The 56,407-nt window shown below is 73.4% G+C and carries 46 protein-coding genes and 1 pseudogene; 14 read left to right on the top strand and 33 right to left on the bottom strand.

All coding sequences use genetic code 11. The features are described from left to right. The 5 genes and pseudogenes from ACFYOJ_RS33335 to tkt all read right to left on the bottom strand — a co-directional run. A pseudogene (locus ACFYOJ_RS33335) lies at positions 1-249 on the bottom strand (glucose-6-phosphate isomerase); the annotation flags it as partial. After that, positions 242-1,177: a glucose-6-phosphate dehydrogenase assembly protein OpcA gene (gene opcA / locus ACFYOJ_RS33340; protein ID WP_356559194.1), complete on the bottom strand. Its 936-nt coding sequence runs from the start codon at positions 1,175-1,177 to the stop codon at positions 242-244. The pseudogene ACFYOJ_RS33335 and the gene opcA, both read right to left, overlap by 8 nt. Then, positions 1,174-2,943 (bottom strand): glucose-6-phosphate dehydrogenase, encoded by a 1,770-nt coding sequence (zwf, locus tag ACFYOJ_RS33345; protein WP_356559196.1) that lies wholly within the window; start codon positions 2,941-2,943, stop codon positions 1,174-1,176. Before zwf ends, opcA begins: the two co-directional genes overlap by 4 nt. Continuing rightward, complete coding sequence (gene tal / locus ACFYOJ_RS33350; protein WP_356559198.1) at positions 2,940-4,085, bottom strand: transaldolase; 1,146 nt, start codon at positions 4,083-4,085, stop codon at positions 2,940-2,942. Before tal ends, zwf begins: the two co-directional genes overlap by 4 nt. A gap of 31 nt (positions 4,086-4,116) precedes the next feature. Beyond that, positions 4,117-6,201 carry a transketolase gene (tkt, locus tag ACFYOJ_RS33355; protein WP_356559200.1) on the bottom strand — a complete coding sequence of 695 codons (2,085 nt, stop codon included), beginning with the start codon at positions 6,199-6,201 and terminating at the stop codon, positions 4,117-4,119. A gap of 157 nt (positions 6,202-6,358) precedes the next feature. Between tkt and ACFYOJ_RS33360 the strand changes: the two genes are divergently transcribed. Next, complete coding sequence (locus ACFYOJ_RS33360) at positions 6,359-7,267, top strand: AraC family transcriptional regulator (RefSeq protein ID WP_356559202.1); 909 nt, start codon at positions 6,359-6,361, stop codon at positions 7,265-7,267. A 164-nt stretch (positions 7,268-7,431) separates the two neighbouring features. Here the strand turns inward: ACFYOJ_RS33360 and ACFYOJ_RS33365 are convergent, their stop codons facing one another. The 5 genes from ACFYOJ_RS33365 to ACFYOJ_RS33385 form a co-directional block, all read right to left on the bottom strand. After that, on the bottom strand, positions 7,432-9,540 hold the full coding sequence (locus tag ACFYOJ_RS33365; RefSeq protein ID WP_356557903.1) for an MMPL family transporter: 2,109 nt from the start codon (positions 9,538-9,540) through the stop codon (positions 7,432-7,434). Positions 9,541-9,819: 279 nt separating this feature from the next. Then, on the bottom strand, positions 9,820-10,077 hold the full coding sequence (locus ACFYOJ_RS33370; RefSeq protein ID WP_356557902.1) for a helix-turn-helix transcriptional regulator: 258 nt from the start codon (positions 10,075-10,077) through the stop codon (positions 9,820-9,822). Continuing rightward, entirely contained in the window at positions 10,077-10,595 is a 519-nt protein-coding gene (locus tag ACFYOJ_RS33375) for a DUF2975 domain-containing protein (RefSeq protein WP_356557901.1), read from the bottom strand. The genes ACFYOJ_RS33370 and ACFYOJ_RS33375 overlap by 1 nt, the downstream gene beginning before the upstream one ends. 147 nt (positions 10,596-10,742) lie before the next feature. Then, positions 10,743-11,411 carry a response regulator transcription factor gene (locus ACFYOJ_RS33380; protein ID WP_356557900.1) on the bottom strand — a complete coding sequence of 223 codons (669 nt, stop codon included), beginning with the start codon at positions 11,409-11,411 and terminating at the stop codon, positions 10,743-10,745. Further along, on the bottom strand, positions 11,408-12,607 hold the full coding sequence (locus ACFYOJ_RS33385; RefSeq protein WP_356557899.1) for a histidine kinase: 1,200 nt from the start codon (positions 12,605-12,607) through the stop codon (positions 11,408-11,410). The genes ACFYOJ_RS33380 and ACFYOJ_RS33385 overlap by 4 nt, the downstream gene beginning before the upstream one ends. Positions 12,608-12,870: 263 nt before the next feature. Between ACFYOJ_RS33385 and ACFYOJ_RS33390 the strand changes: the two genes are divergently transcribed. The 3 genes from ACFYOJ_RS33390 to ACFYOJ_RS33400 all read left to right on the top strand — a co-directional run bounded on the left by ACFYOJ_RS33390 (position 12,871) and on the right by ACFYOJ_RS33400 (position 15,916). Further along, positions 12,871-14,208 carry a 6-phospho-beta-glucosidase gene (locus ACFYOJ_RS33390; RefSeq protein WP_356557898.1) on the top strand — a complete coding sequence of 446 codons (1,338 nt, stop codon included), beginning with the start codon at positions 12,871-12,873 and terminating at the stop codon, positions 14,206-14,208. Positions 14,209-14,369: 161 nt separating this feature from the next. Beyond that, entirely contained in the window at positions 14,370-15,239 is an 870-nt protein-coding gene (locus ACFYOJ_RS33395; RefSeq protein ID WP_356557897.1) for a metallophosphoesterase, read from the top strand. After that, positions 15,236-15,916: a 4'-phosphopantetheinyl transferase superfamily protein gene (locus tag ACFYOJ_RS33400; RefSeq protein ID WP_356557896.1), complete on the top strand. Its 681-nt coding sequence runs from the start codon at positions 15,236-15,238 to the stop codon at positions 15,914-15,916. The genes ACFYOJ_RS33395 and ACFYOJ_RS33400 overlap by 4 nt, the downstream gene beginning before the upstream one ends. A gap of 33 nt (positions 15,917-15,949) precedes the next feature. Here ACFYOJ_RS33400 and ACFYOJ_RS33405 read toward each other — a convergent pair whose 3' ends face one another. Continuing rightward, a complete protein-coding gene (locus ACFYOJ_RS33405) occupies positions 15,950-16,606 on the bottom strand; it encodes a helix-turn-helix transcriptional regulator (protein WP_356557895.1) in 657 nt (218 codons plus the stop codon). A 232-nt stretch (positions 16,607-16,838) separates the two neighbouring features. Here ACFYOJ_RS33405 and ACFYOJ_RS33410 point away from each other — a divergent pair, with 232 nt between their 5' ends. Beyond that, positions 16,839-17,498 carry a hypothetical protein gene (locus tag ACFYOJ_RS33410; RefSeq protein WP_356557894.1) on the top strand — a complete coding sequence of 220 codons (660 nt, stop codon included), beginning with the start codon at positions 16,839-16,841 and terminating at the stop codon, positions 17,496-17,498. Positions 17,499-17,606: 108 nt separating this feature from the next. On the opposite strand, the gene ACFYOJ_RS33415 is transcribed toward ACFYOJ_RS33410, so the two are convergent. Genes ACFYOJ_RS33415 through ACFYOJ_RS33430 form a run of 4 tightly spaced genes read right to left on the bottom strand, consistent with a single transcriptional unit; the run spans position 17,607 to position 20,966 of the window. Further along, positions 17,607-18,419 carry an ABC transporter ATP-binding protein gene (locus ACFYOJ_RS33415; RefSeq protein ID WP_356557893.1) on the bottom strand — a complete coding sequence of 271 codons (813 nt, stop codon included), beginning with the start codon at positions 18,417-18,419 and terminating at the stop codon, positions 17,607-17,609. A 29-nt stretch (positions 18,420-18,448) separates the two neighbouring features. Further along, on the bottom strand, positions 18,449-19,228 hold the full coding sequence (locus ACFYOJ_RS33420) for an ABC transporter permease subunit (RefSeq protein WP_356557892.1): 780 nt from the start codon (positions 19,226-19,228) through the stop codon (positions 18,449-18,451). Further along, the gene (locus tag ACFYOJ_RS33425) at positions 19,225-19,998 is read right to left on the bottom strand and encodes an ABC transporter permease subunit (protein WP_356557891.1); all 774 of its coding nucleotides are present in this window, start codon (positions 19,996-19,998) and stop codon (positions 19,225-19,227) included. The genes ACFYOJ_RS33420 and ACFYOJ_RS33425 overlap by 4 nt, the downstream gene beginning before the upstream one ends. Then, positions 19,995-20,966: an ABC transporter substrate-binding protein gene (locus ACFYOJ_RS33430; RefSeq protein ID WP_356557890.1), complete on the bottom strand. Its 972-nt coding sequence runs from the start codon at positions 20,964-20,966 to the stop codon at positions 19,995-19,997. The genes ACFYOJ_RS33425 and ACFYOJ_RS33430 overlap by 4 nt, the downstream gene beginning before the upstream one ends. 233 nt (positions 20,967-21,199) lie before the next feature. Between ACFYOJ_RS33430 and ACFYOJ_RS33435 the strand changes: the two genes are divergently transcribed. After that, positions 21,200-22,018 (top strand): IclR family transcriptional regulator C-terminal domain-containing protein, encoded by an 819-nt coding sequence (locus ACFYOJ_RS33435; protein ID WP_356557889.1) that lies wholly within the window; start codon positions 21,200-21,202, stop codon positions 22,016-22,018. Here ACFYOJ_RS33435 and ACFYOJ_RS33440 read toward each other — a convergent pair. From ACFYOJ_RS33440 to ACFYOJ_RS33450, 3 genes are read right to left on the bottom strand one after another with little or no spacing between them, the layout of a single operon-like run. After that, positions 21,969-22,907, bottom strand: coding sequence for a PDR/VanB family oxidoreductase (locus ACFYOJ_RS33440; protein ID WP_356557888.1), 939 nt, complete (start codon positions 22,905-22,907; stop codon positions 21,969-21,971). The genes ACFYOJ_RS33435 and ACFYOJ_RS33440 overlap by 50 nt on opposite strands. Beyond that, positions 22,904-23,074, bottom strand: coding sequence for a hypothetical protein (locus ACFYOJ_RS33445; RefSeq protein ID WP_356557887.1), 171 nt, complete (start codon positions 23,072-23,074; stop codon positions 22,904-22,906). Before ACFYOJ_RS33445 ends, ACFYOJ_RS33440 begins: the two co-directional genes overlap by 4 nt. Beyond that, entirely contained in the window at positions 23,071-24,144 is a 1,074-nt protein-coding gene (locus ACFYOJ_RS33450) for an aromatic ring-hydroxylating dioxygenase subunit alpha (RefSeq protein ID WP_356557886.1), read from the bottom strand. The genes ACFYOJ_RS33445 and ACFYOJ_RS33450 overlap by 4 nt, the downstream gene beginning before the upstream one ends. 208 nt (positions 24,145-24,352) lie before the next feature. Between ACFYOJ_RS33450 and ACFYOJ_RS33455 the strand changes: the two genes are divergently transcribed. Together ACFYOJ_RS33455 and ACFYOJ_RS33460 are read left to right on the top strand one after the other, a co-directional pair. Then, positions 24,353-25,228 carry a DUF4132 domain-containing protein gene (locus tag ACFYOJ_RS33455; protein WP_356557885.1) on the top strand — a complete coding sequence of 292 codons (876 nt, stop codon included), beginning with the start codon at positions 24,353-24,355 and terminating at the stop codon, positions 25,226-25,228. Between the two features lie 35 nt (positions 25,229-25,263). Next, complete coding sequence (locus ACFYOJ_RS33460) at positions 25,264-30,372, top strand: DNA-binding protein (protein WP_356557884.1); 5,109 nt, start codon at positions 25,264-25,266, stop codon at positions 30,370-30,372. A gap of 56 nt (positions 30,373-30,428) precedes the next feature. On the opposite strand, the gene ACFYOJ_RS33465 is transcribed toward ACFYOJ_RS33460, so the two are convergent. Together ACFYOJ_RS33465 and ACFYOJ_RS33470 are read right to left on the bottom strand one after the other, a co-directional pair. Beyond that, on the bottom strand, positions 30,429-31,370 hold the full coding sequence (locus ACFYOJ_RS33465; protein WP_356557883.1) for a hypothetical protein: 942 nt from the start codon (positions 31,368-31,370) through the stop codon (positions 30,429-30,431). Continuing rightward, positions 31,367-32,284: a phosphatase PAP2 family protein gene (locus ACFYOJ_RS33470; RefSeq protein WP_356557882.1), complete on the bottom strand. Its 918-nt coding sequence runs from the start codon at positions 32,282-32,284 to the stop codon at positions 31,367-31,369. The genes ACFYOJ_RS33465 and ACFYOJ_RS33470 overlap by 4 nt, the downstream gene beginning before the upstream one ends. A gap of 258 nt (positions 32,285-32,542) precedes the next feature. On the opposite strand from ACFYOJ_RS33470, the gene ACFYOJ_RS33475 reads away from it, so the two are divergent. Beyond that, positions 32,543-33,154: a TetR/AcrR family transcriptional regulator gene (locus ACFYOJ_RS33475; protein WP_356557881.1), complete on the top strand. Its 612-nt coding sequence runs from the start codon at positions 32,543-32,545 to the stop codon at positions 33,152-33,154. A 175-nt stretch (positions 33,155-33,329) separates the two neighbouring features. Here the strand turns inward: ACFYOJ_RS33475 and ACFYOJ_RS33480 are convergent, their stop codons facing one another. After that, positions 33,330-34,454, bottom strand: a complete 1,125-nt coding sequence (locus tag ACFYOJ_RS33480) for a DUF2510 domain-containing protein (RefSeq protein WP_356557880.1) — start codon at positions 34,452-34,454, stop codon at positions 33,330-33,332. 238 nt (positions 34,455-34,692) lie between these two features. On the opposite strand from ACFYOJ_RS33480, the gene ACFYOJ_RS33485 reads away from it, so the two are divergent. Continuing rightward, positions 34,693-37,374: an AAA family ATPase gene (locus tag ACFYOJ_RS33485; protein ID WP_356557879.1), complete on the top strand. Its 2,682-nt coding sequence runs from the start codon at positions 34,693-34,695 to the stop codon at positions 37,372-37,374. A gap of 10 nt (positions 37,375-37,384) precedes the next feature. Here ACFYOJ_RS33485 and pcaD read toward each other — a convergent pair whose 3' ends face one another. From pcaD to ACFYOJ_RS33520, 7 genes are read right to left on the bottom strand one after another with little or no spacing between them, the layout of a single operon-like run. After that, positions 37,385-38,503: a 3-oxoadipate enol-lactonase gene (gene pcaD / locus ACFYOJ_RS33490; protein WP_356557905.1), complete on the bottom strand. Its 1,119-nt coding sequence runs from the start codon at positions 38,501-38,503 to the stop codon at positions 37,385-37,387. A gap of 2 nt (positions 38,504-38,505) precedes the next feature. Beyond that, positions 38,506-39,846, bottom strand: a complete 1,341-nt coding sequence (pcaB, locus tag ACFYOJ_RS33495; RefSeq protein WP_356557878.1) for a 3-carboxy-cis,cis-muconate cycloisomerase — start codon at positions 39,844-39,846, stop codon at positions 38,506-38,508. Next, complete coding sequence (gene pcaG, locus ACFYOJ_RS33500) at positions 39,843-40,448, bottom strand: protocatechuate 3,4-dioxygenase subunit alpha (RefSeq protein ID WP_356557877.1); 606 nt, start codon at positions 40,446-40,448, stop codon at positions 39,843-39,845. Before pcaG ends, pcaB begins: the two co-directional genes overlap by 4 nt. 5 nt (positions 40,449-40,453) lie before the next feature. Further along, the gene (gene pcaH, locus ACFYOJ_RS33505) at positions 40,454-41,227 is read right to left on the bottom strand and encodes a protocatechuate 3,4-dioxygenase subunit beta (RefSeq protein ID WP_356557876.1); all 774 of its coding nucleotides are present in this window, start codon (positions 41,225-41,227) and stop codon (positions 40,454-40,456) included. An 18-nt stretch (positions 41,228-41,245) separates the two neighbouring features. Next, entirely contained in the window at positions 41,246-42,448 is a 1,203-nt protein-coding gene (locus ACFYOJ_RS33510; RefSeq protein ID WP_356557875.1) for a thiolase family protein, read from the bottom strand. After that, a complete protein-coding gene (locus ACFYOJ_RS33515; protein ID WP_356557874.1) occupies positions 42,445-43,089 on the bottom strand; it encodes a CoA transferase subunit B in 645 nt (214 codons plus the stop codon). The genes ACFYOJ_RS33510 and ACFYOJ_RS33515 overlap by 4 nt, the downstream gene beginning before the upstream one ends. Continuing rightward, positions 43,089-43,844, bottom strand: coding sequence for a CoA transferase subunit A (locus ACFYOJ_RS33520; protein ID WP_356557873.1), 756 nt, complete (start codon positions 43,842-43,844; stop codon positions 43,089-43,091). The genes ACFYOJ_RS33515 and ACFYOJ_RS33520 overlap by 1 nt, the downstream gene beginning before the upstream one ends. Positions 43,845-44,066: 222 nt before the next feature. Here ACFYOJ_RS33520 and ACFYOJ_RS33525 point away from each other — a divergent pair, with 222 nt between their 5' ends. Further along, on the top strand, positions 44,067-44,531 hold the full coding sequence (locus tag ACFYOJ_RS33525; protein WP_356557872.1) for a MarR family transcriptional regulator: 465 nt from the start codon (positions 44,067-44,069) through the stop codon (positions 44,529-44,531). Here the strand turns inward: ACFYOJ_RS33525 and ACFYOJ_RS33530 are convergent, their stop codons facing one another. Further along, complete coding sequence (locus ACFYOJ_RS33530; RefSeq protein WP_356557871.1) at positions 44,532-45,602, bottom strand: DUF3048 domain-containing protein; 1,071 nt, start codon at positions 45,600-45,602, stop codon at positions 44,532-44,534. Between the two features lie 195 nt (positions 45,603-45,797). Here ACFYOJ_RS33530 and ACFYOJ_RS33535 point away from each other — a divergent pair, with 195 nt between their 5' ends. Next, positions 45,798-46,988 carry a zinc-dependent alcohol dehydrogenase gene (locus ACFYOJ_RS33535; RefSeq protein ID WP_356557870.1) on the top strand — a complete coding sequence of 397 codons (1,191 nt, stop codon included), beginning with the start codon at positions 45,798-45,800 and terminating at the stop codon, positions 46,986-46,988. Between the two features lie 111 nt (positions 46,989-47,099). On the opposite strand, the gene ACFYOJ_RS33540 is transcribed toward ACFYOJ_RS33535, so the two are convergent. Then, positions 47,100-49,280, bottom strand: a complete 2,181-nt coding sequence (locus tag ACFYOJ_RS33540) for an OmpL47-type beta-barrel domain-containing protein (RefSeq protein ID WP_356557904.1) — start codon at positions 49,278-49,280, stop codon at positions 47,100-47,102. A 14-nt stretch (positions 49,281-49,294) separates the two neighbouring features. Beyond that, entirely contained in the window at positions 49,295-51,769 is a 2,475-nt protein-coding gene (locus ACFYOJ_RS33545; RefSeq protein ID WP_356557869.1) for a ThuA domain-containing protein, read from the bottom strand. 189 nt (positions 51,770-51,958) lie between these two features. Between ACFYOJ_RS33545 and ACFYOJ_RS33550 the strand changes: the two genes are divergently transcribed. Further along, a complete protein-coding gene (locus tag ACFYOJ_RS33550) occupies positions 51,959-52,972 on the top strand; it encodes a multicopper oxidase domain-containing protein (RefSeq protein WP_356557868.1) in 1,014 nt (337 codons plus the stop codon). A 204-nt stretch (positions 52,973-53,176) separates the two neighbouring features. Beyond that, entirely contained in the window at positions 53,177-53,422 is a 246-nt protein-coding gene (locus ACFYOJ_RS33555; protein WP_356557867.1) for a WhiB family transcriptional regulator, read from the top strand. 36 nt (positions 53,423-53,458) lie between these two features. Here the strand turns inward: ACFYOJ_RS33555 and ACFYOJ_RS33560 are convergent, their stop codons facing one another. After that, complete coding sequence (locus ACFYOJ_RS33560) at positions 53,459-54,433, bottom strand: acyl-ACP desaturase (RefSeq protein ID WP_356557866.1); 975 nt, start codon at positions 54,431-54,433, stop codon at positions 53,459-53,461. A 117-nt stretch (positions 54,434-54,550) separates the two neighbouring features. Further along, positions 54,551-56,188: an ABC-F family ATP-binding cassette domain-containing protein gene (locus ACFYOJ_RS33565; protein WP_356557864.1), complete on the bottom strand. Its 1,638-nt coding sequence runs from the start codon at positions 56,186-56,188 to the stop codon at positions 54,551-54,553. Positions 56,189-56,407: the final 219 nt, after the last annotated feature.

Genomic DNA, 56,407 nt, shown 5'->3' on the forward strand with positions numbered 1-56,407 from the left:
CATGGCGTCCCGCAGCCCGAACACATCGGTGGCCACGGCCAGTTCACGCAACAGCCGCAGCGTCTCATCGGTCACCAGATGCTTGGAGTAGTCGATGCGCAGGTCGCCGACGCGCACGACGTACCGTTCGGCCCGGCCGGGATCGGCGTCGAACAGCTCGCGCAGGTCCGGTCGCGCGAGCGCGTCCGAGCGGTGGTCCTTCAGCGCGGCCCACTCGGGCCGGTCGGTGAGCTTGGGGGTGTCAGACATGGACGGGGGTCTCCTTGCCGGCCTCGCCGCGCAGGGCGATGGCGTACATCTCGTCCGCGTCGAGGCGCCTGAGCTCCTCGGCGATGAGTTCGGAGGTGGGGCGGACCTTCAGCGCGAGGGTGCGCGGCGGCTGGTCCGGCAGGGTGAGGGTGGCGAGCGGGCCCTCGGGCCGGTCGAGGACGATCTCGCCGTTCGCGGTGCCCAGGCGGACCGCTGTGATCACCGGGCCGTCGGTGACGACGCGCTCGACCTCCACGCCGAGGCGCGCCCGGAGCCAGCGGGCCAGCAGCTCGGCCGCCGGGTTGTCCGCCTCGGCCTCCACGGCCGCCGACGTCACCGGCACCCGGGCCTGGTCCAGCGCCGCGGCCAGCATGGACCGCCACAGCGTCAGCCGGGTCCAGGCCAGGTCGGTGTCGCCGGGCGCGTAGGTGCGTACGCGCTTCTCCAGGACCTCCATCGGCTTCTCGACCGCGTACAGGTCGGTGATCCTGCGCTGTGCCAGCGCGCCCAGCGGGTCCTTGGCCGGGTTGTCGGGGGCGTCCACCGGCCACCACACGACGACCGGGGCGTCCGGCAGCAGCAGCGGCAGCACGACCGAGTCGGCGTGCTCGGACACCTCGCCGTACATGCGCAGCACGACCGTCTCGCCGGTGCCGGCCTCCGAGCCGACCCGGACCTCGGCGTCGAGGTGCGAGCGGGTGCGTTCGCGCAGGTTGCGGGTGTGCCGCTTGATGACGACCAGGGTGCGCGAGGGGTGCTCGTGCGAGGCCTCCTCGGCTGCCTTGATCGAGTCGTAGGCGTTCTCCTCGTCCGTGACGATCACCATCGTCAGGACCATGCCCACGGCCGGGGTCCCGATGGCGCGGCGGCCCTGCACCAGCGCCTTGTTGACCTTGCTTGCCGTGGTGTCGGTCAGGTCGATCCTCATGGCCTGCGCCAGCTCCGTCCGTCTCGTGCGAGCATCTCGTCGGCTTCCTCGGGTCCCCAGCCGCCCGAGGCGTACTGCGCGGGCCTGCCGTGCGTGGCCCAGTACTCCTCGATCGGGTCGAGGATCCGCCAGGACTCTTCCACCTCCTGGTGACGGGGGAACAGGTTGGCGTCGCCCAGGAGGACGTCCAGGATCAGCCGTTCGTACGCCTCGGGGCTGGACTCCGTGAAGGACTCGCCGTACGCGAAGTCCATGGACACGTCCCGGATCTCCATCGACGTGCCCGGCACCTTGGAGCCGAAGCGGACCGTCATGCCCTCGTCGGGCTGGACGCGGATGACGATGGCGTTCTCGCCGAGTTCCTCCGTCGCGGTGGTGTCGAAGGGTGAGTGCGGGGCGCGCTGGAAGACGACCGCGATCTCGGTGACCCGGCGGCCGAGCCGCTTGCCGGTGCGCAGGTAGAAGGGGACGCCCGCCCAGCGGCGGTTGTCGATGTCCAGCTTGATCGCGGCGTAGGTGTCGGTGGTGGAGGCCGGGTCGATGCCCTCCTCCTCCAGATAGCCGGGCACCTTCGCGCCGCCCTGCCAGCCGGCCGCGTACTGGCCGCGCACGGTGTGCGCGCCGAGGTCGTCGGGGAGCCGGACCGCGCGCAGCACCTTCAGCTTCTCGGTGAGCAGTGACGCGGCGTCGAAGGAGGCGGGCTCCTCCATCGCGGTCAGCGCGAGGAGCTGCAGGAGGTGGTTCTGGATGACGTCGCGGGCGGCGCCGATGCCGTCGTAATAACCGGCCCGGCCGCCGATGCCGATGTCCTCGGCCATGGTGATCTGCACGTGGTCCACGTAGGACCGGTTCCAGATCGGCTCGTACATCGTGTTGGCGAAGCGCAGCGCCAGGATGTTCTGGACGGTCTCCTTGCCCAGGTAGTGGTCGATGCGGAAGACCTGCTCCGGGTCGAAGACGTCGTGCACCAGCGCGTTCAGCTCGCAGGCGCTCTCCAGATCGTGCCCGAACGGCTTCTCGATGACCGCGCGGCGCCAGGAGCCCTCCGGGGCGTCGGCCAGGCCGTGCTTCTTCAGCTGCTGGACGACCTTGGGGAAGAACTTCGGCGGCACGGAGAGGTAGAAGGCGTAGTTGCCGCTGGTGCCGCGGGAGGCGTCCAGCTCCTCGACGGACTTGCGCAGCTGCTCGAAGGCCTCGTCGTCGTCGAAGTCGCCGGGGATGAAGCGCATGCCCTCGGCGAGCTGCTGCCAGACCTCCTCGCGGAAGGGGGTGCGCGCGTGTTCCTTGACGGCGTCGTGCACGACCTCGGCGAAGTCCTGGTTCTCCCAGTCCCGGCGGGCGAAGCCGACCAGGGAGAAGCCCGGCGGCAGCAGACCCCGGTTGGCGAGGTCGTACACGGCCGGCATCAGCTTCTTGCGGGACAGGTCGCCGGTGACGCCGAAGATGACCAGGCCGGAGGGGCCGGCGATGCGCGGCAGCCGGCGGTCCTGCGGATCGCGCAGGGGATTGCTCCAGTCGAGCGGTGCCACGGGCTCGACGGGGTTCTCGTCCGCCTTCTTGTCCTTCGCCTTCCCGGCGGTGCCGGACGCCTTGGACTTCCGGGCGGACCGCGCGGGCTTGCCGGACCCGGCGGCCTCGGGCGCGCCGGCGGCCCCGGGCGCGCCGGTCTCCGGCGTGCCCGCGGCCTCCCGGGCCGCCCGGGCCTCCTCGGCTTCCTTCGTCGCCCTGGCCCCGTGGGCCGTCGTAGCGGGAAGCTCCTCGCTCATTCCCCGTCAACTCCCTTGCTGTTGAGGGACTTCGTCACGGCGTCGAGCAGGTCCTGCCAGGCCGTCTCGAACTTGGCGACGCCCTCCTGCTCCAGCTGCTCCACGACCTCGTCGTACGAGATGCCGAGCCGCTCCACGGCCGCGAGGTCCGCCCGGGCCTGGGCGTAACCACCGGTGACCGTGTCGCCCCGGACGTCACCGTGATCGGCGGTGGCGTCCAGGGTGGCCTCCGGCATCGTGTTCACGGTGCCGGGAGCGACCAGCTCCTCCACGTACAGGGTGTCCCGATATGCGGGGTCCTTCACACCGGTGGACGCCCACAGGGGGCGCTGGGCGTTGGCCCGGGCACCGGCGAGGGCGGTGAAACGGTCGCCGGAGAAGACTTCCTCGTACGCCTCGTAGGCCAGTCGCGCGTTGGCCAGGGCCGCCTTCCCCTTCAGGGCGAGGGCCTCGTCCGTGCCCAGCAGCGTCAGCCGCTTGTCGATCTCGCTGTCGACGCGGGAGACGAAGAAGGAGGCCACGGAGTGGATGCCGGCCAGGTCGATCCCGGCCGCCTGCGCCTTCTCCAGGCCGGCCAGGTAGGCGTCCATGACCTCGCGGTAGCGCTCCAGCGAGAAGATCAGCGTGACGTTGACGCTGATGCCGGCGCCGACGACCTCGGTGATCGCGGGGAGACCGGCCTTCGTCGCCGGGATCTTGATCATCACGTTGGGGCGGTCGACGAGCCAGGCGAGCTGCCTGGCCTCGGCGATCGTGGCCGTCGTGTCGTGGGCCAGGCGCGGGTCGACCTCGATGGAGACCCGGCCGTCCCGGCCGCCGGTGGCGTCGAAGACGGGGCGCAGCACGTCGGCGGCGGCGCGGACGTCGGCCGTGGTCATCATGCGGACCGCCTCGTCGACGGTGACGCCCCGGGTTGCCAGATCGGCGAGCTGCTCCTCGTAACCTTCGCCAGAGCCGATGGCGGCCTGGAAGATCGACGGGTTGGTGGTGACGCCGACGACGTTCTTCGTGGCGATCAGCTCGGCGAGGCTGCCGGACTCGATCCGCCGCCGCGACAGGTCGTCCAGCCAGACGGAGACGCCCGCCTCGGACAGGCGTCGCAGTGCTCCCGCGGGTGCGGTTGCTTCGGTCACAGTGATCATCTTCTCTTTCTGCTTCTCAGGGGGCGCCGGCTCAGCCGCGGGCGGCGGCCAGGGACTCCCTGGCGGCGGCGGCCACGTGCTCGGCGGTGAAGCCGTACTCGGCGAACAGGGTCTCGGCGTCGGCGGAGGCGCCGAAGTGCTCCAGGGAGACGATGCGGCCCGCGTCGCCCACGAAGCGGTACCAGGTCAGGCCGATGCCGGCCTCGACGGCCACCCGGGCCCTCACGGACGGCGGCAGCACGCTCTCGCGGTACTCGCGGCTCTGCTCCTCGAACCACTCCACGGACGGCATCGACACCACCCGCGTGGGCGTGCCCTCCGCCTCCAGCGCCTCCCGCGCGGCCACGGCCAGCCGCACCTCGGAGCCGGTGGCGATCAGGACGACGTCGGGGGAGCCGGTGGAGGCCTCGGCGAGGACGTACCCGCCGCGTGCCGCGTCCGGGTTCGGCTCGTACGTCGGCAGGCCCTGGCGGCTCAGCGCGAGGCCGTGCGGGGCGGGCCTGGTCGAGTGGCGCCTGAGGATCTCAGCCCAGGCGATCGCGGTCTCGTTGGCGTCGGCCGGGCGGACGACGTTGAGGCCGGGGATGGCGCGCAGGGCGGCCAGGTGCTCCACGGGCTGGTGGGTCGGGCCGTCCTCGCCCAGGCCGATGGAGTCGTGCGTCCACACGTAGGTCACCGGGAGCTGCATCAGCGCGGACATGCGCACCGCGTTGCGCATGTAGTCGGAGAAGACCAGGAAGGTGCCGCCGTAGACGCGGGTGTTGCCGTGCAGGGCGATGCCGTTCATCTCCGCGGCCATCGAGAACTCGCGGATGCCGAAGTGCACGGTGCGCCCGTACGGGTCGGCCTCCGGCAGCGGGTTGCCCTTCGGGAGGAAGGAACTGGTCTTGTCGATGGTCGTGTTGTTGGAGCCGGCCAGGTCGGCGGAGCCGCCCCACAGCTCGGGCAGGACCGGGCCGAGGGCCTGCAGCACCTTGCCGGAGGCGGCGCGGGTGGCGACCGCCTTGCCGGGCTCGAACACCGGCAGCGCGTCCTGCCAGCCCTCGGGGAGCCGGCCGGCGACCACGCGGTCGAACAGCTGAGCGCGCTCCGGCTGGTCGCCGCGCCACTTGTCGAGCCGCTTGGCCCAGGCGGCGTGCGCCTCGGCGCCCCGGTCCAGGGCTCCCCGGGTGTGGGCGAGCACGTCGTCGGCGACCTCGAAGGTCTTCTCCGGATCGAAGCCGAGGACGCGCTTGGTGGCCGCCACCTCGTCCTCGCCGAGGGCGGAGCCGTGGGACGCCTCGGTGTTCCGCGCGTTCGGGGCGGGCCAGGCGATGATCGTACGCATCGCGATGATCGAGGGGCGCGCGGTCTCGGCCTTCGCCGCCGTCAGCGCCGCGTACAGCGCGTGCACGTCCACGTCGCCGTTCTCGGCGGGCTCGATGCGCTGCACGTGCCAGCCGTAGGCCTCGTACCGCTTCAGCACGTCCTCGGAGAACGCGGTCGCGGTGTCGCCCTCGATGGAGATGTGGTTGTCGTCGTAGAGGAAGACCAGGTTGCCGAGCCTCTGGTGCCCGGCGAGGGAGGAGGCCTCGGCGGAGACGCCCTCCTGGAGGTCGCCGTCGGAGACGATCGCCCAGATCGTGTGGTCGAAGGGCGAGGTGCCCTCGGGGGCCTCGGGGTCGAACAGGCCGCGCTCGTAGCGGGCGGCCATCGCCATGCCCACCGCGTTGGCGACGCCCTGGCCCAGCGGGCCGGTCGTCGTCTCCACGCCCGCGGTGTGCCCGTACTCCGGGTGGCCCGGGGTCTTCGAGCCGTGCGTGCGGAACGCCTTCAGGTCGTCCAGCTCCAGCTCGTACCCGGCCAGGTAGAGCTGGGTGTAGAGGGTCAGCGAGGTGTGGCCGGGGGAGAGGACGAAGCGGTCACGGCCGGTCCACTCCGGATCGGCGGGGTCGTGCCGCATCACCTTCTGAAAGATCGTGTACGCGGCAGGAGCCAGGGCCATCGCCGTGCCCGGGTGGCCGTTGCCCACCTTCTGCACGGCATCGGCCGCCAGAACGCGGGCGGTGTCGACGGCACGCCGGTCGAGTTCGGTCCATACGAGGCGGTCCGCGCCGTCCGCTGTGTGCGTGCTCATCTTCAAGAAGTCCTCGATCGGAGCGTAGGAACTGGTCTGATGCGTTCAAACTTAAAAGTCTGACTTTTGGGAGTGAAGGTCATCGTGTGCCAGCCTGTGGTGAAACTGGGACACGCCCTGGCGGCACGGCGCACGGGCGGCACGGTGCGAGAAGGACATGGCGGGCGAACACACGCAATACGGCGACGGTGACGGCGGCGGGATCAGAACGTTCCCCTTCCCGGTCGATCTCAGCCTCCTCGGCGTCGGCATACAGGTCGGCCCCATGGGTACGGGCCGCACCTGGCACGCGCAGGCCCCGCTGCACCGCGTGCACCGCATCGACTTCCACGTCGTCATGCTCTTCACCGGCGGACCGGTCCGGCACATGATCGACTTCGCCGAGTACGAGGCGACGGCCGGCGATCTGCTGTGGATCCGTCCCGGCCAGGTCCACCGCTTCTCGCCGGACAGCGAGTACCGCGGAACCGTGCTGACCATGCAGCCCGGCTTCCTGCCCCGCGCGACCGTGGAGGCCACCGGCCTCTACCGCTACGACCTGCCGCCCCTGCTCCGTCCCGACGAGGCCCGGCTCGCCGCCCTGACCGCCTCTCTCGACCAGCTGCGCCGCGAGTACGAGGACGCCACGACCCTCCCGCTCAGCCTGCACACCGCCGTACTGCGCCACACGCTCACCGCGTTCCTGCTGCGCCTCGCGCACCTCGCGGCCAGCTCCGCGCAGGAGGCGCGCGAGGGGCAGGCGCCCGGGGACACCACCTTCACCCTCTTCCGCGACGCGGTCGAGCGGGACTTCGCCACCAACCACAGCGTCAGCGCCTACGCCGACGCGCTCGGTTACTCCCGCCGCACCCTCGTGCGCGCGGTGCGCGCCGCCACCGGCGAGACGCCCAAGGGCTTCATCGACAAACGCGTCGTCCTGGAGGCCAAGCGGCTCCTGGCCCACACCGACATGCCGATCGGCCGGGTCGGCGCGGCGGTCGGCTTCCCGGACGCGGCGAACTTCTCCAAGTTCTTCCAGCAGCACACCGACCAGACACCGGCGGCCTTCCGGGCGGAGCTGCGCTGAGACGGCGGTACGGGGGGGGGGGGGGGGGGGGGGGGGCGGGGGGGGGGGGGGGGGGGGCGCGGGGGGGGGGGCCCGCGCGGGCGGGGGGGGGGGGCCGGGGCGGGGGGGGGGCCCCCCCCCCCCCCCCCCCCGGGGGGGGGGGCGGCCCCCGCGGCCGTACCGTGTCACCGGCGTGCCGGCTCCGGCGCGGCGGGGACGGCGACGGGCCCCTCGCGCACGCCGAACCGCTCGTGCGCCCGGCGCAGCGGCCCCGGTGCCCACCACGCCCACCGCCCGAGCAGCGCCATGGACGCCGGGACCAGCAGCATCCGTACGACCGTCGCGTCGATCAGCACCGCCAGGGTGAGGCCGAGACCGATCTGCAGGATGGGGGAGAAACCGCCCGTCATGAAGGCCGCGAACACCACCGCGAGCAGCAGCGCAGCGCAGGTCACCACGCGCCCGGAGCGGCGCAGCCCGGTCACCACGGCCTGCCGGTCGTCCTCGCCGCGCTCCCGGGCCTCGCGCATCCGGGCCAGGATGAACAGCTCGTAGTCCATGGCGAGTCCGAAGGCGATCGCGATGATCAGCGGCGGCGCCGTCAGGCTCAGCGCGCCCAGCCCCTCGGCACCGATCAGCCCGGCCAGATGCCCCTCCTGGAACACCCACACGACGGCGCCGAGCGCGGCGGCCAGACTGAGCAGCGTCGTCGCCACGGTGCGCAGCGGCAGCAGCACCGACCCGGTGAAGGCGAACAGCAGCGCGAAGATCCCGGCCAGCACGGTCAGCGCCGCCCAGGGCGCCCGGTCGGCGAGCATCTGCCGGAAGTCGACCAGCTGGGCCGCGGTGCCGGTGACCTGGACGGGCGCGTCGCCGCGCATCTCCCGTACCCGCTCGACCAGTGCGGTGGCCGCCGCGCCGTCGGCCGGGCCGGACGGGGGCAGTTCGAGCACCGTCGTGCCACCGGGCAGGTCCCGCCGCCCGGTTCCCGGCACGAGCGCGCCGATCCGGCCGGCGGTCGCGGCGTCGGTGCCGGGCCGCAGCACCACGGTGACCGGCTCGACACCGGTGCCCGGCGGGAAGTGCGCGCCGACCGCGTCGTACAGCCGCCGTGCCTCGGTGCTGCGGGGGAGCTGCCGCGCGTCCCCGATGTCGATGCGCATCCCGGTGACGGGCAGCGCCAGCACCAGCAGGGCCGGGACGACGACGGCCAGGACGGCCACGCGCCGGCGGGCGGCGAAACGGGCGAGGCGGGCGAAGAGCCGGCCCTCCTCCCCGTCCGGCCGGGTCCTCGCCGGGGTGATCCTCCCGCCGAACCGGGCCAGCAGCGCGGGCAGCAGCGTCAGCGCGGCGAGCATGTCGACGACGACCACGGCGGCCACCGCGAGGCCCATGCTGCGCAGGAACGTGCTCGGGAAGACCAGCAGCCCGGCCAGGCTCACGGCCACGGTCAGCCCGGAGAACAGCACGGTCCGTCCGGCCGCCGCGACGGTGCGGTGCACGGCCTCGGCCACGTCCGCCGTGTGCCGCCGCTCCTCGCGGAAACGGACCAGCATCAGCAGGGCGTAGTCCACGGCGAGACCGAGCCCCAGCATCGTCGTGACCTGGATCGCGTACACGGAGACGTCGGTGACCTGGCTGAAGCCGGACAGGGCGAGGAACGCGCCCGCGATGCCGGCGAGTGCGACCAGCAGCGGCAGCCCGGCCGCGCGCAGCCCGCCGAACACGACGAGCAGCAGCACCAGGACGACGGGCAGGGAGAGCAGCTCCGCGTTCTTCACGTCCTCCTGGGCGCGCTCGCCGAGCTGTTCGCCGAGCAGGGGGCCGCCGCTGACGTGCACGCCGGACGCGTCGATCCCGTGCAGCCGGGCCGCCGCCGCCTCCACCGCCTCCTCCTCGGCGTCGTCACCCAGACCGCCCGCGAACTCGACGGGCACGATCAGCGCCCGCCCGTCCCCGGCGACCAGGCCGCGCGTGGCGTACGGGTCGGGTACGGCGGCGACGCCCGCGATCCTCCTCAGGTCGGCGACGGCACGCCCCACCTCGGCGCGCACCCGGGGGTCGCCGACGGCGGCGGCCTCGACGACGGCAGTGATCGACTCGCCGGAGGGGTCGAGGCCGTCCAGGTACTCGGCGGTCACCTCCGACTCGGTGCCGGGGACGTCGGGCACGTCGTCGGAGAGCTTCCCGAAGACGCCCGTCCCGAGGCCGAGGCCGAGCAGCAGGAACAGGCCCCACAGGAGCATCACGGTCGAGGGGCGGCGGGTAGCCGCCCGGGCGAGTGTGGACAGCACGGTCCCTCCCGGCGGTTCGTCTTCCGGTGTCGCCACCAGAGTCGGGGCCGCCGGGGCCCGCCGGATCGCCCGGGAGAGCGGTTTGCGGGACTCGCCCGTACGGGGGAGAGCGACGCCGGCCTCACCCGCCGGGGGGAGACGGGGCCGCCGGACCCGCCGGCCCCGCCGGAAAGGTGCCTCCATGGCCTTCGCCCAGGCGGGAGCTGGGCGGGCATGGCGTCCTCCGGCGGAAGACCCGGGCAAGGGCGGATCCTCACCCGGGTTCCCCGTTCCCGCGGCTCATCCGGCCAGGTCCGCGCCGGCCTCCTCGACGGCGCCGGCCGCACCGGGTTCCGCGGGCTCCCACCGCAGCAGGTCCCCCGGCTGGCAGTCCAGCACCTCGCACAGCGCGGCGAGGGTGGTGAAGCGGACCGCCTTGGCGCGGCCGTTCTTCAGGACGGCGAGGTTGGCGGGGGTGATGCCGACCCGTTCGGCCAGTTCGCCCACGGACATCTTCCGGCGGGCCAGCATCACGTCGATCTCCACGACGATCGGCATCAGATCACCTCGTCCAGCTCGGCCCGCATCCGCGAGGCCTCCAGGTCGCGGTCGACGGCCCGGGCGAGCAGCGTCCGCAGGACGAGGACGATCAGCGCGACGCCGAGAACGGCCAGGCCCACGCCGCCGACCAGCAGGACGATGCCGGGCGCGACCTGGTCCTCCTCCGGCCCGCCGGCGTTGATCATCGACAGCAGCAGGCCGAAGACCCACACCAGCACGGCGCCCGTGGCGAACGCGCCGGTGACGACGTCCACGTAGCGGAAGGCGGCGTGCGAGAAGACCGTGCCGCGCCGGGCCATCGTCAGCAGCCTCCAGACACAGACCAGGATCACCTGGGCGGCGACCGTCCCGAGGAAGAGCGTCGTGATCAGCGGCACCCGCAGCGACGTCACCGCATCGGCCTCGTTCTCCATGTCCATGAAGATCAGCGGCAGCATGACCGCCTCCACGAACACCGAACCGGCGAGCAGTACCACCAGGACGGCTCGCAACGCGAGCATGGCCGGCTTTCCCATCGTCTCTCCTCCGAGCTTCTATCGAGCAACGATGAGAAACTATCGAAAAACGATAGGTCTCGGCAAGGTGGAAGACCGGACTGCCGGATCACTCCCGGATCGGTCCCCGATCGCTCCCGGATCGGCCCCCGATCGTTCCCGGATCGGTCAGGGTGAGCCGGGAGCCACCAGACCCGTCTCGTACGCGCAGATCACCGCCTGCACCCGGTCCCTGAGACCGAGCTTGCCCAGCACATTGCTGACATGGGTCTTGACGGTGTGCTCGCTCACGAACAGCGTCGTGGCGATCTCGGCGTTGGACAGCCCGCGGGCCAGCAGCCGCAGCGTCTCCACCTCACGCGCGGTCAGCACCTCCAGCCGCCGCGGCGTGACCTCGGCGGCCGTTCCGGCGCGGCGCCGCCGCACGATGTCCGCGACCAGCCGGCGCGTCACCGCGGGCGCGAGCAGCGAGTCGCCGGCCGCCACCACCCGCACCGCGTGCACCAGGTCGTCCCGGCGCACGTCCTTGAGGAGGAAGCCGCTCGCGCCCGCGTACAGCGCCTCGTACACGTACTCGTCCAGGTCGAACGTGGTCAGCATGACGACCTTGCACGCGGACCGCGCGCACACCAGCCGCGCCGCCTCCAGTCCGTCCATGACCGGCATGCGGATGTCCAGCAGCAGCACGTCGGGCGCGTGCCGGCCGACCGCCGCGACCGCCTCCGCGCCGTCCCCGGCCTCGGCGACGACCTCGATGTCGTCCTGCGCCTCGAGGATCATGGTGAACCCGCTGCGGACCAGCTCCTGGTCGTCGGCGACGACCACCCGGACGCTCACCCGAGCGCCGTCCGCCGCCCGGCGGCGAGGGGCAGGCGCGCCACGACGCGGAAACCGCCGCCCGGTCCGGCGCCGGTGGCCGCCTCGCCCCCGCAGGCCGCGGCCCGCTCCCGGATGCCGATCAGCCCGTGCCCACCGCCCCCGGGCGCCGGGGACGGCCCCCGTCCGTCGTCCGTCACCGTCAGGGTCACGTCGTCCTCCCCCCAGTCGAGTCCGACCGTCGCGGAGGCAGCGTACGCGTGTCTGACCGTGTTGGTGAGGGCCTCCTGCGCGATGCGGTAGGCGGCGACCTGGGTGTCCGGCGGCAGCGGGCGCGGCTGGCCCGTCACCCGCAACTCCACGCGCAGCCCGGCCGATTCGCCGACCTGCCGGACCAGAGCGGGCAGCGCGTCCACCCCCGGCTGCGGCAGCCGCTGCGGCCCGGGCTCCTCCTGCTCCCGCCCGAGCACCCCGAGGATGCGCCGCAGTTGGGTCATCGCGTCCCGCCCCGCGCCCGCGATCGCGTCGAACGCGGCCTCCGCGCGCGCCGGATCGCTGCGCACCACCACCGGCCCGGCCTCGGCCTGCACCACCATCAGACTCACCGCGTGCGCCAGGATGTCGTGCATGTCACGGGCGATCCGGGCCCGTTCCCGCGCCGCCGCCCGCGCCGCGCCGGCGGCCCGCTCGCGCTCCAGCCGCCGTGCCCGGTCCTCCAGTTCGGCGGTGTACGCCCGCTGGGTGCGCGCGAGCACGCCGAAGGCGTACGCGCACACGATGCTCAGCAGCTGGAAGGCGTACTCGAAGGGCTCGGCGTCCTCCCGGTGCCAAATGGTGAGAGCCACCCCGGCCAGCCAGCCCGCCAGCATCGTCCGCCGCTGCCAGGGCCGGCCGAGGGCCGCCAGGGTGTACAGGACGACGAACCCGCCGTACATCAGGTCCGGCGGCGGCGCGTGGTGGAACGCCTGGACGGGGGTGGCCACCGACACGGCGCACGCCGTCGCGAACGGCGCCCTGCGCCGCCACACCAGCGGCACGACCGTCGCGGCCCCGAGCAGCCAGCCCTGCCAGGACAGCGGGTCGTCCCCCTCGTCCGGGAACAGCCACTGCAGGGAGACGGCGAACAGCGCCAGCGCGGCGACGGCCGCGTCGACGGCGTACGGATTCGTGGTACGCAGCCGGGCGGTGACGGAGGCGAGGGGGGAGGCGGCGGACATGGGCGGCTCCGGCTCCTCGGGGCGGGGGCCGTTCCAGTATCACGGGGCCGGCCGGCCCCGTCCTCACCGGTGAGAGGGATATCCGCGGACCGCCCCGCACCGGTCCCGCCACACACCGGTCCCGCCCCGCACAGGTCCCGCCCCGCACCGGCGGCGCGCCGCACCGGGCCCGGGCGCCGCTTCCGGTGACCGCGGGATGCCGCGCGCGGGGCGTGCCATGATCGGCGGCGACAGCGGGCAGGCGCGTGAGGGAAGGTGCGGATGTGAGACTGACGATTCTGGGCGGCGGCGGATTCCGGGTGCCGCTGGTGTACGGGGCGCTCCTCGCGGACCGCGCCGAGGGACGCGTGACCCACGTCGTCCTGCACGACCTGGACGCCGGCCGGCTCTCCGCCGTGACCCGGGTACTGGCCGAGCAGGCCGCCGGGGTGCCGGACGCCCCCGCGGTGACCGCCACGACCGACCTGGACGAGGCGCTGCGCGGCGCCGACTTCGTGTTCTCCGCGATCCGCGTCGGCGGCCTCCAGGGACGCGCGGACGACGAACGGATCGCCCTCGCCGAGGGCGTCCTCGGCCAGGAGACGGTCGGCGCGGGCGGCATCGCGTACGGCCTGCGCACCGTTCCGGTCGCCGCCGACATCGCCCGCCGCGTGGCCCGGCTGGCCCCCGACGCCTGGGTCATCAACTTCACCAACCCCGCCGGGCTGGTCACCGAGGCGATGTCCCGGCACCTCGGCGACCGCGTCATCGGCATCTGCGACTCCCCGGTCGGCCTCGGCCGCCGCATCGCCCGCGTGCTCGGCGCCGACCCGGACGAGGCGTGGATCGACTACGTCGGCCTCAACCACCTCGGCTGGGTCCGCGGCCTGCGCGTCGACGGCCGCGACGAACTCCCGCGCCTGCTCGCCGACCCCGCGCTGCTCGGCTCCTTCGAGGAGGGCCGTCTCTTCGGCGCCGACTGGCTCCGCTCGCTGGGCGCGATCCCCAACGAGTACCTGCACTACTACTACTTCGAGCGGGAGGCCGTACGCGCCTACCAGGAGGCGGAACGGACCCGCGGCGCCTTCCTGCGCGACCAGCAGGCCCGCTTCTACGAGGAGATGCGCCGCCCCGGCACGCCCGCCCTCGCCGCCTGGGAACGCACCCGCGCCGAACGCGAGGCCACCTACATGGCCGAGAACCGGGAGGCCGCCGGCGCCGGGGAGCGCGAGGCCGACGACCTGTCCGGCGGCTACGAGAAGGTCGCCCTGGCGCTGATGCGGGCCATCGCCCGCAACGAGCGCACGGTCCTCATCCTCGACGTCCGCAACCGCGGCACCCTCGCGGCCCTGGACCCCGAGGCCGTGATCGAGGTCCCGTGCGTGGTCGACGCGAGCGGCGCGCACCCGGTGGCCGTCGACCCGCTGCCGGGGCACGCCACCGGGCTGGTCTGCGCGGTCAAGGCCGTCGAGCGGGAGGTGCTGGCCGCGGCCGGGACCGGTTCGCGCGCCGCGGCCGTCAAGGCCTTCGCCCTGCACCCGCTCGTCGACTCGGTGAACGTCGCCCGCCGCCTCGTCGACGGCTACACGGCCGTCCACCCGGGGCTCGCCTATCTCAGGTAGCCCCGAGGGTCCTCGGATCCCTGGCCGGCCGGCGTGCGGGGCGCCCCGCACGTACTGGCCCGCACACGGACGCCCGCCCGTGCCGCCCTTGTGGCCCGGACCCGGATGTGATCTCTTGGCGGCGACGACGGCGCACGGCACACGGGGGAGGAGCCGAGGGGATGACAGGCGTGAACGGCGGTCAGGGCCGGCTGTGGGCCATCAGCGACCTGCACATCGGCTACCCGGAGAACCGCGCCCTGGTCGAGGACATGACCCCCGAGTCCGACGACGACTGGCTGCTGGTGGCAGGCGACGTGGCCGAGACGGTGTCCGACGTCCGCTGGGCCCTCGGCACCCTCGCCGGCCGCTTCCGCCGCGTCGTCTGGGCACCCGGCAACCACGAACTGTGGACCCACCCGAAGGACACCGTCACCCTGCGCGGCGAGGCCCGCTACCTGCACCTCGTCGAGATGTGCCGCGAACTCGGCGTGACGACGCCCGAGGACCCCTACCCCGTGTGGGAGGGCGAGGGAGGCCCGGCGGTCGTCGCACCGCTGTTCCTGCTCTACGACTACACCTTCCTCCCGGCCGGCTGCGCGACGAAGGAGGAGGGACTGGACTACGCCCACGGGACCGGCGTCGTGTGCACCGACGAGCACCTGCTGCACCCCGACCCGTATCCGAGCCGCGAGGCCTGGTGCCGGGCGCGGGTCGCCGCGGCTGAGCGCAGACTCGCCGCACTGCCCCCCGGCCTGCCGACGGTCCTCGTCAACCACTATCCGCTGCACCGGCACCCCACCGACGTCCTGTGGTACCCCGAGTTCGCCATGTGGTGCGGCACCCGGCTGACCGCCGACTGGCACCGCAGGTTCCGGGTCGCCGCCATGGTCTACGGCCATCTCCACATCCCGCGCACCACCTGGCACGACGGTGTCCGCTTCGAGGAGGTCTCGGTGGGATATCCCCGCGAATGGCGCAAGCGGACCGGGCCGCCGGGACGACTGCGCCGCATCCTGCCCGCGCCCTCGGGGACGGAGGCGGCCCGGTGATCGACGAACTGCTGCCCGGCACGGTCGTCGCCGTGGAGTCCCACGACCTGGACGACGCGGGACACCCGCCCCTCCTCCCCGAGGAGGAGCCCCTCGTCGAGCGGGCCGTCGCCAAGCGGCGCCGCGAGTTCACCGCCGTCCGGTCCTGCGCCCGCCGGGCCATGCGGAAACTCGGCGTGCCCCCGCAGCCCGTCCTGCCCGGACCGCGGGGCGAACCGCGCTGGCCGGCCGGGCTGGTGGGCAGCATGACCCACTGCGACGGCTACTGCGCCGCGGCCCTGGCCCGCGCCGCCGACCTGGCCTCCCTCGGCATCGACGCCGAACCCGACGGGCCGCTGCCCGACGGCGTCCTGTCCGCCGTGGCCCTCCCCGGCGAGGTGGAACGGCTGCGCCGGCTCGCCGGGGAGCACCCCGGCGTCCACTGGGAGCGGCTGCTGTTCAGCGCCAAGGAGTCCGTCTACAAGGCGTGGTTCCCCCTCACCGGGCAGTGGCTGGACTTCACGGAGGCCGACATCGAGATCTCCGTGGACCCCGACGACGAACGCCGCGGCGGGCTGCGCGCCGCCCTCCTGGTGCCGGGGCCGACCGTGGACGGGCACCGCCTGACCCACTTCCGGGGCCACTGGTCCGCACGTCAGGGGCTGGTGGCCACCGCGATCACCGTCCCGCACTTCTGACCGTGCCCACCGGCCCCGGGCACGCCCCGGGGCTCACGGCTCGGGGCGCTTGACGCTCTCCAGCAGCATGTCCAGCCACTCGGCGACCTTGTCGCGGTGCTGGTCGGTGGGCAGTTGGGCGGCCCGCCAGGCGATGCCGCGCACCCCGTGGTCCCGCAGCAGCCGCTCCAGCGGGTCGCCGCCGGTGTCCGCCGCCGCCCGCTCGCGGTCGGCGAGCCGTTGCAGCAGCTCCTGCTCGGTCTGCTGGAGAACGCCCGTGAGCGCCTCGGGATCCTCCGCGGTGAGGAACCCGGCGTGCACGCCGAAGAAACGCTGGAGGGCGTCGCAGTGCTCCATGGTGGGCCGCCGGTCGCCGTTGATGAGGGCACCCGCCTGCTGCCGGGACATACCGGCGCCGTCGGCGATCTCCTGCTGGGTGTACCTGCGGCCGTTGGGCTTGAGCCGGGTGCGGCGCAGCAGGTCCAGCCGCTGCACGAACCGGGCCTGCACATCCGGCTCGCCCGCCGGCCGGCCGCTCAGCAGGGCACCCACCACGGGCTCGGGGACACCGGAGGCGACGGACAGCGCGCCGACGTCGAAGACCTCGGAGTGCGGCACACCGAGCCGCTCCGCGAGTGCGGTGACACGGGCGACCACGGCCGGCAGCGCGGCCGACGGCCTGACGCCCGGACCCTCGAAGCCACCCGTCACCGACAGATCTCCTACGTCTCTCAGATGCCCCACAGGCTTCTCACAAGCGGCAGCCGTGAACTTCCCGGAGACTAGCCTGCCGCGGGAACCCACATCCAGGTCTCGCCACAACTGTGGCCTGTTTCAGCCTTCAACAGGCACGAAATGCCACGATAGTTGACACGCCTCACGTCGGGGCCCCAGGATCGGGACGCCGCGAGAAGGCCGCATAGGCAAGAGGGGTGACCTCCCGATGGCATTTCAGGCAGAAGGGCAGCGGCCGGTTCCGCGGCCCGTCCCCTCGACCTCCGACGCCCAGGCGTACCTCCAGGACTACGCCGCGCTCCTGGAGGCCGTGTCCTTCCCGTCCTTCGTCGTCGACCACCGCTGGGACGTGGTCCTCGCCAACGGCGCCTTCCGGACACTCTTCCGGGGCGTCGGACCGCACCCCACGGCCATGCCGGCCGACAACTTCCTCCGCTTCGTCCTCTTCCACCCGGACGCGTCCGCGGTCCTCGGCGACCACGAGGCGAGCTGGTGCCTGCCGATGCTGGCCCACTTCGCCGCCGTCCTGGAACGGCACGGGCACGACGCCGTGCTGCAGGCGGTCCGCCGGGACATCGCCCAGGACCCGATCATGGAGGCGGCGTACCGTCAGGGCCTGCCGCACTGGATACGCGCCGTGGGCGAGCGGGCCGTCGAGCACGACGGCGCCGTACGGCCGCTGCACCTCTCCGGGCCGGGGCGGGGCGCGACCGAGTGCCGCGTCGTCGTCGAGACCCCCCGGTCCCTGGAGGAACTGGGCTGCACCCGGCTGACGCTGATCCCGCGCGAGACGCGCCGCCCCCCGCAGCGGCCCGGCCGCGCCCGGCGCCCCGCCTCCCATCTGAGAGTGGTCACCGGCACGGGCTGAGCACGCCCGCGAGGACCTGCCCCTCCGTCCGGCCTCCCCGCCACCGTGCCGCCCGGGCGAACACCGCAGGCGTCCGCCGGCGGCCGGAACCGGCGGCGCCGGCCCCGTTCAGCGGAGCGGGGGCGCGTCCTTCGTGACCGGCCGGCCGTCGTCCGTGCCGCGTTTCGCCGCCTGGATCTGCTCGTACACACGGGTCCGCAGCTCGGCGAAGCGCGGGGAGACCCGGGTGTGCACCTGGTCCCGGTCGGCCGGCAGATCGACCTCCAGCTGTTCCCGCACGACGGTGGGGGAGGCGGACAGGACGATCACCCGCTCGCCCAGGTAGACGGCCTCGTCGATGTCGTGGGTGACGAACAGGACCGTGATGCCGCGCTCCCGCCACAGCCGCCGCACCAGGTCCTCCAGGTCGGCCCGGGTCTGCGCGTCCACCGCCGCGAACGGCTCGTCCATCAGCAGCACCTCGGGCTCGTACGCCAGCGCCCGCGCGATCGCCACCCGCTGCTGCATGCCCCCGGACAGCTGCCACGGGTACGCCCCGGCGGCGTCCGCCAGCCCGACCGAGGCGAGCGCGTCCGCCACCAGCGCGCGGCGCCCGGCCCGGCTCAGTTCCTTCTGCCTCAGGGGGAGTTCGACGTTCTCGCCGACCCGTTTCCACGGGAACAGGCTGCGCCCGTACTCCTGGAAGACGAACGCCATCCCCGGCGGCGGGCCCTCCACCCTCCGCCCCGCCAGGAACACCTCGCCGGCCGTCGGCGCGAGCAGTCCGCCCACGCACTTCAGCAGCGTCGTCTTGCCGCACCCCGACGGCCCGACCAGACACACCAGTTCACCGGCCGCCACGGTGAAGGTCAGGTCGCGCACCGCCTCGACGCGCCGCCCCGATCCCTCGTACACCTTCCGCAGACCGCGTACGTCGAGCATGGACCGCCCTTTCGCAGGTTTCGGGGGCTTCACACCGACCGCCGGGAGGCGGCGCGCAGGCCGTGGTACCAGCCGAGCACCCGCCGCTCGACCAGCCGGAACAGGACCGACAGCACGAAACCGAGCAGGCCGAGCAGCAGGATGCCGGTCCACATCTCGGGGATCGCGAAGGAACGCTGGAACTGCACGACGGCGAAACCGAGGCCGTTGCTGGCGGCGAACATCTCGCTGATCACCATCAGGATGATGCCGATCGACAGGGCCTGGCGCAGACCCGCGAAGATCTGCGGGCCCGCCGAGGGCAGCACCACGTCCTTCAGCCGGGCCACGCCCGTGATGCCGTAGGAGCGGGCCGTCTCGGCCGTCACCGCGTCGAGTGCCCGCACCCCCTCGACCGTGTTGAGCAGCACCGGCCACACGCAGCCGCTCGCGATGACGACGACCTTCATCGTGTCGCCGATGCCCGCGAACAGCATGATCACCGGCACCAGCACCGGCGGCGGCACGGCCCGCAGGAACTCCAGCACCGGCTCGCACACCGCCCGCACCCGCCGGTAGGAGCCGATCAGCGTGCCGAGCGCGACCCCGGCGACGCCCGCGAGCGCGTAGCCCGCCGCCAGCCTCAGCACGCTGGGCAGCACGTCACCGCGCCACCGCTCGCCGGTCCACACCTCCGGGAAGGCGGCCAGGATCGTGCCGAGCGGCGGCCGGTACACGTCCGTGCTGCCGGCCGAGGCCGCCCACCACAGGGCCACCAGCATCGCCGGCAGGGCGCCCGCGAGCACCAGCCGCAGCAGCAGCCGCCTCACACCGCCACCTCCCCGCGCACCGACTGGTGCCAGGCCAGCGCCCGCCGCTCCACCGACCGGGCACCGACGTTGATCAGCAGCCCGAGCAGGCCGGTGACGACGATCAGCGCGTACATCTCCGGCACCGCCTGCGAGGTCTGCGCGACGGCGATCCGGGCGCCCAGCCCCGGGGCGCCGATGACCAGTTCGGCGGTGACGGCGAGGATCAGCGCGACGGCCGCCGCCAGCCGCACCCCGGTCATCACGTACGGCAGCGCCGTCGGCCACAGCACGTGCCGCACGCGAGCCCAGGCGCCGAGCCCGTACGACCGCGCCGTCTCCTCGGCGACCGGGTCGACGTCCTGGACGCCGTACAGCACCTGGATCAGCACCTGCCAGAAGGACGCGTACACGACCAGCAGCAGCACCGACCTCAGTTCGGTGCCGTACAGCAGCACCGCCAGCGGGATCAGCGCCACCGACGGGATCGGGCGCAGGAACTCGATCGTGGACGCCGTCGCCTCGCGCAGGTACGGCACCACCGACAGGAGCACCCCGGCGGCGATCCCCGCGGCGACCGCGACGGCCAGGCCCAGCGCCCAGCCGGTGAGCGTGTCGCCGAGGGCGGTCCAGAACGCGCCGTCCGTGATCTCGGCACCGAGCGCGTCGGCGATACGGCTGGTGGGCGGGAAGTACTCCTCCTTCACCAGGCCGAACCGCGGCACCGCCTCGCCCAGGGCGAGGAAGGCGGCGAGCCCGGCCGCGCCCAGTGCGGCGTCCCCGCCCCTCACGGCAGCAGCTCGTCCAGGTCGGGGAACCGCTTGAACAGACCGTCGGAGTAACCGAGTTTAGCCAGCGCGGTGAGGGAGGAGCGATCCGGTTCGGTCGGCCACTTCGGCAGCGTCACCTTCGCCAGCACGTCCGCCGGGATCCTGGTGTACGTGGTGATGACCTCGCGGACCTCGTCGGGGTGGGAGTCGGCGTAGGCGAGGGACTCGGCGGTGGCCTCCTGGAACTTCTTCACCACCTCCGGGTTCTGCTGCGCGTACCGCGTGGAGGTGAAGTACATGGCGACCGTGAGCTTCGGCGCGATGTCGACCATGGGGGAGGCGATCTCCCGGCCGCCCTGGCTCTTGATCGTGGCCAGCGCCGGTTCCACCACCATCGCCGCGTCGATCCGGCCGCCGTCGAGCGCGGCCGGCATCTGGTCGAAGGCCATCTCGACGAGTTCCACCTTGTCGGGGTCGCCTCCCGCACGGCCGACCGATGCCCGTACCGCGGTCTCGTTGATGTTCTTCAGCGTGTTGATGGCGACCTTCTTGCCCTCCAGGTCCTTCGCCGACTTGATCGGGCTGTCGCCCTTGACGGTCAACGCCTCGAAGTCCTTTCCCACCACGCCGGTCGACGCGATGCCGTTCGCCACCGCCTTGACCGGCACGTTGTTGGACTGGGCGATCATGAGCGAGGTCATGTTGCTGAAGCCGAAGTGGAACTGGCCGCTGACCACGCCGGGCACGATCGCCGCGCCGCCCTGCGCGCTGGAGAAGTCCAGCTTCAGCCCCCGCTCCTCGAAGAAGCCCTTCTTCTGCCCGAGGTACAGCGGCGCGACGTCCACGATGGGGACGAGCCCCACCTTGACCGTGGTGGTGCCGCCGGACGAACCGGCGCCGTCCGGCCCCTTGGAGCCGTCGGACGAACCGCAGGCCGTCGCCGCGGTCAGGACGGACACGGCCGTGAGGCCGACGAACAGACGACGCATGGCTCCCCCTGTGGGACCGGACCTGGTGCTCCGACAGGCTGTGCGCAGACAGCACGGACGTGCTCAGCGGGAACGTAGGGCCGGGACGCCCCGCGGTCAATGCCCCCGTCGATATGGACTGTTGACAGCAGCCCGAACCTCGCCGACAGTGCGGAACACGCACGCGCAGCGTGCGCACGGCGTACGGCCGTCCGTGCCGCGCGCCCCGCCGTGAGGCTCCCGCCGGAGGCCCGATGCCCGAAGACGCAGTCCGCGCACCGCACTTCGTCAGGTCCTTCGAACGGGGCCTCGCCGTCATCCGCGCCTTCGACGCGGACCACCCGGCGCTCACGCTCAGCGAGGTCGCCCGTGCCACGGACCTGACCCGCGCGGCAGCCCGCCGCTTCCTGCTCACCCTCGCCGACCTCGGCTACGTCCACACCGACGGCCGGCTCTTCCGCCTCACCCCGCGCGTGCTGGAGCTCGGCTACGCCTACCTCGCCGGTTTCACGCTGCCGCAGATCGCCGAACCGCATCTGGAGCGACTCGTCGCGCAGGTACGGGAGTCGTCCTCGCTGTGCGTCCTGGACGGCGACGACGTCGTCTACGTCGCCCGGGTGCCGACCAGCCGCATCATGACCGCGTCGATCACCGTCGGCACCCGCTTCCCGGCGCACCTCACCTCCGTGGGCCGGGTGATCCTCGCCGGACTGCCGGACGCCGAGACCGGTGCCCGGCTCGCCCGCGCCGGCCTGCGCGCCCCCACCTCCCGCACCCTCACCTCGGCGGACGCCCTGCGCGCGGAACTGCGCCGGGTGCGCCGCCAGGGCTACGCGCTGGTCGACCAGGAACTGGAGGACGGCCTGCGGTCGGTCGCCGCGCCGGTCCGTGACCGGGACGGCGAGGTGGTGGCCGGCGTGAACATCGCGGTGCACGCCGGCCGCCACTCCGTGGAGTCGGTACGCCGGGACCTGCTGCCTCACCTGCTGGCGACCGTCGCCCGGATCGAGGCCGACCTGAGGATCACAGGTCCAGCACGAGCCGCCGGCCACGACAGCGGGACACGCAGATGAGCATGGTCTCCCCGGCGGCCCGCTCGGCGTCGGTGAGCACCGAGTCCCGGTGGTCCGGGACGCCCTCGACGACATCGGTCTCACAGGTGCCGCAGGTGCCCTCCGTGCAGGAGAACAGCACCTCGACGCCGGCGGCGCGCACGGCGTCCAGGACGGAGACGTCCGGCGCGACGGTGACCGTGCGCCCGCTGCGCGCGAGGACGACCTCGAACTCCGTGCCGGGGCCGCCCGGTCGTGTGTCCTTCGGGGAGAAGCGCTCCACGCGCAGCTTCCCGGCCGGGCACCGCGCCTCGGCCGCGTCCAGCAGCGCCCCTGGCCCGCAGCAGTAGACGAGGGTGTCCTCGGGGACGTCGTCGAGCACGGGGGCGAGGTCCAGCAGCCCGGTCTCGTCCTCGGGGGCGATCGTCACCCGGTCGCCGTACCGCTCCAGTTCCCCGGTGAACGCCATGCCGGCCCGGGTCCGGCCGCCGTACAGCAGCGTCCACCCGGTGCCCGCCTCCTCGGCGGCGGCCAGCATCGGCAGCAGCGGGGTGATGCCGATGCCGCCGGCGACGAAGCGGTAGCGGGCGGCGGGTTCCAGCGCGAAGTGGTTGCGCGGGCCCCGCACCCGTACCGTGTCGCCGGGCCGCAGCCGTTCGTGCACATGGGCGGAGCCTCCCCGCCCGCCGGCCTCGCGCAGCACGGCGATCCGCCACTCCCGCCGGTCACCGGGGTCGCCGCACAACGAGTACTGCCGCTCCAGGCCCGGCCCGAGGACCAGGTCGACGTGCGCGCCGGGCTCCCAGGCGGGCAGCGGCTCGCCCAGCGGGTGGCGCAGGGTCAGGGCGAGCACGCCGTCGGCCACGGACTCCCGGCGGCCGACGACGAGTCCGGTCTCGTACGGGCTCATGCGCCGTTCCCCGGGGGCCGGTGCCCTCGCGGGTGGGCGAGCATCCACTCCCACATCGCGACCGGGTCCTCGGCGGTGTGCTCGGCACCGCAGTGGCAGGTGCCGCGCAGCACGTCGGTGCCCGGGACCCAGTCGATCCGGTAGACCTCGCCGGTGCGCGCGCTCATCGGGCCGTCCGTTCCGCGGGCTTGTCGCCCTCCTCGACCAGCCGGGCGAGGATGCGGCGGGCGGCCAGACCGCCGGTGTCGATGTTGATGCTCAGCTCCTGGTAGCCGGCGCGTTCGGTACTCAGCGTGCGCTGGAGCAGGTTGAGCGCGTCGACGTCCTGCATGACGACCGTGCGGTTGCTGGCCCGCAGGAACTCGGTGACCTCGGCGTCCTCGGTCGCCCAGTCCCGGGAGACCGCCCAGAAGTCGTACACCCTCCCGTCGCCGGACGGGGTGATGGCGTACGTGATCTCGGTGTGGAAGCCGTGCGGGTCGCTGCCGTCCGCTTCGGGCAGCACCCCGACCGGGGCGACCCTGCTGTGCAGCAGATACAGGCAGGGTGCGTGGTACTCGATGTCCTGCCACCGCGAGATGCGCCCGCTGATGCCGGTCGACCTGGCGTAGAAGGGCGGGCACTCGGCGTCGTCCATGTGCCGGCTCACCCGGACGATTCCGGCGCCCTCGTCGACCTCCGTGGTGATCGGCGTCTCGGCGACCTCCGGGGTGCCGATGTGACCTCCGTGCAGATACGTCTCGTGGGACAGGTCGAGGAGGTTGTCGACCAGCAGCCCGTAGTCGGCGTCGATCGGCTCCATGCCCCGGACCGTGACCCAGCCCGGCGCGTCCAGGTGCCGGGCGCGCGGCACGGCCCCCGGGTCGGCCTGCGCCGGGTCGCCGATCCACACCCAGACCAGGGAGTCCTGCTCGTGCACCGGGTAGGAGGCGACGCGGGCGGTGCGCGGGACGCGTTTCTGCCCCGGCACGTACACGCAGGTGCCCGTCGTGTCGTAGGTGAAGCCGTGGTACCCGCACACGATCCGGTCGCCGTCGAGCCGGGTCGGCGCCTCGGACAGCGGGTAGCGGCGGTGCACGCACCGGTCGTGCAGGACGACCGGCGTCCCGTCCTCCTCGGTGCGGTAGAGGACGAGCGGCTCGCCGAGGACCGTCCGGCCGAGCAACTCGCGCCCCACCTCGTGGTTGTAGGCGGCGACGTACCACTGGTTCCTGGCGAAGGCGGTCATGTGCGGCATCGTTGCGGCTCCCGTCCGTCGTGGGTGGTGGCATTGTCGGGCCGGGCGCCGCGGGGCGGCAACGCCTCTTCACCGCCTCGTGGAAGAGCGCCGCGGGGGACTGTCGGTGGGTGCCCCTAGTCTTCGGCGGACAACACGGCGGGGCGTGCCGGCCGGGCCGCCCGGGGGACGCGGTGCCGGATCCGGCAGGGGAAGAGACGAGGCAGCGATGGGTTGGCTGGCAGCGGGCGACACGTACGAAGTCGCCCTGGTGGACGGGCGGGTGGTGGCCCGGACCGGGCCGGGAGGGGACGGGACCGGGGACGGCCGGGCGGTGAGCCTGCCGCCGGAGCTGCAGGACCGTCCCGAGGTGCGCGAACTCCGGCAGCTCGCCGACTGGTTGCGGCGGCACGCCGCCGAGTGCGCGGCCCGGGTCGGCCGCTGGATGGTGTCCTCGCTGCCGGTACCGGCCGCTCTCCTCGCCCAGGTCTGGCCCGACGAGGCGTGGCGGACGGCGCTCTGCGACATCGTCGTCGTCGGCGACCGTCCCGAGGAGACCGGCTTCCTGCGGGACGTGGACGGCGCGGGCGGACTGCGCGTGGTGAACCCGGCCGGCGAGACCGTCCGTCTGACACCGCGCACGGTGACCATGCCGCATCCGGTGCTCCTCCCCGGCCTGGAGGAACTGCGCGCGTTCGCGGCCGGGTCGGGGATCGTGCAGGGGGTCGAGCAGATCCACCGGGCCACCTGGCACAAGCCCGCCGTGACCGACTCCGGCGCCGTCCGGGTCACCGAGTTCGCCGGCGCCGAGTACCGCTCGTGGTTCCACCTCTCCGCACGTGCCACCTCCCTCGGCTACCAGGTCTCCGGCAACAGCGTCGTCGCCCGGATCCGGGACGCCGGACGGATCGTCACCGCCTCGGTCGGCATGAGCGACCCCTACACCGAGGACAGGGCCTGGACCGGCGACCTCGCCTGGAGAGACCAGGACGGACAACGCCTGCTGCCGCCGGCCGAGGTCGGCCCGGTGGCCTGGTCCGAGGGCATGCGCATGGCCGCCGCCCTGCACACCGGCCGCACCACTGCCGCGGACGGCACCGAGTGAACGACGGCGCGAACACCTACGAAGGGCACGCGGACATGGCAGGCACGGCGGACGCGAACGACGCGACGGCACGCACCGGTACGGCGACGGCGGCAGCGGACGTGAGGACGGCGACGGCGGTCACGGCGGCAGCGAGCACGACGGCGGCAGCGGAGTCCGCGGCGGGCGCGGACGTGGCGGAACTGCTGTCCGCCGGTGCCGTGCTGCCGCCCGGCACCACCGGGGCGGGCGACCGGGCCGTGCCCATGGTCACCCAGGCCTACCGGCACCCGGCCCTGGACGACCGGATCGTCGTACGGCTGATGCCGGCGGACGACGCCGAGGAGTCCGGCACCGGTTTCCTCGGACTCGAACCCGAGGGCGGCCCGGTCGAGGTCGGCGTCGGGCAGCACCGGGCGATGGGCTTCCCCGAGTGGGTGCTGGTCCGGCACCCCGCGGACGGCCACCTCGCCCTGGCCCTCGTCGAGGAGATGGACAGGATCGCGCGGACGGTGAGAGCGCGGCCGAAGAGGGCCCGCGCCGCCTACGAGGCGATCGGACAACGGCTCGCCGGATCCGTGCCCCACTTCCTGCCGGTCTTCTACGAGCAGGCCGGCCGGGTCTTCCTGGCCGCCGGCGAGAAGGCCTACGCGTCCCAGATGTTCGTCGACGCCCGCAAGGCCGAGACGGCGCACGCGCTGCCCTTCGACGAGGCGCGCATGGACGCGGTGTTCCTCGAGTTCACCCTGGCCGACGCCGTGCCGGCCAAGGTCCTCTCCGGCTATGCCAAGGGACTGTCGTCCCGGGTCCCGGCCGCGACGGCGTACCGGCACCTGCGCGGCCTCTTCGTACGGCTCGCCGTGCACGGACTGCCGCCGTCGAGCCCGGGCGCGGCCGACCTGCGCAGACTGATGAAGGCGGTCGCGGGCAAGAACGCCCCGGCCGAGGAGATGGCCTACCTGCGCGAGATGCTGCCGCTGCCCGGCACCGCCAGGGCACCCCTCGGCTGGTGGAAGGCCCACCGCCCGGCCCTGCTGGAGCTGGCCCGACGGGAGCCCGCCGTCCGCGGCACCCTGCTGGGTGTGCTGCCCACGGAGTGGGAGCAGGGGGAACTGCCCCAGTGGCTGGACCTGCTGGAGAAGTCCGGCGCCACCGCCGGGCTGTGCGACGCCGGTCTGCCCGCCGAGGAGCGTGCCCCCGACGGCACGGCCGGCTGGACGCGCCGGTTCCTCGGCCTGTGCCGCACCGGCAACGGGCGCCTCGCACCGGCGGAGCTGTACCCGCTCGTCGATCGCATGGCCGGCACGCTCCGCGCCGAACTGCTCGCCGACGGCAGCACGTTGCCGCCCCCGACCGGTGACGTCGACCTCCTCGACCAGCTCCTGGCCCTGCGCGTCCCGGTCGCCGGTCCCGAGGAGCGCTCGCGACTCAACCTCCAGGACTGGGCGGCGTGCGACCGACGCCGCGATCTCCTCGCCCTGGAGGCCGACACCCGCTTCCGCGCGGCCTTCCGCCGCGGCTGCCCCACCTACGAGCGCGAGAACACCGACAAGCGCACCGTCATCGCCCTGGCGGGGTCGCCCGGCGGACGACCGATGCTCGCCGAGTGGGTGGCGGACGTCAGCCGGAGGTACCTCACCACGGAACTGGGCGGATTCACCCCGTACTCCGGCCCGTTCGAGACGCTGAGGTGGCTGCCGGGCGAGGTGCTGGCGACCGCCGAGAAGGCGGTGCGCGAAGCACTGGCCCCCGGCATGGCACCGGTGCTCGCCCGCACCCTGCGCACCGGAATCCTCGACGAGCTGGGCTGGCCCGCCTGGGACGAGGCGGTCGGCTCGCCCGAGTCCCCGGAGGCGGCGCGCAGGACGCGGGTGGGGGAGGCCTGGCCGCACCTGATCGTCCTCAACGGCACACACGCCCGGGTGATCGGCGCGGAGGGCACGGTGCTCGCGCACGAGCTGCGCCTCCCGGACGGGGCGGAGCGGTGGCACCCCGACGTCCGGTACGTGGACGGCGGACTGCTCGTCACCTGGTACGACTTCTCCACGTCCAGCACGTACGGCTACTGGCACGACGCCGACGCCGACGCCTCGGCACCGGTGCCGGTCGAGGGCGACGTCCGCTACGGCTACGCGTGCGCGGCGGACGGGACCGGCGGGATGAACGGCATGCCTCCCGCCTCCCTCCCCCTCCCCGGGGGCGGCCGGACCACCGGCCACGGCGTGCTGCGGCGGGGGGACACCACCCACATACCCTCGCGACGGACGGTGATCGGCGACGGCACGTCCTACTGGGTCTGGGTCAGGGACTATGCCGACGAGACGAACAGCACCTGGCACGCGTACGACCCGGCCAGCGACACGGTGGGCGAGCCCGGCGCGCCGGACTGGTTCGCCGAGGCCCTGCGCACCGCGCCGGAGGGCAGCACCCTCGGCGCCGCCTGGCTGCTGCCCGCCCCCTCCGTCGGGCCGGGCCCGGTGTGCGCCCCGGTGGACGGAGTGCTCGGCTGGCGGGTGATCACGCTGCCCGACGGTTCGCGGCGGTGCGAGGACCTGGCGGGACGCTCGGTCGTCGTGCCGCCCGGAGTGGGCGGGAGACCGGAGCACGTGCTGGTGTTCCCCGGCGCCGACCGGCCCCTCCTCGTGACGCGGTGGTCGGGCAGCGACATCCGGCTGCTCGATCCCGAGGGCGCGGTGGTCGCCGAGGTCACCCGTGGTCACACGGCCGGCCCCTTCAGCGCGGGCACCCCCCTGCTGCCGCCTCTGCGCTACTGGCCCCTGCTCCAGCCCCGTGACCCGCAGGGGTCCGCGGCGCTCCGCGGGGTCGACGAGGACACCGCGGCGGCGCTGCTGGCGGCGGCCGTGGCGGAGGAGCCGGGCGACGGCACGGACGACCGGGGCGTGCTGTCCGGCCTGGTCCGCACCCTGCTGCCGCAGGTCGGCCACGAGGCCCTGCGTGCGGGCGTCATCGGGGTGGTGCGGTTCGCCGCCGAACAGCAGCGCACCCTGGACGCGGCGCTCGCCCGGCTGGACTCGGCGGTCCAGGGCGACACCCCGGAGGAACCCCGTCCCGTGATCGGCGACCGCCTCCTCTCCTCGGCGCTGAACGGCACCGGCCTGACCGAACGCGACAAACGCGGTCTCTACGACTTCCTCCACCACGTCTTCGCCCTGCCGGAGCTGCTCGCCCGGTCGGCACGCGGCGAGGCGGAACAGACCCCCGCGGGTACCGTGCACGTGTCCCTGGACAAGCAGGAGACGCTGGAGAGCGTGAACGTGCGGGCGCTGCCCGAACTGCCCGTCGTCCTGGCGCTGCGGGCCGCCTCGGAGGCCACCGTCGAGGAGCACCGGCGGGCTCTCGACGCCTACCTGGCGGAACTGGACGCGCACGGGCTGACGGAGCTGAACCCCGCCCACTGGCGCCGGGTCCGCGTGGTCCTGGACAACGCCCTGTTCACGGGGCCCGGCGCTGTGGGGGGTTACCCGAAGGCGGCCGTGCTGGACCTGGGCGGCGGCGCGTTCCTGCTCTTCCCCGCCAACTGGTACCGGTTCGTCGGCGAGTACGACCCGGCCGGAGTCCCGGGGAAGCACTACGGCGCGCTGTACCACGACCCGTCCGGCCGCTTCGAGATCCCCGCCCCCTACACCCTGGTGTCGCAGGAGCCGTTCGTGCCGGAGCCCACCCGGGCACCCGGCTGGGTCGAGGCCTTCCGCGCCGAGCCGGCCGAGCGCGGCCCGGCGCCCTGGCGTCCCGAGGCCGCCGAGGAGTTCGCCAGGCTCACCGGCGTCACCCCGACCACGGCCCGGCTCGTGCTGGCCGGCATGCCGCAGATCGACGACAAGCGCACCCCGGTCCCCTCGGCGACCCTGAAGGTCATCGGAGTGAAGGCGGCCGACGCGGGTGTCGCCAAGGACGAGTTGAGGGCGCTGGACATCGACGCCCTGCGCGCCGTCGTGGCGGCGCTGCTGCCCACCGAGCCGTCCCGGCTGTGGACGCACGGCCCCGACGTCGTCCGCGCGGCCGAGGTGTGGAACGCGCGGCTGGGCCGGTGCGCCCCCGTCCCCGAGGACGTGCTGCACGACGCCGTCCGCTCCGTCGAGTCCCCGGGCTGGGCACCGGCCGAGGCACTGCGGGGCTTCCTCGACGTGACCGCCGAACCCCGGCTGAGCCGGGACCTGACCTGGACACCGGGCCCCTTCCGCCCGAAAGCCGCCGAGGACGCGCCCGGGTTCGACGACCGGACCCTGAAGGGCGCGGTGCCGCTGGCCGCCTGGCTCGCCCATCGCCTCCCCGCGGGCGACCCGGTCCGCGCCGTCCTGCCCGGCGTCCTCGCCGCGGTCCGCGACCGGCTGGCCCACCCCGGGCTGCTGGTCGAACTGGGCGTCCACGTCGACCCGGAGGCGTTCCGCCGCGCGGCCGGGGCGCCCACGGAGGCCGGTGACGGCTTCGCACGCCACGGAGCGGTCGTGGTGGTCACCGACGGTTCCCGCCCCTACGCCGCCGTCCGCACCGCGCTGCTGGACCCGGCCGGGGACGACCCCCACCTCGAGGCCCTGTTCCCCGGCCAACGGCCCACCGTCACCCAGCGGGTGCTGAGGCTGGCCCACGACCCGCGGTTCGCCGAGCTGCTCGCCGACCCCGGGGACCCGGTGGCCGGCGAGCGCGACGCCGACGGTCTGTGGTGGCCGCAGGACCCCGCCCGCTCCGTGCCCGACCTCGTCGGCGAGGTGGCCGGGCGGTACGGCCTCGGTGAGGACGCCGCCGCCCTCTACCTGATGCTGCTCGCCCTGCCCGATCCCACCGACCGCAACACCGCCCGCTGGACCGGCTGGGTCGCACAGCGCGGCGGCACCGCCCGGCACCGCGCCGCCCGCGCGGAACTCGCGGCCACCGATCTCGTGGTGGAGGGCAGCCGCCCCAAGGCCGGACGCTCACTGTTCCTGCCCGGCGGATGGACCCCGCTCGCCAAGCCGCATCTGCCGCTGGAACGGTGGAAGCTGCCGATGTACGACGTGCTCGACGGCGAGACGCCCGTCCTGGGCGTCGTCGTGCCCTCCCGGCCCGTCGCCGCTCTCTACCGCGAGGCCTGGCAGCGCCTCCAGGACGGGGACACCCCACGACTGGAGGAACCGGAGATGCCACGCCCGCGCAGACGCCGCCGCTGAAGTGTGCCGGCACGGGGACGGCCACCGCACGCGGCCGTCCCCGCCCCATGGCCCCGTCACAGCCGGCTCAGGTGCCTTCGTTCCGGCTGCCGGGGCACCAGTACCGTCGCCGCCTCCGCCCCCGCGGCCGGCGGTGTGTACCCCGGCACGGGGGGCACCGAGCCAGGGGCGTCGGGTGCCGTGGGCGTGGCCCGGCTCAGCTGGACCACGCCCCAGCCGGCCAGCGCGGCGCCGGTCAGCGCGAGCAGCACCCCGCTCGCGCCGCCGCGCAGCCGCTCACCGAGCAGTGCCACCCCGATCACCGCGGCGGCCACCGGGTTGGCCAGCGTCACCACCGCGAGCGGGGCGCCCAGGCCGCCCCGGTAGGCCGTCTGCGACAGCAGCAGCCCGCCCGCGGCGAAGGCCGCCACCAGCACCGCCACCCCGATCACCTGCGCGCTGAGCAGCGGGCCCGAGCGGTCCGTGGCGGCGACCGTGACGGTCTGGGTGAGCGCCGAGGCCACCCCGGAGGCGATGCCGGAGGCCGTGGCGTGCCGCAGGCCGGGCCGGGCGCCGGGCCGCGACAGCAGGCCGATCAGGGCGGCCGTGGCACCGGACACCGTCAGCGCCTCCGGCACGCTCAGCACGTCGTCGGGCGCCGGGCCGGAGGCCGTCAGCAGCAGCGCGCCCAGTCCGAGCAGCGTCAGCCCGGTGCCCCGCCACTCGACCGCGCTCACCCGTCGGCCCGCCAGCCGCGCCCCCAGCGGCACCGCCGCGACCAGGGTGAGCGCGCCCAGCGGCTGGACCACCGTGAGGGGACCGTACTTGAGGGCCACGACGTGCAGCAGTGCGGCCGACGCGTTGAGCGCCACCGACCACCACCAGGCGCCGCTGCCCAGCATCCGCAGCGCGCCCGCCCCCGGGCTGCGGGAGGCCAGCCGCTCCTGGGCCACGGCCGCGGCGGCGTAGGCGACGGCGGAGACCAGGGACAGCAGGACGGCGATCAGAGCGGCGTTCACCGGCCCGCCCCCACCAGCTCGCGCCGCCCGGCGTCGCCCCGCCCGGTGTCGCCCTGCTCAACCCCGTCCTGCTCAGCTCCGTCTTGCTCAACCCCGTCCTGCTCAGTCCCGTCCCGCTCAGCCCCGTCCCGCGCCGCCGGACGGCGGCGGGGAACGGGCAGGCGGTACGCCGGCGCGCGGCCGCTTCCGCGGACGGCGCGCGGCAGCGGCACGGCCACCAGCGCGACGCCGAGCAGGGCGGTCGCCACGATCACGTCCAGCCAGTAGTGGTTCGCGGTGCCCACGATCACCAGGAGCGTCGCCAGCGGATGCAGCAGCCACAGCCACCGCCACCGCGACCGGGTGGCGACGATCAGGCCGACCGCCAGCATCAGCGCCCAGCCGAAGTGCAGCGAGGGCATCGCCGCGAACTGGTTCGACAGCTGGTCGGTGCGCGGCGGACCGTACACCGAGGGCCCGAACACCCGGGCCGTGTCGATCAGCCCGCTCTCGCCCAGCATCCGCGGCGGCGCCAGCGGGAACGTCAGGTGCAGGACCAGCGCGGCGCCGGTCAGCGCCGCCAGTACCCGGCGCGCCCAGACGTACTGCGCGGGCCGGCGCAGATAGAGCCAGACCAGGAAGGCCACGGTGGCCGGGAAGTGGACGGTGGCGTAGTAGGTGTTCGCCACGTGGACGAGGGAGTCGCCGTGCAGCAGCAGGGACTGCACCGTGCTCTCGTCCGGCAGCCGGAGCGTGCGCTCCCAGTCCCGGACGTGGTGCGCGTTGCGGAACGCCTCGGCGGTGTGTCCGGTCGCCAGCCGGCGGCCGAACTTGTAGACGAGGAAGAGCCCTGCGACGAGCAGGAGTTCTCGGACGAGCGGTGGGCGTGCGGACGCGTCCGGCTCCGCTGGCGCGCGCTCGGTGCGGGCATTCATCCCCGGCCCCTTCACTGACGATGGTGCGTGTGCTGGTGCTGGCCGGGCCGGTGACTCACCGGGTGCGGCGAACTCATCGGTCCGTGGGGCGTGTGACGGTTTTCATCGATACGGCCCCGTTCCGATACGCCAGTGTACCGATACGGTGGAGTACCGGTACACTGACGTATCGATAACATGCACCACACGGCACCAGGACCACTCGAGTCCTGGTGCAGCGAGACCACGAGAGAGTCCCGAGAGAGCAGGGAGCAGAGCATGACGTCGCAGGCCGCGGACCGACCTGAGCAGGTCGGCACCTCGCGCCGCTCCAAGCTCACGCCCGAGCGTGAGCAGGAGTTCTTCGACGCCGTGCTCGAACAGATCCGTGAGTGCGGCTACGACGCCGTGACCATGGAGGGCGTCGCCGCGAGCACCCGGTGCAGCAAGTCCACGCTCTACCGGCAGTGGAAGACGAAACCGCAGTTCGTCGCGGCCGCCCTGCGCTCCAGCCGCCGGGTGCGCTTCGTCGCCGCCGACACCGGCTCGCTCGCCGAGGACCTGCGCCAGGCGGCCCGGGCCGCGGGGCGGTGGGCGGGCAAGGACACCCTGCTCCAGGCCCTCGGCCACGCCGTCGTGCAGGACTCGGAGCTGCAGTGCGCGCTGCGCGAGGCGCTGGTCGAACCGGAGATCGCCGCGCTGCGGGAGATCCTGCGGCGCGGTGTCGAGCGCGGCGAGGTGCCCGCGGGGCACCCGGCGCTGGAGTTCGTGCCGGCGCAGATGTTCGGCGCGCTGCGGATGCGCCCCGTCATCGAGGGCGAGTACGCCGACGCGGAGTATCTCGTCCGCTTCGTGGAGGCCGTCGTCCTGCCGGCGCTCGGCCTCCCCTGAGACCCAGGTCGCCGTCCGTGGGATGACGGGACGGCGACCTGCCCGCGCCGCACCGTGGGGACGGGGGCGGCGCGCACCACCGGCCGGGTGGGACGTCCTTTGAGCGGAAGGACGCCCCACCCGGCCGGCCCGTGTTCCGGGGCCGTCGGACCCGGGTCCGACGGCCCCGGACCTGTCAGACGTCCTGGCCGGAGCCGCCGCCGGAGGACACCTCGATGCCCTCGGTGATCTCGTCGAGCACCGACTGCCGCTCCTCCACGTCCACCCCGAAGCGGACGACGACGATGCGCTTCGCGTCGGCCGGCGAGGGGAAGGCGAGCGACTGGACGAAACCGTCGGAGCCCTCGCTGGTGACCGCCTTCCAGCGGACCAGATAGCCCTTCTGTCCGGCGACCGTCACGGCCTTGGAGGCCAGTTCCTGGTGCGAGGTGATCCCGCCGTAGGACTTGCCGCCGTAGGACTCCTCCGCGTTGGCCGCGATGTCCGCCTTCGCGATCTCCTCGGCGGTGCTGCCCTCGGTGCCCAGCACCATCGCGGGCGCGGAGTAGGCGCCGCCCTTGGTGCAGGTCTTCGAGGTGTCGCCCGGGCACTGGTAGCTGTCGTCCGAGGTCACCGCCGCGCCGACCGTCGACTGCTGCCCGGACCAGCCGTCCGGGATCGGCAGGCTGATGCCGCTCACCGGGTCCGGCACCGAACCGCTGTCGATCGTGGGCGGCTCCGACCGGCCGGGGGAGTCGGGCGCGGGCGACCGGCCGTCACCGTCACCGCCGCCGGAGCGCGGCCCTTCCTGCCGCGAGGAACCGGCGCTGCCGCCCGCCGGCCCGCCGTCGTCGGTCAGCAGGTACACCCCGGCACCGATCCCCGTCAGGACCGCGACGGCCGCCGCGACCGCTATCGCGGTGCGCAGACCACGCCGGCGCCCGGACGGCGGCTGCACGGGATACCCCGGATAACCCGGATGCACCGGATACGCCCCGGGCGCTGCCCCGTACGCCCCGGGTACGGCGCCCGAGGGGCCGGCCGCGGCCCCCGATGCCCCTGTCGGGGCCCCGTACGCACCGGGCGAGGTCCCCGAGGGTCCACCCGGCGCACCCGGCGCACCCGGCGCACCCGGCGCACCCGGCGCACCCGGCGCACCGCCGGCCGTCGGCGGCTGCCCCGGCGGGCCCCACGCGGCGGCCGGCCCCGCGGGACGTACCCGGTCCGTCCAGGCCTTGCCGTCCCACCAGCGCTCGGTGGCGGGACCGTCCTGTGTCTGCCCGGGGTCCGGGTACCACCCGGGAGGAGTCAGCTGCGTCATGGCCCCACCGTATGAGGCGTCGGTGAAAGCCGGATGAGAGACCCCGCGACCGGCCCGTTCCCCCGCCCGTTGACGGGCCGCCGGCTCCGGCCGCTGGTGACGGGGCCGGCCCGTCGCCCGCGCTTTACCGCATGTCACCCGTCACGGCAACTGCCGCTTGTACCTCCCCCCATGAGCGTGATCGGGCCGCTAGGCTCAACTCCTGTACGTCGTTCGGGTGATGTGGGGAGGTAGCGGGATGACAAAGGCAGGGCCCACGGCCGCCGCCTCGGCCGCCCTGTGGGAGCGCGACGAGGAAGTCGCCGCCCTCACACAGGCGGTCGACACCCTGTGCGCGGACCGCTCGTCCCCCGGCACCCTGCTGGTGTGCCGGGGCGAGGCCGGACTCGGCAAGACCGCGCTGCTGGCCGAGACCCGCCGCATCGCCGAGACCCGCGGCTGCACCGTCTGGACGGCCCGCGGCGGCGAGACCCTGCGCTCCGTCCCCTTCAACGTGGTACGGCAGCTGCTGCAGCCGGCCCTCGTCCCCATGCTCCCGGAGGAGGCGCGCGAGTACCTCGGCGACTGGTACGACATAGCGGGCCCGGCCCTCGGCATAGCCGAACCGGGCGACCGGCACGCCGACCCGCAGGGCGTGTGCGACGGCCTCGTCGCGGCGGTGCGCCGGCTCGCCCGCCGGGAGTGGCCGCTCGTCCTGCTCGTCGACGACGTCCACTGGGCCGACCAGGAGACCCTGCGCTGGCTCGCCGCGCTCGCCGAACACCTGGAGGAGATCTCCGTCCTCGTGGTCGTCGCCCGCCGCCCCGGCGACGCCGGCGGCGACGGCGCCCGTCACCTCGACGCCGCCGAGAGCGCGGGCCGGCGCCTCGCCCCGCTCAGCGCCCTCACCCCCGAGGCGACGGCCGGACTCACCCGCGCCAGCGTGGGCACCTACGCCGACGACGCCTTCTGCCGCGAGGTGTGGGCCGTCACCGGCGGCAACCCCTACGAGACGGTCGAACTCCTCGCCAAGGTCCGGGACAGCGAACTCGACCCGGTCGAGTCCCGGGCCGCCGACCTGCGCGACCTCAACCGCTCCGCACGCGGTGGCGGCCTCGTCGCCCGCCTGGACGAACTGGGCCCCGACGCCACCCGTTTCGCCTGGGCGGCCGCGGTCCTCGGCGACGACATCACCATCGACAGGGTGGCCGCGCTCTCCACCCTCGACCGCGTCACCGCCTCCCGCAGTGCCGAACTGCTGTGCAGCGCCCGCATCCTCACGACCCCCGAGCCCGCCTCGGGCCGGCAACCGGGCGCCGACGACCTGGAGTTCGTCCACCCGCTGATCGCCACCGCCGTCTACGACTCCATCCCGGGCGCCCTGCGCACGGCCCTGCACGGCATCGCCGCCCGGCTGGTCACCGACTCCGGACTCGGCGCCGCGGCCGCCTCCCGCCACCTCATCGAGGTCCACCCCGAGGACGACCAGGACGTCGTACGGCAACTGCGCGAAGCCGCCCGCGAACACCTCGCGGTCGGCGCTCCGGACGCGGCCCGCCGCTGCCTCGAACGCGCCCTGGAAGAACCCCCGTTGCCGGAGACACACGCCCAGGTGCTCTACGAACTCGGCTGCGCCACCCTGCTCACCGCGCCCGCCACCACCATCGGCCACCTGCGCACCGCCCTGGCCATGCCCGGCCTCGACGGCGAGCAGCGGGTCGACGCCGTGTTCCGGCTCTCCCAGGCACTGCTCCACAACGACCAGCTGGAGGAGGCGGTCCGCACCGTCGAGGCGGAGGCGGCCCGCAACCCCGACCCGTCCGCGCGACTGCGCCTGCAGGCCGTCCAGTACATGTGGGAGGGCGTCCACGCCGGCGAGACCGCCTCGCCCAGCCGCTCCGCGCGCCTCGCCGAACTCGCCGCCACCTGCACCGGCCGCGACAACGCCGAACGCGCCCTGCTCATCCTGCGCGGCTTCGACGCCATGACCCACGGCGAGAGCGCCGACGAGGTCGTCGAGGCGTGCGACCGCGCCCTCGTCAACGGCCGCCTCGCCCCCGGACTCGGCTGGACCGACACCGAGTGGGGCCTGGAACTGCCCATGATGCTGGCCAGCGCCTACGCCTACTGCGACCGGCTCGACCGCGCCGAGGCCCTGTTCACCGAGGCGCTGCGCGCCTACGAGACGGCAGGCTGGAGCGGCGGCCACCTGGCTCTCGCCCACGCCTACGTCGGCCTGGGCCACCGCAGGCGGGGCCGGCTGAAGGAGGCCGAGGCGTCGCTGCGCGAATCGCTGCGCATAGCCGAACGCGTCGGCCGCGGCCTGCCGTTGTACTGGTCCGCCATCTGCAACCTGATCGACACGCTGCTCGCCCGCGGCCACGTCGAGGAGGCCCGCGCCGTCGCCGACCAGTACGGCTTCGCCCCGCCCTACCCGTCCACGATCGTGCTGCCCGATCCCCGGTCCGTGCGCGGCCGGCTGCTGATCGCCACCGGCCGCGTCGAGGAGGGCGTCGGTGAACTCGAGGCGGCCGGGAAGGCCGCCGCGGCCCGCGGCCGGCACAACCCGGTGATGGTCCCCTGGGCGACCGAGCTGGCCCGGGCCCTCGCCGCCGAGGACCCCGGCCGCGCCGCCCGGCTGGCCGCCGAGGCCCGCCGCGAGGCCGAGCGGTTCGGCACCGACACCGCCATAGGAGAGGCCCTGCGCTGCGCCGCGGCCCTGGAGACGGGCCCGCGCGCGGTCCGTCTCGCCGCCCAGGCCGTCACCTACCTGGAGGCCTCGCCCTGCCAGTACGAGCACGCCGCCGCCCGCGTCGAGTACGGCATCGCCGCCCGCTCCGAGGCCGAGCTGAACCGGGGTCTGGCACTCGCGCGTTCGTGCGGCTCGGACGGGCTCGTCGCCAAGGCCGGGGAAGCCCTGGCGGCGGGGCTCGTGGGCTGAGCCGTCCGGCTCAGCTCCCGGTGGCGCCCTCCTCCTCGGCCAGCACCCGCTGGGCCGTCGCGAACGCCGAGTTCGCCGCCGGCACCCCGCAGTACACGGCCGTCTGGAGCAGCACGGCGCCGATCTCGTCCGGCGTGAGCCCGTTGCGGCGCGCCGCCCGCACGTGCATGGCCAGCTCCTCGTAGTGGCCGTGCGCGACCAGCGCCGTCATCGTGACCATGCTGCGCTCGCGGCGCGTGAGCGTCTCGTCGGTCCAGATCTCCCCCCAGGCGTAGCGCGAGATGAAGTCCTGGAACCGCGCGGTGAACGGCGTCTGCCGTTCCTGCGCCCGGTCCACGTGGGCGTCGCCCAGCACCTCGCGCCGTACCGCCATGCCCCGCTTGGCGCCCCCGTCGAAGTGCCCGCGCAGCGCGGTCAGCACCGCCTCGGGACGCTCGGCGGGCGCCAGGTGCGAGGCGCCCGGGATCTCCACCAGGGCGGCGCCCGGCACGGCGTCGGCGATCTCCCGCAGATGCGCGGGCGGCGTGGCCGGGTCCTCGCGGCCGGCGATCAGCAGCGTCGGCGCGGTGATCTCGCCGAGCCGGCCTCGCAGGTCGAACGCGGCCAGCGCGTCGCAGCAGGCCGCGTACGCCCCGGGGTCGGCGTCCCGGTGGTCCCGGACCAGCCCCGGCACGGTGAACCCGGGCGTGAACCACCGCGCGTCGGCGCTCTCGGCGAGCCCCTCCAGCCCCTCCGCGCGCACCGTCGCCGCCCGCTCCTCCCACGCCTTCGCACCGTTGAAGTGTGCCGAGGAGCAGATGACCGCCAGCGACGAGACCCGCTCCGGGTGGTGCACGGCCAGATGCAGACCCACCGCGCCGCCCAGCGACACGCCCGCGTAGGCGAACCGTTCCACCCCCAGCGAGTCGGCGAGCGCCAGCACCAGGACGGCGAGGTCCCCGACGGTGGCGCCGGGGCCGACGAGGTCCGCCGCCGAACCGCCGTGCCCCGGCAGGTCCCAGCGGATCACCCGGTGTCCGGTGGACAGCTCGGGCGCCACCTCGTCCCACAGGGCGTACGAGGTGCCCAGCGAGGGCCCGAGCAGCAGCGGGGGAGCGGAGGCGGGGCCTTCGGTCAGGTGGTTGAGCATGGTCAACGTCGCTCCAGAGCACGGTCGGTCAGGGCTTCGGCGGAGCCGGTGTAGCGGGCGGGGTCGGAAAGGGCGTCGAGATCGAGGCCGGTGTCCTTCAACTCCGGCACTTCGGCGAGCAGTTCGCCCAGGCTGCGGTCCTCGGCCCAGGTGCGCCGGGCGAGTTCGGTGAGCAGTGCCTTGGCGCGGGCCCGTCCGAGCACCGGCGCCAGCTCCGCGGAGAGCCGCTCGGACACGATCAGCCCGTGGGTGAGACCGAGGTGCGCGCGCATCACGTCCGGACGCACCTCGAGGCCCTCGGCCAGCTCGGCGGCGTCGCGCGCCGCGCCGCCGGTCAGCCGCAGCAGGTCCCGCAGCGGCTCCCACTCGGCGTGCCAGGCACCGGCCGGGCGCTCGTCCTCGGCGGCCAGCGAGCCGTACAGCGTGGCCGCGAGCTGCGGCGCGCGCCGGGCCGCCGCCGCGATCAGCGTGGAGCGCACCGGGTTGGCCTTGTGGGGCATCGCCGACGAGCCGCCGCCGCTGCCCTCCGCGACCTCGCCGGTCTCGGTGCGGGAGAGCGACAGCACGTCCGCGGCGATCTTCCCGAGGGCCCCGGCGGTGAAGGCGAGGCAGCCGGCGAGGTCGGCGACCGGGGTGCGCAGGGTGTGCCAGGGCAACAGCGGTTCCCGAAGGCCCAGTTCGCGGGCGTACGCCCCGGGCAGCGCGGTCGCGTCCTCGGCGCCGTACGCCCCGAAGGCCGCCAGGGTGCCCGCCGCGCCGCCGAGCTGGGCGGGCAGCGCGTCGCGCACGGCGGTGATCCGGTCCCGGGCGTCCAGCACCAGGGAACGCCAGCCCGCCGCCTTCAGCCCGAAGGCCGTCGGCACGGCGTGCTGGGTCAGGGTCCGGCCCGGCATCACCGTGTCCCGGTGCTCGGCCGCGAGACGGGCCAGCGCCCGTTCCGTCCGCGCCAGGTCGGCGAGCACCGGGCCCAGGGCGCGGGCGGCGACCAGCATCATGGCGGTGTCCATGATGTCCTGGCTGGTCGCACCCCGGTGCACATACGGCCCGTACTCCTCGCCGACCGCCTCCGTCAGGTCCGCGACCAGCGGGATCACCGGGTTGCCGCCGCCACGGGCGCGCTCGGCCAGCGAGCGCGGGTCGAAGCGGTCCGGGTCGGCGGCCCCGGTCACCGCGGCCGCCGCCCCGGCGGGAGCGAGCCCCAGCCCGGCCTGGGCCCGGGTCAGCGCCGCCTCCGCGTCCAGCAGGGCCCGCAGGAAGGCCCGGTCGCCGGTCGCGTCGGCGGCCGGGGAGCCCGCCCACCCGGGGGCGAGCAGGCTCGGTTCGGCATCGTGGGCTGGTGTCACCGGAACTCCAGGAAGACCGTTTCGCCTTCGCCCTGAAGGCGGATGTCGAAACGGTACGTGCCGTTGCCCTCGTCCCGGGCGATCAGCGTGCCGCGGCGCTCTGCGTCCACCCGGGACAGCAGCGGATCGGCGGTCAGCGCGGCGTCGTCGCCCGGCAGGTAGATCCGGGTGAACAGGTGCACGAGCAGACCGCGCGCGAACACGCACAGGCTGAGGTACGGCGCGCTCCGCCCGCGCGCGCCGGGGCGCAGGGTGCGCACGTACCAGTGCCCGTCGGCGTCGGTCTGGATGCGGCCGAAGCCGGTGAACTCGACGCCGTTGCGGCCGAGGAAGCCGCCGGAGGCGGGGTCGCGCCGCATCGAGCCGTCGGCGGTGGGCACGTTGCCGTCGGGATCCGGGCCCCACACCTCCAGCAGGGCGTCGGGCAGCGGCCGGCCCTCGCCGTCGTACACGTACCCGTGCACGGTGACGGTGTCCGGGTGGCCCAGCGGCGCGATCTCCTCGCCGCCGCGGAAGGGCAGCGCGTAGCCGTAGAACGGGCCGACCGTGTGCGACGGGGTGGGCAGCACGTTCTCCGGGCTGCCGGTGTCGGTCTTCGTCATGGCGGTCAGCGTCCTTCTTCGATCCAGGTGGCGTTCGGGCCGTCGAGCACGATGTCCCAGTGGTAGCCGAGGGAGAACTCGGGCACGGACAGACTGTGGTCGTACGTCGCTATCAGCCGCTGCCGGGCGGCGTCGTCGGTGACGGACTGCAGGATCGGGTCGTACGGGAACAGCGGGTCGTTCGGGAAGTACATCTGCGTCACCAGCCGCTGGGTGAACGCCGAGCCGAAGACCGAGAAGTGGATGTGGGCCGGACGCCAGGCGTTGACGTGGTTGCGCCAGGGGTACGGGCCCGGCTGGACGGTGGTGAAGCGGTAGAAGCCGTCGTCGTCGGTGAGGGTGCGGCCCACGCCGGTGAAGTTCGGGTCCAGCGGGGCGTCGTGCTGCTCGCGCTGGTGCGCGTAGCGGCCGGCCGAGTTGGCCTGCCAGATCTCCACGAGCTGCCCGCGCACGGGCCTGCCGTCGCGGTCGAGGAGGCGGCCGGAGACGGTGATGCGCTCGCCGACCGGCTCCCCGGTGTGCTGCCGGGTGAGGTCGCTGTCGATCTCGGTGATGTCCCGCTCCCCGAAGGCGGGGGAGGACAGCTCCACCAGCTCCGGGTCCTTGGTGACGTCGATGGCGATCGGCGGCTGCTTGGGGTGGCGCAGCACCGAGGAGCGGTAGGGGGCGTAGTCGCGGCGCGGGTGGTGCTCGACGGGGCCGCCCTCGGCGACCCGCTTCTCGTAGGCGGCGTGCTCGGCCGCGATCTCCGCGTCGATGTCGTGCTGGGTGAGAGTCATGACGGTTCCCGTGGGTGGCTAGCGGTCGAGGACGAGGGCGAGGCCCTGGCCGACGCCGATGCAGAGGGTGGCGACGCCCGTGCCGCCGCCCTTGCGGGCGAGCTGGTGGGCGACGGTGCCGGCGAGACGGGCACCGGAGGCGCCCAGGGGGTGGCCCAGCGCGATGGCTCCGCCCTGGGGGTTGAGGATCGCGGGGTCGAACTCGGGCCACTCGGCGACGCAGCCCAGCACCTGGGCGGCGAAGGCCTCGTTGAGTTCGAGGACGTCCAGGTCGGCGAAGGTCTTGCCGGCCCGGGCGAGGGCGCGGTTCACGGCCTCGACGGGGGCGAGACCGAACCAGTGCGGGTCGGTCGCCGAGACGCCGGTGGCCGAGACCCGGGCGAGCGGCTCGCGGCCGGTGGCCTTCAGGCCCTCCTCGTCGACCAGCAGCAGCGCCGCGGCGCCGTCGTTGAGCGGCGAGGCGTTCCCGGCGGTCACGGTGCCGTCGGTGGTGCGGAAGGACGGCTCGAGCCCGGCCATCGCCTCCAGGGAGGTGTCCGGGCGTACGCACTCGTCGGCGGCGAAGTCGACCGGGTCGCCCTTGCGCCGCGGCACCGGCACGGGCGCGAGTTCGGCGTCGAACAGGCCGTCCGCCTGCGCCCGCGCGGCCTTGCGGTGGGAGGCGAGGGCGAACTCGTCCTGCCGCTCGCGCGAGATCCCGTGCTTGTCGGCGATCAGCTCCGCCGACTCCCCGAGCGGGATCGTCCACTGCGGGTCCATCCTCGGGTTGACCATGCGCCAGCCCAGGGTGGTGGAGTACAGCTCGGTGTGCCCGGCGGGGAAGGGCCGGTCCGACTTGGGCAGCACGTACGGCGCGCGGGTCATCGACTCGACCCCGCCCGCCAGCGCGATCGAGGCGTCGCCGACGGCGATGGCGCGGGCCGCCTGGATCACGGCCTCCAGGCCGGAGGCGCACAGCCGGTTCACGGTCACGCCCGGCACGGAGGTGGGCAGACCGGCCAGCAGCGCGGCCATGCGGGCGACGTTGCGGTTCTCCTCGCCGGCGCCGTTGGCGTTGCCGAAGTACACGTCGTCGATGCGGGACGGGTCCAGGGCGGGGGTGCGGGCGAGCAGCTCCCGGACGGCGTGCGCGGCCAGGTCGTCGGGGCGCACGCCCGCCAGGGAGCCGTTGTACCTGCCGAACGGGGTCCGGACCGCGTCGACGATGTAGACGTCCTTCACTTCAGTCCCTCCGCGACGGTCAGCTCGGCACCGGTCCTGGCGGTGATCTCGTCGACGCTCACGCCCGGTGCGGTCTCCACGAGGACCAGGCCGGCGTCGGTGACGTCCAGGACGCCGAGGTCGGTGATGACCCGGTTCACGCACGCCCTGCCGGTGAGCGGCAGCGTGCACTCCTCGAGGATCTTCGGCGAGCCGTCCTTGGCGGTGTGCGTCATCACCACGATCACGGTGCGGGCGCCGTGGACGAGGTCCATCGCCCCGCCGATCCCGGTGATCATCTTGCCGGGGACGGCCCAGTTGGCCAGGTCGCCGCCGGCGGAGACCTGCATCGCCCCCAGCACGGCGACGTCGATGTGCCCGCCGCGGATCATGCCGAAGGAGAGCGCCGAGTCGAAGAAGGAGGCGCCCGGCAGGACCGTGACGGTCTCCTTGCCGGCGTTGATCAGGTCCGGGTCGACCTCGTCCTCGGTGGGGTAGCGGCCGGTGCCCAGGATGCCGTTCTCGGACTCCAGGGTCACCTCCACGCCCTCGGGGAGGTGGTTCGGGATCAGCGTCGGCAGGCCGATGCCGAGGTTGACGTACTGGCCGTCCCGCAGCTCCCGGGCCGCCCGCGCGGCCATCTGTTCACGCGTCCACGCCATCAGGAACTCACCGTCCGCCGCTCGATCCTCTTGTCGGCGGCCTGCTCCGGGGTGAGGGCCACCACCCGCTGCACGAAGATCCCGGGCAGATGCACCGCGTCCGGGTCGATCTCGCCGGGCTCGACGAGCTCCTCCACCTCGGCGACGGTGATCCGCCCGGCCATGGCCGCCAGCGGGTTGAAGTTCCGGGACGCCTTCGCGAACACCAGGTTCCCGTGCCGGTCCCCCTTCGCCGCCCTGACCAGGGCGAAGTCGGTGCGGATGCCGCGCTCCAGCACGTACTCCACGCCGTCGAACTCGCGGACCTCCTTCGGCGGCGACGCCAGCGCCACCCCGCCGGAGCCGTCGTAGCGCCACGGCAGCCCGCCGTCGGCGACCTGGGTGCCGACGCCGGCCGGGGTGTAGAAGGCGGGGATGCCCGCACCGCCGGCCCGCAGCCGTTCGGCCAGCGTGCCCTGCGGGATCAGCTCCACCTCCAGCTCACCGCCGAGGTACTGGCGCGCGAACTCCTTGTTCGCCCCGATGTAGGAGCCGGTCACCCGGGCTATCCGCCCGGCGGCCAGCAGCACCGCCAGCCCCGACTCCATCGCGCCGCAGTTGTTGGAGACCACCGACAGCCCGCCGGTCCCGCGCGCGTACAGCGCCTGGATCAGCACGTTCGGCACACCGCTGAGCCCGAAACCGCCCACCGCGAGCGACGCGCCGTCCGGCACGTCGGCCACGGCCTCACCGGCCGTGGCCACCACCTTGTCCATCCGAGAAGCCCCATCTCTTCCGAGCGCCCCGAGCCGTGCATACGGCTATTTAGTCAGCGCACTGAGTATTTCGGCGAGGTGTCCCACACGCTGCCACCGGACGGCTGAGGCGTCAAGACCTTGAAAAGAGCGAGGTAGATCGCCTGTGAAGCCGTCGGGCGATTTCCGGGCGGGCGATGTATCGTCAGTGCACCGACGAACATCGCCGCTAGGGGAACGCACATGGCCGCGGTCGACCTGACCACCCACCCCGGGCATCTGGCCCGGCGGCTGCAGCAGGCGCACCACCTGCTGTGGAACACGATGGTCTCCGAGGAGACCACCTCGCCGCAGTTCGCGGTCCTCAACGCGCTCGTCGCCGAACCGGGGCTGGACCAGCGCACCGTGGGGGAGCGGGTGGGGCTCGACCGGTCCACCATCGCGGAGGTGATCAGCCGGCTGGGCCGCCGCGGACTGCTCGACAAGGACCGCGACCCGCAGGACGGCCGCCGCTTCCTGCTGCGCCTGACCGACGAGGGGCTGCGCGTCCACCGCAGGCTGTCCGTGCGGACGGCCAGGATGAACCAGGTGTTCCTCGCCCCGCTCACCGCCGAGGAGCGGAGCGTCTTCTTCGACCTGATCCTGCGGGTCGCGGACGCCGCCGAGAGCCTCCGCGACCCGTCCGGACCGGTGGTGGCACCGGGCTGATCAGGTGGTCCCCGTGAACACCACCCACACGGGACCCTCGGCGAAGTTCACCGCGGCGCCGCCGGCCGTGGTGAAGGACGTGCCCTTCCCGGCCGCCTCGCGCTTCCAGGCCGCCTCGTAGGAGCGCCCGTCGCGCAGCACCTCGGCCTTCCCGGACCCCACCGACTCCACGTACGGGGAGTTGGCGCCGCGGAAGTCCCGGAAGGCGGACTCGCGCACCCGCACGTGCTGGACGACCACCGTCGCCGGTGCCGGACCCCCGCCCGGGGCCGTGGCGGCGGGCTCGCCGTCCATGGAGACCAGCCAGCGGTCCCGGTCCGCCGACCAGGTGAAGGTGAACTCCGCCGCCGGGTAGCGCACCGTGCGCGAGGCCAGCGCCCGGCCGCCTCCGGGCGCCTCGCCGTAGGAGAAGCCGGTGGTCAGCGCGGCGGCGCCGCCGGGCTCCGGCAGCAGCCGGCCGGGCCGCACGTACAGGTTGTGCGGCGCGGCACGGCTCTCGTCGCGCGTGTACGCCCCGGGTGCCTCGTCCGGGGAGGCGGCCCGCAGGGGAGCCCGGTCGATCAGCGGCAGCAGCTTGTTCTGCGCGCCGGAGAAGGCGAGCGCCGGACGGTCGAACTGGCGCAGCAGTTCCAGGTCGGACTCGCGGGCGCTGCGCACCGGCCCGACCGACTTCGGCAGCGTGGTGGCGTAGACCGCCATGAGGCGGCTCAGCCCGCCCTCCACCGGCTCCACGTAGACGACGTCCGCGGCGTCCAGTCCCGTCTGCGGCCGGGCCGCGGGCGCGTTGTCGACCTTGACGGCGAGGACGGGGCCACTCCTGTGGTGCGTGCCGTGCGACCGCTCCAGATGCGGCGCCCGGCCGTCGTCCCGGCCGGCCGGGGAGGTGGTGCAGCCGGCCGCCAGCGCGGCGGCCACCGCGGCGGCCAGCAGCGCCGGCACGGCGCCGGCCGCGCCGGCCCGCGCGCCGCGCCGTGCTCCCGCCCGGGGGCCGCCGCGTCCCTCGCGTCCGTCGCCGCCGTGCCCGTCGCCGTCGCGTCCGCCGTCGTTCCGTCTGCGTGACCCTCGTCGCATACCGACCATCCGCCCGGCCATCCTGTTCCTAGATTGTCCGCTTCTTGAGCATTCATGGCCATACCCGACTGAATCCGACAGCGCACCCGGAATCCGCTGTTCGGCCGAGCCACGGCGGTTCGGCGGGGGAGGCCCCGGGTACCCGGCCGCCACGCAGGACCGACGCGCACGGGTGACCGGAGGGAGCGCGAGGCGATGAAGGCAGTGGTCTGGCAGGGCAAGCGGGACGTGCGGGTCGAGGACGTGCCCGATCCGAGGATCCAGGAGCCGACGGACGCGGTGATCCGTGTGACGTCCAGCGGCCTGTGCGGCTCCGACCTGCACCTCTACGAGGTGCTCACACCGTTCATGACACCGGGCGACATCCTCGGCCACGAACCCATGGGCATCGTGGAGGAGGTCGGGGCCGAGGTGCCGGACCTCAGGCCCGGCGACCGGGTCGTGGTGCCCTTCCAGATCGCGTGCGGCCACTGCTACATGTGCGGCACCGGACTGCCGACCCAGTGCGAGACCACCCAGGTCACCGGCGAGGGCATGGGCGCCCCGCTGTTCGGCTACACCCGCCTGTACGGCGCGGTGCCCGGCGGCCAGGCCGAGTACCTGCGCGTGCCGCAGGCCCAGTACGGGCCCATCAAGGTGCCCGAGGGCCCCGCCGACGACCGCTTCGTCTACCTCTCCGACGTCCTGCCCACCGCCTGGCAGGCCGTCCGGTACGCCGCCGTCCCCCGCGGCGGCACCGTCGCCGTGCTCGGACTCGGACCCATCGGCGACATGGCCTGCCGGGTCGCCCGGCTCACGGGCGCCGACCGCGTGTTCGGCGTGGACCTGGTCCCCGAACGCCTGGCCCGGGCCCGCGCCCGCGGCGTGGAGACGTACGACCTGCGGTCCTTCGACAACGAGAAGGAACTGGTCGCCGCCGTCCAGGACGAGACCGGCGGCCGCGGACCCGACGCCGTGATCGACGCGGTCGGCACCGAGGCGCACGGCAGCACCGTCGCCAAACTGGTCCAGCAGTCCGCGGCCGTGATGCCCCGGGCCATCGGCGGCCGCCTCGCGGAGCGCTTCAGCATCGACCGGCTCGCCGCCCTCTACACCGCCATCGACCTGGTGCGGCGTGGCGGCACCATCTCGCTCAGCGGCGTCTACGGCGGCATGGCCGACCCGATGCCGATGCTGACCATGTTCGACAAGCAGATCCAGATGCGCATGGGGCAGGCCAACGTGCGCCGCTGGAGCGACGAGATCATCCCCCACCTCACCGACGAGGACCCCCTCGGCGTCGACGACTTCGCCACCCACCGGGTCCCGCTCGCCGAGGCGCCGCACGCCTACGAGATGTTCCAGAAGAAGCAGGACGGCGCGGTCAAGGTCCTGCTGAAGCCGTAGGGCCGGGAGGAGGCCGGCGGCGCGCACCCCGCGGGACCTCGGCATCACGACCATGCCCGCGTGCTTCGCCGGACTCGGCGACGTGCACGCGGGCATGGACGACGAGAGGGCCTACAGTTCCTTGATCCGGACGTCCCGGTACGACACCACGTCCGTCGTGCCGTGCACCTGGAGGCCGAGGTAGCCGGAGGCGAACCGCCGCCCGTCGGTGCCCGGGTCGTCCGGGCGCGCCGGGGAGAAGTCCTGACCGCCGAGGTTGTCGAACTCGTTGATCAGCACGCCGTTGCGGTAGACCGAGTAGTGCTGGTCGACCACCCGGATCTCGTAGTCGTTCCAGGTGCCCTTCTCCGTCACCCCGGCGCCGGCCAGGCCCACCCGGTCGAAGCCGTAGATCGACCCCGACTTGTACATGTCGCCGGTCGGGCTGTCGAACACCTGGACCTCGTGTCCGTACTTGATGGCGACCCACTCCGGCCTGGACTCCTCCGGGTGGTTGTGAACCTGCGGGAAGCGCACGAAGACGCCACCGTTGGTGTTCGCCGTGCCCGGCGCGTCGTCCCGCCACTGGAGCTTCAGCGAGAAGTCACCGTACTTGCGCTCGGGGAACCACAGCATGCCCATGCCCGGCGTGCTGGTGCTGGAGGTGATCGACCCGTCGGAGTTCAGCCCGAACGAACCGCCGCCCACCTGCTGCCACTTGGCGAAGGACGCCTGGGTGCCGTCCATGATCGTGCGGTAGCCCTCGGTCTGGCCGGGCAGACCGATCTTCGACTGACGGGCGGCCTGGTTGATCGCCCGGTACTCCCGCCGGTCGACGACGCCCTCGTCGAGCAGCGCGTCCATGACCTCGCGGACGTGCTTGAGGAAGAGCTGCTGCGACGACCACTCCCTCTCGTCCTCGATCAGCTCGTTGATCCGGCACCGGTTGTTGGTGACCCGGTTCGGCACACCCGTGTCGACCGTGCCGACGATCACCGTGAGGCGCTCGTCGTACTCCGGGCAGGGCGGCGGCGGCACCTGTCCCGACACCACCGTGAAGCTCACGGTCAGCGGGGCGGAGGTGTTGCCCGCCTTGTCGCTCGCCCGGTAGCTCACGGTGTGCCGGCCCACGCGGTCGACGACCACGGGCGCGGTGTACGCCAGGTAGGGCCCGGCGTCGAGCGAGTACTCCACGCCGGCCACCCCGGAGCCGCCCTCGTCCGTGGCGTTGACGGTCACCTTGGCACTGCCGACGTAGGCGCCGTCGGAGTTCTTGGTGCCGTCCACGGTCGCGCCGGTCACCGGCGGGGTGGTGTCCTCGGGGGGAGCGGCGACGACGGTGAAGGCGACGCTCTTCTCCGCCGCGACGTTGCCCGCCTTGTCGGTGGCGCGGTAGCGCACGGTGTGGGTGCCCGCCTGGTGCACCATCACCGGCGCCGTGTACGCCTGCCAGGCGCCGTCGCCGACCGCGTACTCGATGGTGTTGACGCCGCTGCCCGTGTCGGAGGCGGTGACGGTCACCGTCGCCATGTCGATGTACGCGCCGTCCGCGTTCTTCTCGCCGCTGACCGTCGCCGAGGTCTCCGGCGCGGTCGTGTCGTCGGTGTCCGGCGCGACCACCGTGAACGTCACGCTCTTCTCCTCGGCGGCGTTGCCCGCCTTGTCGAAGGCGCGGTAGCGCACCGTGTGGTCACCGACCTGGTCGACGACGACCGGCGTGGTGTACGGCTGCCAGGCACCGTCGGCGCCGATCGCGTACTCGACGCGGTCCACGCCGGAACCGGCGTCGGTGGCGTTGATCGTCACGCTCGCCGAGCCGACGTACTGGCCGTCGGCGTTCTGCGTGCCGCCCACGTCGGCCGAGGTCTCGGGCGCCGTCGTGTCCTCACCCCCGCCGCCCTCGGTCACCACGAGCACGCCCTTCATCTCCCCGTGCCCGGGGATCGTGCAGTAGTAGAGGTAGCGGCCGGGGGTGAGGGTGACCTCGGCGGTGTGCCTGCCGCCCTGGGCGTCGAACGGGCTGGCCAGGATGTTCAGCTGGACGTCGCTGTTGTACTCCGGGTCACCGGTCACGAACGTCAGCGTGTGCGGCATGCCGGTGGTGTTGCCGGTCGCCTCACTGTTCTCGAAGACGATCGTGGCCGGACCGGCCACCGCCGTCTCGGGCGCGGACGTGTACTTGGTGATGTCGTTGCCCGCCGTCCAGGTGAGCACCTGATCGGCGGCCGCGGCCTCCGCCACCGGCTGCCCGGAGGCGGACGTCGCCTGCAGCCCGAGCACCATCAGCAGGCCGGCCAGCAGGGCGGCCCACATCCTTCGTTGCCGTGTCACTCGCTCCCCCTCGCCAGCTGTCCGGCGGCCGGGGTGGGCCCGCCGCCCTCGTAGGTGACCCGCCACAGGGCCGACCTGGAGTCCGAGGTGAAGAAGCCGCGGCCGTAGTCCTGGACGTACAGCGCGCCGTCCGGACCGAACTTCCAGTCCATCAGGTTCTTGATGCTGTCGTTGCCGACCGGCACGATCCTCTTCAGCGACTCCGCGTGCACCGGCAGACCGCCCTCGCCCTGCGTCCTCGGATCCATCAGCACCGCGTGGCGCGGCTGGTCGGCGTCGTAGAAGTCGCCGACGAACCACTTGCCGTCCCAGTAGGCCGGCCACTTGGTCCCGCTGGTGCTCGCCGCGTCGTAGCGGTAGACCGGACCGTTCATCGCGGCCTGGCCGCCGCCCTTGAGCCAGGGCAGCCGGTAGACGGCCTCGTCCTGCTTGTAGGAGGGGACCCCGTTCGCGTCGCGCGGGAAGTCGGGGCCGCCGCCCTGCGGCGAGTACCAGATGTTGTTGCCGGTCACCGGCGGCAGGTTGACCAGGCCGTCGTTGTTCGGCGACTCGTTCTTCGGGGCGTCGCAGTCGTACCAGCCCAGCGGCTTCGACGGGTCCGGCAGGTTCCGGTCCCGGTAGGGCTGCTTGTTGCCCATGCAGTACGGCCAGCCGTGGTTGCCCGCCTCGGTGATCACGGCGAACGTGTCGTACTTCGCCGGTCCCCACGTCGGCGACGGCGCGCCCGCGTCCGGCCCGACCCAGCCCGCGTACAGGATGTCGGTCTTCTTGTCGACGGAGATCCGCGCCGGGTTGCGCACGCCCATCACGTAGATCTCGCCGCGGGTCTTGCCGCCGCCCTCGGCGGTCTCCCTGCCGGTGAACAGGTTGCCCTCGGGGAGCGTGTACGTCCCGTCCGGCTCCGGGTGGATGCGCAGGATCTTGCCGTTGAGGTTGTTGGTGTTGCCGGCGGTGCGGCGGGCGTCCGCGAAGGACACGCCCTTGAAGTCCGGCTCGGGATTGTTGCCGGAGTAACCGTCGCTGAACTGGCTGGAGTTGTTGTCACCGGTCGCGATGTACAGATTGCCCTCGGAGTCCCAGGCCATCCCGCCGCCCGCGTGGCAGCAACTGTGGATCTGCACCGGCCACTTCAGCAGCACCTTCTCGCTGCCCAGGTCCAGCCTGTTCGTCGCGCGGTCGAGCGTGAAGCGGGAGACGCGCCGCTCGGCCATGCGCGTGTCGCGGTTGATCCCCGAGTGCGGTGTGTAGTGCAGATACACCCACCCGTTCTCCGCGAACCGCGGGTCCAGCTCGATGCCGAGCAGGCCCTCCTCCACCTTGACCAGTTCGTCGCCGCCGCCCTTGTTGCCGAAGACGGTCAGCTCACCGGCGAGGGTGACCTCCTTGGTTCTCGGGTCCCAGACGTGGATCTGGCCCTTGCCCTTGCCGATGTCCGGGTCGTTCCAGTCCGTGATCACCGGCTGGGAGGAGTCCGCGCCGCCCCGGCCGATGGAGAACACGCGGCCGTCGGGCGCGGTGACCAGGCCGTGCGGCTCGCCGATCTGGTCGTTCTCGCCCGGCTGGTTGGGCTTCGTCAGGCGCTCGGCCCTGTAGTTCCCGGCGATGGTCGCCTTGCAGTCGGCCCGCACCAGCCGCGTCGTCCACAGCAGTGCGCCGCGCAGATGCGCGCGGAAGTCGGTCTCGTCGTACGACGACACCGTGCCGCCCATGCCGGTGTAGAAGGACCGTCCGCCGTCGTAGTCCCGGCACCAGCTGACCGGGTGGTCCGCCCCGTCGGCGCCCGCGCCGGGCGCGTACGTCGACTCGCGCACCCGGGCCACGGTGTGGACGTCACCGGACGGGTTCTTCTGCCAGTTCAGCCACTTGTCGGGGCGCTTCCACTCCATCGGCAGGTCCTTGGTGGCTGGATGGTTCCGGTCGCCGACCTCGACGGTGGCCCGCTGGACGTTCGCCGGGCCGGCGGCCGGCCGGGCGCCGACCAGACCGGTGAACCAGTCCGAGTACGGCTCCGCACGGGCCGCGTCGTGGATGCCGACGAAACCGCCGCCGGCCTCCATGTACGCCTCCAGGCCCGCCTCCTGGTCCGGATCGAGGACGTCACCGCCCCCGGTCAGGAACACGACCGTGTTGAACCGGCCCAGCTTCCGCTCGTCGGTGAAGACCGAGGCGTCGTCCGTCGCCACGACCTTGAAGCGCCGGTTCACCGGGCCGGACAGTCCGATCCGCTCGATCGCCGCGATCCCGGCGTTCACCACCGGCGACTCCTCCCCGGCCGCGGCGGACCCGTAGAAGATCAGGACGCGTACGTCGGAGCCGCCCGGCGGCGACTTGATCGACATCGTTGTCGGGGACGGACCCGGCGCCGGGTGCGCGCCGGCGACGGGGCCCGACAGCAGCCCGGCGGTGACGAGCCCGGCGGTCGCGAACGCCGCCCAGCCCTTTCTTCTCGCGCTCGAACCTCGTAAGTGCATGGGCGCCTCCTCGGTCACGGCAGCAGCGCCAAGGAAGTTAGACCTCTTTGCGTGCCGCGCCAAGAGGTATCACCAGGATGGGCCGAACTTTGTCCTGACTGTGGATAAACAGGGCGACGGCCGGTACGGTCGCACCGGCTCATCACCGCTACGTCTGAGGAAGTTCCGTACCAGTGTGGGGAGTTCGGCATGGACAGACGCGGCTTCAACCGCCGGGTGCTGCTGGGCGGCGCCGCTGCGGCGACATCGTTATCGGTGGCCCCGGAGAGCGCCGTCGCCGCCGGCCGGTCGCAGGCGGGGCAGGCGGGGCAGGTGGTGCAGGCGGGGACGGCACCGGCCGGTGGCGCGGTGAGGCACATCAGGCTCTACGCCGAGAAGCTGCCCGGCGGGCAGATGGGGTACGGGCTGGAGAAGGGCAGGGCGACGGTCCCCGGTCCGCTGATCGAGCTCAACGAGGGCGACACGCTGCACATCGAGTTCACCAACACGATGGACGTCAGGGCGAGTCTGCACGTGCACGGCCTCGACTACGAGATCTCCAGCGACGGCACGAGGATGAACCGGAGCGACGTCGAACCCGGCGGCACCCGCACCTACACCTGGCGCACCCACGCCCCCGGCCGCCGCAAGGACGGCACCTGGCGGTCGGGCAGCGCGGGCTACTGGCACTACCACGACCACGCCGTCGGCACCGAACACGGCACCGGCGGCATCCGCAACGGCCTGTACGGTGCGGTGATCGTGCGCCGCAAGGGCGACGTCCTGCCGGACGCCACGCACACGATCGTCTTCAACGACATGCTGATCAACAACCGCGCCCCGCACACGGGCCCGGACTTCGAGGCCACCGTGGGCGACCGCGTCGAGTTCGTGATGATCACGCACGGCGAGTACTACCACACCTTCCACCTGCACGGTCATCGCTGGGCCGACAACCGCACCGGCATCCTCACCGGCCCGGACGACCCCAGCCGGGTCGTCGACAACAAGATCGTCGGGCCCGCCGACTCCTTCGGCTTCCAGGTGATCGCGGGGGAGGGGGTCGGTGCCGGGGCGTGGATGTACCACTGCCACGTGCAGAGCCACTCCGACATGGGGATGGTGGGGCTGTTCCTGGTGAGGAAGACGGACGGCACGATCCCCGGGTACGACCCGCACGAGCACGGAGGGACCGGCGGGCAGACCCCGGGCCACGAGCACTGAGCCCCGGTCCTCCCGGCCCGCCGCCACGCCCGACGAGGCGCGGGACGCGGCGCCGCGAACCGCGCGCCGCCGTGCTTCTCCGCCCCGCACGGGGGACCATCCGGTGATGCCGGCACGTTCCGCGAGGCGGCCCCGCGCCGTGCCGGTGCCGCTGTTGATCTCGCGTTGATCGGACGTTTTCCGCCGCCGGGCACGCTCCTGCCCATGCACACCGACACCATCGCGACGCCCGACCTGGCCTGGCAGGAGGAGGCGTTGTGCGCACAGACCGGGGGAGACTTCTTCTTCCCCGAGCCCGGCAGCTCCGTGCGGGACGCGAAGCGGATCTGCGCCCTGTGTCCGATCCGTTCGGCCTGCCTCGAGTACGCGCTGGACAACGACGAGCGTTTCGGCGTCTGGGGCGGACTGTCGGAGAAGGAACGCATGGCCCTGCGGCGCACCACGCGCTGACCGCGCGCGACGCGCCGCACGGGCGACCGGCGCCGGTCAGCCCGCCGCGCGGGCTGCCATGCGGGCCTTGCGGGCCGCCAGCTTCTCGTCGAACTTGGACGCCTCCGCGTCCAGTCCGCCCATGAACAGCCCGAGTTCCTCCTGCGCCTTGAGGCCCTCGGGACCCAGCCCGTCGATCTCCATGACCTTCAGGAAGCGCAGCACGGGCTGGATGACGTCGTCGTGGTGGATGCGCAGGTTGTAGACCTCGCCGATGGCCATCTGCGCGGCGGCCCGTTCGAAGCCGGGGATGCCGTGGCCGGGCATCCGGAAGTTCACCACGACGTCCCGCACCGCCTGCATCGTCAGGTCGGGCGCGAGCTCGAACGCGGCCTTGAGCAGGTTCCGGTAGAAGACCATGTGCAGGTTCTCGTCGGTCGCGATGCGGGCCAGCATGCGGTCGCAGACCGGGTCGCCCGACTGGTGGCCGGTGTTGCGGTGCGAGATGCGGGTGGCCAGCTCCTGGAAGGCGACGTAGGCCACCGAGTGCAGCATCGAGTGGCGGTTGTCCGACTCGAAGCCCTCGCTCATGTGGGCCATGCGGAACTGCTCCAGCTTGTCCGGGTCGACCGCGCGCGAGGTGAGCAGGTAGTCGCGCATCACGATGCCGTGCCGGCCCTCCTCCGCGGTCCAGCGGTGCACCCAGGTGCCCCAGGCGCCGTCACGGCCGAACAGGCTCGCGATCTCGTGGTGGTAGCTGGGCAGGTTGTCCTCGGTCAGCAGGTTGACCACCAGCGCGATCCGGCCGATCTCGGTGACCTTGGACTGGTCCTTCTCCCAGGCCTCGCCGTCCTCGAAGAAGCCCGGGAAGTTACGGCCGTCGCTCCACGGCACGTACTCGTGCGGCATCCAGTCCTTGGCGACCGCCAGGTGTCGGTTGAGCTCCTTCTCGACGACTTCCTCGAGGGCGTACAGCAGCCGGGCGTCGGTCCAAGCGGCGGAGGTGCCAAGGTTCGGGGAAGTGATCGTCACGGGTACTCCAGGGGACGTACGGCACATCGGAAAGACCCGGCGAGCGGTGCCGGGAACCTACGGAATCGTAGGCTACGAAAGCGTAGGCTACGAGACCGTAGGTTACGTGACCGTAGGTTAAATGTGCCGTAAAGGCGGCTGAGCAGCGGTTTCCGGCTCCGTCTCCTTCAGTTCCCCGTCCTCCAGCAGCAACCGTCGCGTGACGCCGATCGAGTCCAGGAACGGCATGTCGTGACTGACCACGATCAGCGCCCCCTCGTACGACTCCAGGGCCGTGGTGAGCTGCCGGACGCTCGCCAGGTCCAGGTTGTTGGTCGGCTCGTCCAGCATCAGCAGCTGCGGCGCGGGCTCGGCCAGCATCAGCGCGGCCAGAGACGCCCGGAAGCGTTCGCCGCCGGACAGCGTCCCCGCGGGCCGGTCGGCGCGGGCGCCCCGGAACAGGAAGCGGGCCAGCCGCGCCCGGATCCGGTTGTCGGTGGCACCCGGCGCGAACCGGGCCACGTTCTCGGCGACGCTCAGCTCGTCGTCGAGGACGTCGAGGCGCTGCGGCAGGAAACGCAGCGGCACGTGTGCCGTCGCCTCTCCCGACACCGGCGCCAGCTCCCCGGCGATCGTGCGCAGCAGCGTCGTCTTGCCCGCGCCGTTGCGTCCGGTCAGCGCGATCCGTTCGGGACCGTGCAGATCGAGACCGCCCCGCACGCGCGCGCCGTGCGCGAGCTCCAGGTCCCGCAGGGTCAGCACGGTCCGGCCCGCGGGGACGGCGGTGTACGGCAGGTCGACGCGGATCTCGTCGTCGTCCCGCACGGCCTGTGCCGCGTCGTCGAGCCGCTCCTTCGCCTCGGCGAGCTTCTCCTCGTGCATGATCCGGTACTTGCCGGCGGACTCCTGCGCGGTGCGTTTGCGCATCTTCATCACCGCCCGGGGTTCGCGTTTGGTGTCGTACATCTTCTGGCCGTACCGCTTGCGCCGGGCGAGGACGACCTGGGCATCGGCCAGTTCCCGCTTCTGCCTGCGCAGGTCGGCCTCGGCGGCGCGCACCGTGCGCTCGGCCGCCTCCTGCTCGACGGCCAGGGCCTCCTGGTACGCCGAGAAGTTGCCGCCGTACCAGGTGATCTCCCCAAAGCGCAGGTCCGCGATCCGGTCGACCAGGTCGAGCAGCTCGCGGTCGTGACTGACCACGACCAGCACCCCGGGCCAGGAGGCGACGGCCGCGTACAGCCGTCCGCGGGCGTACAGGTCGAGGTTGTTGGTCGGCTCGTCCAGCAGCAGCACGTCCGGCCGGCGCAGCAGCAGCGCGGCCAGCCGGAGCAGCACCGACTCGCCTCCGGACACCTCGCCGACGGTGCGGTCCAGGCCGATGTGCCCGAGGCCGAGCTCGCCGAGCGTGGCGAGGGCGCGCTCCTCGACGTCCCAGTCGTCGCCGACGGTCTCGAAGTGCTCCTCGGCCACGTCACCGGCCTCGATCGCGTGCAGCGCGGCCCGCCGCGCGGCGATGCCGAGCGCCTCGTCGACGCGCAGGCCGGTGTCGAGCGTGACGTTCTGCGGCAGGAGACCGACCTCGCCGGTCACCCGGACGGTGCCGCCGGTGGGCGTCAGCTGTCCGGCGAGGAGCTTCAACAGGGTGGACTTCCCCGACCCGTTGGCACCGACGAGGCCGGTCCGGCCGGCGCCGAACACGGTGTCGAGCCCCTCGAAGAGGGGGGTGCCGTCGGGCCAGGCGAAGGAGAGGGAGGAACAGGTGAGGGAGGTATGCATACAGGTCTCCGCGGTTGCTCGAAGCGGTCAGGGGCAGACGCGTATCGAGACACCGGAGGGCGGCGACCGACGCCGGGCGGGGAAAGGAGGAGTCCGCGGGATCGCGGGGCACGGAAAAGGCCCTGCTCCGCAAGGACGGCTCGAACGCCGAGGTCGCACGCGGCGTACACCCGTGAAGAACACGAAGAACGTGCGGAAGGGGTGTGACGCGGTGTCTCA

Source organism: Streptomyces sp. NPDC006384 (assembly GCF_042870695.1).
Taxonomy (GTDB): domain Bacteria; phylum Actinomycetota; class Actinomycetes; order Streptomycetales; family Streptomycetaceae; genus Streptomyces.

Excerpts from the sequence above, each read along its gene's own strand:
- opcA (WP_356559194.1), bottom strand. The coding sequence starts at position 1,177 with ATGAGGATCGACCTGACCGACACCACGGCAAGCAAGGTCAACAAGGCG.
- zwf (WP_356559196.1), bottom strand. The coding sequence starts at position 2,943 with ATGAGCGAGGAGCTTCCCGCTACGACGGCCCACGGGGCCAGGGCGACG.
- tal (WP_356559198.1), bottom strand. The coding sequence starts at position 4,085 with ATGATCACTGTGACCGAAGCAACCGCACCCGCGGGAGCACTGCGACGC.
- tkt (WP_356559200.1), bottom strand. The coding sequence starts at position 6,201 with ATGAGCACGCACACAGCGGACGGCGCGGACCGCCTCGTATGGACCGAA.
- ACFYOJ_RS33360 (WP_356559202.1), top strand. The coding sequence starts at position 6,359 with ATGGCGGGCGAACACACGCAATACGGCGACGGTGACGGCGGCGGGATC.
- ACFYOJ_RS33370 (WP_356557902.1), bottom strand. The coding sequence starts at position 10,077 with ATGCCGATCGTCGTGGAGATCGACGTGATGCTGGCCCGCCGGAAGATG.
- ACFYOJ_RS33375 (WP_356557901.1), bottom strand. The coding sequence starts at position 10,595 with ATGGGAAAGCCGGCCATGCTCGCGTTGCGAGCCGTCCTGGTGGTACTG.
- ACFYOJ_RS33385 (WP_356557899.1), bottom strand. The coding sequence starts at position 12,607 with ATGTCCGCCGCCTCCCCCCTCGCCTCCGTCACCGCCCGGCTGCGTACC.
- ACFYOJ_RS33395 (WP_356557897.1), top strand. The coding sequence starts at position 14,370 with ATGACAGGCGTGAACGGCGGTCAGGGCCGGCTGTGGGCCATCAGCGAC.
- ACFYOJ_RS33410 (WP_356557894.1), top strand. The coding sequence starts at position 16,839 with ATGGCATTTCAGGCAGAAGGGCAGCGGCCGGTTCCGCGGCCCGTCCCC.
- ACFYOJ_RS33415 (WP_356557893.1), bottom strand. The coding sequence starts at position 18,419 with ATGCTCGACGTACGCGGTCTGCGGAAGGTGTACGAGGGATCGGGGCGG.
- ACFYOJ_RS33430 (WP_356557890.1), bottom strand. The coding sequence starts at position 20,966 with ATGCGTCGTCTGTTCGTCGGCCTCACGGCCGTGTCCGTCCTGACCGCG.
- ACFYOJ_RS33435 (WP_356557889.1), top strand. The coding sequence starts at position 21,200 with ATGCCCGAAGACGCAGTCCGCGCACCGCACTTCGTCAGGTCCTTCGAA.
- ACFYOJ_RS33440 (WP_356557888.1), bottom strand. The coding sequence starts at position 22,907 with ATGAGCCCGTACGAGACCGGACTCGTCGTCGGCCGCCGGGAGTCCGTG.
- ACFYOJ_RS33445 (WP_356557887.1), bottom strand. The coding sequence starts at position 23,074 with ATGAGCGCGCGCACCGGCGAGGTCTACCGGATCGACTGGGTCCCGGGC.
- ACFYOJ_RS33450 (WP_356557886.1), bottom strand. The coding sequence starts at position 24,144 with ATGCCGCACATGACCGCCTTCGCCAGGAACCAGTGGTACGTCGCCGCC.
- ACFYOJ_RS33455 (WP_356557885.1), top strand. The coding sequence starts at position 24,353 with ATGGGTTGGCTGGCAGCGGGCGACACGTACGAAGTCGCCCTGGTGGAC.
- ACFYOJ_RS33460 (WP_356557884.1), top strand. The coding sequence starts at position 25,264 with ATGGCAGGCACGGCGGACGCGAACGACGCGACGGCACGCACCGGTACG.
- ACFYOJ_RS33470 (WP_356557882.1), bottom strand. The coding sequence starts at position 32,284 with ATGAATGCCCGCACCGAGCGCGCGCCAGCGGAGCCGGACGCGTCCGCA.
- ACFYOJ_RS33475 (WP_356557881.1), top strand. The coding sequence starts at position 32,543 with ATGACGTCGCAGGCCGCGGACCGACCTGAGCAGGTCGGCACCTCGCGC.
- ACFYOJ_RS33480 (WP_356557880.1), bottom strand. The coding sequence starts at position 34,454 with ATGACGCAGCTGACTCCTCCCGGGTGGTACCCGGACCCCGGGCAGACA.
- ACFYOJ_RS33485 (WP_356557879.1), top strand. The coding sequence starts at position 34,693 with ATGACAAAGGCAGGGCCCACGGCCGCCGCCTCGGCCGCCCTGTGGGAG.
- pcaD (WP_356557905.1), bottom strand. The coding sequence starts at position 38,503 with ATGCTCAACCACCTGACCGAAGGCCCCGCCTCCGCTCCCCCGCTGCTG.
- pcaG (WP_356557877.1), bottom strand. The coding sequence starts at position 40,448 with ATGACGAAGACCGACACCGGCAGCCCGGAGAACGTGCTGCCCACCCCG.
- pcaH (WP_356557876.1), bottom strand. The coding sequence starts at position 41,227 with ATGACTCTCACCCAGCACGACATCGACGCGGAGATCGCGGCCGAGCAC.
- ACFYOJ_RS33515 (WP_356557874.1), bottom strand. The coding sequence starts at position 43,089 with ATGGCGTGGACGCGTGAACAGATGGCCGCGCGGGCGGCCCGGGAGCTG.
- ACFYOJ_RS33520 (WP_356557873.1), bottom strand. The coding sequence starts at position 43,844 with ATGGACAAGGTGGTGGCCACGGCCGGTGAGGCCGTGGCCGACGTGCCG.
- ACFYOJ_RS33525 (WP_356557872.1), top strand. The coding sequence starts at position 44,067 with ATGGCCGCGGTCGACCTGACCACCCACCCCGGGCATCTGGCCCGGCGG.
- ACFYOJ_RS33530 (WP_356557871.1), bottom strand. The coding sequence starts at position 45,602 with ATGCGACGAGGGTCACGCAGACGGAACGACGGCGGACGCGACGGCGAC.
- ACFYOJ_RS33535 (WP_356557870.1), top strand. The coding sequence starts at position 45,798 with ATGAAGGCAGTGGTCTGGCAGGGCAAGCGGGACGTGCGGGTCGAGGAC.
- ACFYOJ_RS33540 (WP_356557904.1), bottom strand. The coding sequence starts at position 49,280 with ATGTGGGCCGCCCTGCTGGCCGGCCTGCTGATGGTGCTCGGGCTGCAG.
- ACFYOJ_RS33545 (WP_356557869.1), bottom strand. The coding sequence starts at position 51,769 with ATGCACTTACGAGGTTCGAGCGCGAGAAGAAAGGGCTGGGCGGCGTTC.
- ACFYOJ_RS33550 (WP_356557868.1), top strand. The coding sequence starts at position 51,959 with ATGGACAGACGCGGCTTCAACCGCCGGGTGCTGCTGGGCGGCGCCGCT.
- ACFYOJ_RS33555 (WP_356557867.1), top strand. The coding sequence starts at position 53,177 with ATGCACACCGACACCATCGCGACGCCCGACCTGGCCTGGCAGGAGGAG.
- ACFYOJ_RS33565 (WP_356557864.1), bottom strand. The coding sequence starts at position 56,188 with ATGCATACCTCCCTCACCTGTTCCTCCCTCTCCTTCGCCTGGCCCGAC.